This window comes from Pyxidicoccus sp. M6, assembly GCF_055568925.1.
Window position 1 is genome coordinate 2,955,690 of the sequence record NZ_CM145714.1, and the last position, 56,453, is coordinate 3,012,142.

49 protein-coding genes, 1 tRNA gene and 1 pseudogene (1 of these 51 only partly in view) are annotated in these 56,453 nt (G+C 66.9%); 25 read left to right on the plus strand and 26 right to left on the minus strand.

Going from position 1 to position 56,453, the window contains the following annotated elements; genetic code table 11:
* Positions 1-694: the start of a serine/threonine protein kinase gene (locus tag ACVTJA_RS12320; RefSeq protein ID WP_465836560.1), read on the minus strand. It extends 1,097 nt beyond the left edge of the window; 694 of the gene's 1,791 nt are visible here — the first part of the coding sequence; the start codon lies at positions 692-694; its stop codon lies beyond the left edge, outside the window.
* Complete coding sequence (locus tag ACVTJA_RS12325; protein WP_465836561.1) at positions 691-1,611, minus strand: DUF2381 family protein; 921 nt, start codon at positions 1,609-1,611, stop codon at positions 691-693. The genes ACVTJA_RS12320 and ACVTJA_RS12325 overlap by 4 nt, the downstream gene beginning before the upstream one ends.
* Positions 1,612-2,010: 399 nt before the next feature.
* Here ACVTJA_RS12325 and ACVTJA_RS12330 point away from each other — a divergent pair, with 399 nt between their 5' ends.
* The gene (locus ACVTJA_RS12330; RefSeq protein WP_465836562.1) at positions 2,011-2,217 is read left to right on the plus strand and encodes a winged helix-turn-helix transcriptional regulator; all 207 of its coding nucleotides are present in this window, start codon (positions 2,011-2,013) and stop codon (positions 2,215-2,217) included.
* A 292-nt stretch (positions 2,218-2,509) separates the two neighbouring features.
* Here ACVTJA_RS12330 and ACVTJA_RS12335 read toward each other — a convergent pair whose 3' ends face one another.
* The 3 genes from ACVTJA_RS12335 to ACVTJA_RS12345 all read right to left on the minus strand — a co-directional run bounded on the left by ACVTJA_RS12335 (position 2,510) and on the right by ACVTJA_RS12345 (position 10,062).
* A complete protein-coding gene (locus ACVTJA_RS12335) occupies positions 2,510-4,441 on the minus strand; it encodes a M4 family metallopeptidase (protein WP_465836563.1) in 1,932 nt (643 codons plus the stop codon).
* A gap of 128 nt (positions 4,442-4,569) precedes the next feature.
* Positions 4,570-8,049, minus strand: coding sequence for a DUF924 family protein (locus ACVTJA_RS12340; protein ID WP_465836564.1), 3,480 nt, complete (start codon positions 8,047-8,049; stop codon positions 4,570-4,572).
* 393 nt (positions 8,050-8,442) lie between these two features.
* Positions 8,443-10,062, minus strand: coding sequence for an LVIVD repeat-containing protein (locus tag ACVTJA_RS12345; RefSeq protein ID WP_465836565.1), 1,620 nt, complete (start codon positions 10,060-10,062; stop codon positions 8,443-8,445).
* Positions 10,063-10,609: 547 nt separating this feature from the next.
* Between ACVTJA_RS12345 and ACVTJA_RS12350 the strand changes: the two genes are divergently transcribed.
* Together ACVTJA_RS12350 and ACVTJA_RS12355 are read left to right on the plus strand one after the other, a co-directional pair.
* Positions 10,610-12,439: a DUF6055 domain-containing protein gene (locus tag ACVTJA_RS12350; RefSeq protein WP_465836566.1), complete on the plus strand. Its 1,830-nt coding sequence runs from the start codon at positions 10,610-10,612 to the stop codon at positions 12,437-12,439.
* 221 nt (positions 12,440-12,660) lie between these two features.
* Entirely contained in the window at positions 12,661-14,061 is a 1,401-nt protein-coding gene (locus ACVTJA_RS12355) for a hypothetical protein (protein WP_465836567.1), read from the plus strand.
* Positions 14,062-14,072: 11 nt separating this feature from the next.
* Here ACVTJA_RS12355 and ACVTJA_RS12360 read toward each other — a convergent pair whose 3' ends face one another.
* On the minus strand, positions 14,073-14,969 hold the full coding sequence (locus ACVTJA_RS12360) for an SDR family oxidoreductase (protein WP_465836568.1): 897 nt from the start codon (positions 14,967-14,969) through the stop codon (positions 14,073-14,075).
* Positions 14,970-15,161: 192 nt separating this feature from the next.
* On the opposite strand from ACVTJA_RS12360, the gene ACVTJA_RS12365 reads away from it, so the two are divergent.
* The 3 genes from ACVTJA_RS12365 to ACVTJA_RS12375 all read left to right on the plus strand — a co-directional run bounded on the left by ACVTJA_RS12365 (position 15,162) and on the right by ACVTJA_RS12375 (position 16,872).
* Complete coding sequence (locus tag ACVTJA_RS12365; RefSeq protein ID WP_465836569.1) at positions 15,162-15,671, plus strand: LysR family transcriptional regulator; 510 nt, start codon at positions 15,162-15,164, stop codon at positions 15,669-15,671.
* Between the two features lie 65 nt (positions 15,672-15,736).
* On the plus strand, positions 15,737-16,600 hold the full coding sequence (locus ACVTJA_RS12370; protein WP_465836570.1) for a DUF1963 domain-containing protein: 864 nt from the start codon (positions 15,737-15,739) through the stop codon (positions 16,598-16,600).
* A gap of 203 nt (positions 16,601-16,803) precedes the next feature.
* Complete coding sequence (locus ACVTJA_RS12375) at positions 16,804-16,872, plus strand: hypothetical protein (RefSeq protein ID WP_465840367.1); 69 nt, start codon at positions 16,804-16,806, stop codon at positions 16,870-16,872.
* Positions 16,873-16,919: 47 nt separating this feature from the next.
* Here ACVTJA_RS12375 and ACVTJA_RS12380 read toward each other — a convergent pair whose 3' ends face one another.
* Positions 16,920-18,152, minus strand: coding sequence for an endonuclease/exonuclease/phosphatase family protein (locus ACVTJA_RS12380; protein WP_465836571.1), 1,233 nt, complete (start codon positions 18,150-18,152; stop codon positions 16,920-16,922).
* A 680-nt stretch (positions 18,153-18,832) separates the two neighbouring features.
* On the opposite strand from ACVTJA_RS12380, the gene ACVTJA_RS12385 reads away from it, so the two are divergent.
* Complete coding sequence (locus ACVTJA_RS12385) at positions 18,833-19,189, plus strand: GatB/YqeY domain-containing protein (RefSeq protein WP_465836572.1); 357 nt, start codon at positions 18,833-18,835, stop codon at positions 19,187-19,189.
* Positions 19,190-19,701: 512 nt separating this feature from the next.
* On the opposite strand, the gene ACVTJA_RS12390 is transcribed toward ACVTJA_RS12385, so the two are convergent.
* On the minus strand, positions 19,702-20,112 hold the full coding sequence (locus ACVTJA_RS12390) for a hypothetical protein (RefSeq protein ID WP_465836573.1): 411 nt from the start codon (positions 20,110-20,112) through the stop codon (positions 19,702-19,704).
* A gap of 158 nt (positions 20,113-20,270) precedes the next feature.
* Between ACVTJA_RS12390 and ACVTJA_RS12395 the strand changes: the two genes are divergently transcribed.
* Complete coding sequence (locus ACVTJA_RS12395; protein ID WP_465836574.1) at positions 20,271-20,498, plus strand: hypothetical protein; 228 nt, start codon at positions 20,271-20,273, stop codon at positions 20,496-20,498.
* Between the two features lie 89 nt (positions 20,499-20,587).
* On the opposite strand, the gene ACVTJA_RS12400 is transcribed toward ACVTJA_RS12395, so the two are convergent.
* Positions 20,588-21,076, minus strand: a complete 489-nt coding sequence (locus tag ACVTJA_RS12400) for an Lrp/AsnC family transcriptional regulator (RefSeq protein WP_465836575.1) — start codon at positions 21,074-21,076, stop codon at positions 20,588-20,590.
* Positions 21,077-21,140: 64 nt separating this feature from the next.
* Here ACVTJA_RS12400 and ACVTJA_RS12405 point away from each other — a divergent pair, with 64 nt between their 5' ends.
* Positions 21,141-23,246, plus strand: coding sequence for a M3 family metallopeptidase (locus tag ACVTJA_RS12405; RefSeq protein WP_465836576.1), 2,106 nt, complete (start codon positions 21,141-21,143; stop codon positions 23,244-23,246).
* A gap of 45 nt (positions 23,247-23,291) precedes the next feature.
* On the opposite strand, the gene ACVTJA_RS12410 is transcribed toward ACVTJA_RS12405, so the two are convergent.
* Positions 23,292-23,492 carry a PaaI family thioesterase gene (locus ACVTJA_RS12410; protein WP_465836577.1) on the minus strand — a complete coding sequence of 67 codons (201 nt, stop codon included), beginning with the start codon at positions 23,490-23,492 and terminating at the stop codon, positions 23,292-23,294.
* Between ACVTJA_RS12410 and ACVTJA_RS12415 the strand changes: the two genes are divergently transcribed.
* Entirely contained in the window at positions 23,479-24,240 is a 762-nt protein-coding gene (locus tag ACVTJA_RS12415) for a GlxA family transcriptional regulator (RefSeq protein WP_465836578.1), read from the plus strand. The two genes, ACVTJA_RS12410 and ACVTJA_RS12415, sit on opposite strands and share 14 nt — an antisense overlap.
* 46 nt (positions 24,241-24,286) lie before the next feature.
* On the opposite strand, the gene ACVTJA_RS12420 is transcribed toward ACVTJA_RS12415, so the two are convergent.
* The 3 genes from ACVTJA_RS12420 to ACVTJA_RS12430 all read right to left on the minus strand — a co-directional run bounded on the left by ACVTJA_RS12420 (position 24,287) and on the right by ACVTJA_RS12430 (position 27,455).
* Complete coding sequence (locus ACVTJA_RS12420; RefSeq protein WP_465836579.1) at positions 24,287-24,583, minus strand: type II toxin-antitoxin system RelE/ParE family toxin; 297 nt, start codon at positions 24,581-24,583, stop codon at positions 24,287-24,289.
* The gene (locus ACVTJA_RS12425) at positions 24,580-24,801 is read right to left on the minus strand and encodes an addiction module protein (protein ID WP_465836580.1); all 222 of its coding nucleotides are present in this window, start codon (positions 24,799-24,801) and stop codon (positions 24,580-24,582) included. The genes ACVTJA_RS12420 and ACVTJA_RS12425 overlap by 4 nt, the downstream gene beginning before the upstream one ends.
* Before the next feature lie 200 nt (positions 24,802-25,001).
* Positions 25,002-27,455: an ATP-binding cassette domain-containing protein gene (locus tag ACVTJA_RS12430; RefSeq protein WP_465836581.1), complete on the minus strand. Its 2,454-nt coding sequence runs from the start codon at positions 27,453-27,455 to the stop codon at positions 25,002-25,004.
* Between the two features lie 146 nt (positions 27,456-27,601).
* Between ACVTJA_RS12430 and ACVTJA_RS12435 the strand changes: the two genes are divergently transcribed.
* The 4 genes from ACVTJA_RS12435 to ACVTJA_RS12450 all read left to right on the plus strand — a co-directional run bounded on the left by ACVTJA_RS12435 (position 27,602) and on the right by ACVTJA_RS12450 (position 29,476).
* Entirely contained in the window at positions 27,602-27,943 is a 342-nt protein-coding gene (locus ACVTJA_RS12435) for an ArsR/SmtB family transcription factor (RefSeq protein WP_465840368.1), read from the plus strand.
* A 1-nt stretch (position 27,944) separates the two neighbouring features.
* Positions 27,945-28,505: an SRPBCC family protein gene (locus ACVTJA_RS12440; protein ID WP_465836582.1), complete on the plus strand. Its 561-nt coding sequence runs from the start codon at positions 27,945-27,947 to the stop codon at positions 28,503-28,505.
* A gap of 16 nt (positions 28,506-28,521) precedes the next feature.
* The gene (locus ACVTJA_RS12445) at positions 28,522-28,944 is read left to right on the plus strand and encodes a DoxX family protein (protein ID WP_465836583.1); all 423 of its coding nucleotides are present in this window, start codon (positions 28,522-28,524) and stop codon (positions 28,942-28,944) included.
* 103 nt (positions 28,945-29,047) lie between these two features.
* Positions 29,048-29,476, plus strand: coding sequence for a DUF1801 domain-containing protein (locus tag ACVTJA_RS12450; RefSeq protein WP_465836584.1), 429 nt, complete (start codon positions 29,048-29,050; stop codon positions 29,474-29,476).
* 115 nt (positions 29,477-29,591) lie between these two features.
* Here ACVTJA_RS12450 and ACVTJA_RS12455 read toward each other — a convergent pair whose 3' ends face one another.
* Positions 29,592-31,781: a hypothetical protein gene (locus tag ACVTJA_RS12455; protein WP_465836585.1), complete on the minus strand. Its 2,190-nt coding sequence runs from the start codon at positions 31,779-31,781 to the stop codon at positions 29,592-29,594.
* Between the two features lie 220 nt (positions 31,782-32,001).
* Positions 32,002-34,518, minus strand: coding sequence for a DUF4082 domain-containing protein (locus tag ACVTJA_RS12460; protein ID WP_465836586.1), 2,517 nt, complete (start codon positions 34,516-34,518; stop codon positions 32,002-32,004).
* 292 nt (positions 34,519-34,810) lie between these two features.
* On the opposite strand from ACVTJA_RS12460, the gene ACVTJA_RS12465 reads away from it, so the two are divergent.
* Positions 34,811-35,383, plus strand: coding sequence for an FAD-dependent oxidoreductase (locus ACVTJA_RS12465; RefSeq protein ID WP_465836587.1), 573 nt, complete (start codon positions 34,811-34,813; stop codon positions 35,381-35,383).
* A gap of 60 nt (positions 35,384-35,443) precedes the next feature.
* Here the strand turns inward: ACVTJA_RS12465 and ACVTJA_RS12470 are convergent, their stop codons facing one another.
* Positions 35,444-36,361 (minus strand): AraC family transcriptional regulator, encoded by a 918-nt coding sequence (locus ACVTJA_RS12470; RefSeq protein WP_465836588.1) that lies wholly within the window; start codon positions 36,359-36,361, stop codon positions 35,444-35,446.
* A 109-nt stretch (positions 36,362-36,470) separates the two neighbouring features.
* Between ACVTJA_RS12470 and ACVTJA_RS12475 the strand changes: the two genes are divergently transcribed.
* Positions 36,471-37,223, plus strand: coding sequence for an SDR family oxidoreductase (locus ACVTJA_RS12475; protein WP_465836589.1), 753 nt, complete (start codon positions 36,471-36,473; stop codon positions 37,221-37,223).
* 122 nt (positions 37,224-37,345) lie between these two features.
* On the opposite strand, the gene ACVTJA_RS12480 is transcribed toward ACVTJA_RS12475, so the two are convergent.
* Positions 37,346-38,251 (minus strand): aldo/keto reductase family oxidoreductase, encoded by a 906-nt coding sequence (locus ACVTJA_RS12480; RefSeq protein ID WP_465836590.1) that lies wholly within the window; start codon positions 38,249-38,251, stop codon positions 37,346-37,348.
* A 72-nt stretch (positions 38,252-38,323) separates the two neighbouring features.
* On the opposite strand from ACVTJA_RS12480, the gene ACVTJA_RS12485 reads away from it, so the two are divergent.
* Positions 38,324-39,223, plus strand: coding sequence for a LysR family transcriptional regulator (locus ACVTJA_RS12485; protein ID WP_465836591.1), 900 nt, complete (start codon positions 38,324-38,326; stop codon positions 39,221-39,223).
* 61 nt (positions 39,224-39,284) lie between these two features.
* On the opposite strand, the gene ACVTJA_RS12490 is transcribed toward ACVTJA_RS12485, so the two are convergent.
* Together ACVTJA_RS12490 and ACVTJA_RS12495 are read right to left on the minus strand one after the other, a co-directional pair.
* Positions 39,285-40,712 (minus strand): M57 family metalloprotease, encoded by a 1,428-nt coding sequence (locus ACVTJA_RS12490; RefSeq protein WP_465836592.1) that lies wholly within the window; start codon positions 40,710-40,712, stop codon positions 39,285-39,287.
* A gap of 465 nt (positions 40,713-41,177) precedes the next feature.
* A complete protein-coding gene (locus tag ACVTJA_RS12495; protein WP_465836593.1) occupies positions 41,178-41,831 on the minus strand; it encodes a glutathione S-transferase family protein in 654 nt (217 codons plus the stop codon).
* A gap of 89 nt (positions 41,832-41,920) precedes the next feature.
* On the opposite strand from ACVTJA_RS12495, the gene ACVTJA_RS12500 reads away from it, so the two are divergent.
* Complete coding sequence (locus ACVTJA_RS12500; RefSeq protein ID WP_465836594.1) at positions 41,921-42,724, plus strand: helix-turn-helix transcriptional regulator; 804 nt, start codon at positions 41,921-41,923, stop codon at positions 42,722-42,724.
* 19 nt (positions 42,725-42,743) lie between these two features.
* Here ACVTJA_RS12500 and ACVTJA_RS12505 read toward each other — a convergent pair whose 3' ends face one another.
* Complete coding sequence (locus ACVTJA_RS12505; protein ID WP_465836595.1) at positions 42,744-43,523, minus strand: MBL fold metallo-hydrolase; 780 nt, start codon at positions 43,521-43,523, stop codon at positions 42,744-42,746.
* Between the two features lie 141 nt (positions 43,524-43,664).
* Between ACVTJA_RS12505 and ACVTJA_RS12510 the strand changes: the two genes are divergently transcribed.
* A complete protein-coding gene (locus tag ACVTJA_RS12510; RefSeq protein ID WP_465836596.1) occupies positions 43,665-44,654 on the plus strand; it encodes a helix-turn-helix domain-containing protein in 990 nt (329 codons plus the stop codon).
* A gap of 109 nt (positions 44,655-44,763) precedes the next feature.
* Here ACVTJA_RS12510 and ACVTJA_RS12515 read toward each other — a convergent pair whose 3' ends face one another.
* The 3 genes from ACVTJA_RS12515 to ACVTJA_RS12525 form a co-directional block, all read right to left on the minus strand.
* Positions 44,764-45,579, minus strand: a complete 816-nt coding sequence (locus ACVTJA_RS12515) for a hypothetical protein (protein WP_465836597.1) — start codon at positions 45,577-45,579, stop codon at positions 44,764-44,766.
* Between the two features lie 136 nt (positions 45,580-45,715).
* The gene (locus ACVTJA_RS12520; protein WP_465836598.1) at positions 45,716-46,948 is read right to left on the minus strand and encodes a DUF6311 domain-containing protein; all 1,233 of its coding nucleotides are present in this window, start codon (positions 46,946-46,948) and stop codon (positions 45,716-45,718) included.
* 214 nt (positions 46,949-47,162) lie between these two features.
* On the minus strand, positions 47,163-49,094 hold the full coding sequence (locus ACVTJA_RS12525) for a c-type cytochrome (RefSeq protein WP_465836599.1): 1,932 nt from the start codon (positions 49,092-49,094) through the stop codon (positions 47,163-47,165).
* Positions 49,095-49,389: 295 nt separating this feature from the next.
* Here ACVTJA_RS12525 and ACVTJA_RS12530 point away from each other — a divergent pair.
* The 3 genes and pseudogenes from ACVTJA_RS12530 to ACVTJA_RS12540 all read left to right on the plus strand — a co-directional run.
* A pseudogene (locus tag ACVTJA_RS12530) lies at positions 49,390-49,602 on the plus strand (IS5/IS1182 family transposase); the annotation flags it as partial.
* A gap of 16 nt (positions 49,603-49,618) precedes the next feature.
* A complete protein-coding gene (locus ACVTJA_RS12535; RefSeq protein WP_465836600.1) occupies positions 49,619-50,269 on the plus strand; it encodes a TetR/AcrR family transcriptional regulator in 651 nt (216 codons plus the stop codon).
* A 65-nt stretch (positions 50,270-50,334) separates the two neighbouring features.
* Positions 50,335-50,541, plus strand: a complete 207-nt coding sequence (locus ACVTJA_RS12540; RefSeq protein ID WP_465836601.1) for a hypothetical protein — start codon at positions 50,335-50,337, stop codon at positions 50,539-50,541.
* 197 nt (positions 50,542-50,738) lie between these two features.
* Here ACVTJA_RS12540 and ACVTJA_RS12545 read toward each other — a convergent pair whose 3' ends face one another.
* The gene (locus ACVTJA_RS12545; RefSeq protein WP_465836602.1) at positions 50,739-51,254 is read right to left on the minus strand and encodes a hypothetical protein; all 516 of its coding nucleotides are present in this window, start codon (positions 51,252-51,254) and stop codon (positions 50,739-50,741) included.
* 672 nt (positions 51,255-51,926) lie between these two features.
* Here ACVTJA_RS12545 and ACVTJA_RS12550 point away from each other — a divergent pair.
* The 3 genes from ACVTJA_RS12550 to ACVTJA_RS12560 all read left to right on the plus strand — a co-directional run bounded on the left by ACVTJA_RS12550 (position 51,927) and on the right by ACVTJA_RS12560 (position 55,346).
* On the plus strand, positions 51,927-52,523 hold the full coding sequence (locus ACVTJA_RS12550; protein WP_465836603.1) for a carboxymuconolactone decarboxylase family protein: 597 nt from the start codon (positions 51,927-51,929) through the stop codon (positions 52,521-52,523).
* 104 nt (positions 52,524-52,627) lie between these two features.
* Positions 52,628-53,503, plus strand: coding sequence for an RNA polymerase sigma-70 factor (locus tag ACVTJA_RS12555; protein ID WP_465836604.1), 876 nt, complete (start codon positions 52,628-52,630; stop codon positions 53,501-53,503).
* 739 nt (positions 53,504-54,242) lie between these two features.
* Positions 54,243-55,346 (plus strand): PQQ-dependent sugar dehydrogenase, encoded by a 1,104-nt coding sequence (locus tag ACVTJA_RS12560; protein WP_465836605.1) that lies wholly within the window; start codon positions 54,243-54,245, stop codon positions 55,344-55,346.
* Positions 55,347-55,467: 121 nt separating this feature from the next.
* On the opposite strand, the gene ACVTJA_RS12565 is transcribed toward ACVTJA_RS12560, so the two are convergent.
* Positions 55,468-55,998: a hypothetical protein gene (locus tag ACVTJA_RS12565; RefSeq protein ID WP_465836606.1), complete on the minus strand. Its 531-nt coding sequence runs from the start codon at positions 55,996-55,998 to the stop codon at positions 55,468-55,470.
* A gap of 252 nt (positions 55,999-56,250) precedes the next feature.
* Positions 56,251-56,323: transfer RNA gene (locus tag ACVTJA_RS12570), tRNA-Asn, on the minus strand.
* Positions 56,324-56,453 lie beyond the last annotated feature (130 nt).

Sequence of the window (56,453 nt, forward strand, 5' to 3'; positions counted from 1 at the left end):
GGGCGGGCTCCGCGTCCGTCAGCGCGTCATAGAGGCACACCGCCAACGAGTAGAAGTCATCTTCTGGTGGGAAGTCGTACCGGGCGCTCGGGTCGTTCTGGTGTTCCTTGAGGAAGCGAGCCGCCTCGGGCGAGCGGTAGCGGTTGGTGCCCGGGGGCAACGGCGCATCCGTCAACTCGGGGGCTCCGGAGTATTCGCCTGCCCCCAGGTCGATGAGCACGGGCTCGCCGTCCGCCTTACGCACCATGACGTTGAGCAATGACACGTCCCGGTGCCGCACGCCCCGCGCGTGCATGTACGCCAGCGCATCCGCCAGCCTGGCGAAGACACGGAGGACTTGCGCGAAGGTGGGGCGTGCTTCCTGGAGCCATTGGGCCAGTGTCCAGCCGTCTACGTACTCCAGCACCAGATAGCCGTACTCCTCCTCGGTGCGCGTCCAGCCCCGCACCTTGGCGATGTTCGGGTGGTCCAGTTGGACAAGGCATACCAGCTCCCGCAGGAGGCGTTGGTCCGTCTTGCCCGGGTCATCGCTGGACGGGCGGTGCTTGGACAGCTTGAGGGCGTAGGGCCTGCCCTGACTTTCGCACTCGTACACCTCTCCATAGGCGCCCCCGCCCTTCCAACCGCGAATCCGGAAGGGGGCTCCGAGGCGAGCGCCGGGCTTGAGGAAGCTGGGAGGTTCCGCGTTCATCATGGGCCGCTCTTCTCCTGCGCTGTGTCGTTCATCACCACGCCCGCGACGGACAGGGGCCGGGTGCCGTCCGCGCCCTCTACCACCAGCCGGAAGACTTCCCCCACGCTCCCGAGCTTCTCGCCAAACTCCACCACCACGCGGCCCTCACCTTCTTTGGGCGCCAGCACTTCCGGCGCCATGCTCACCGTGCTCGCGTCCATGCGGCGTCCGGTGGACGCACTCTCCAACCATGCCTGCCCCGGCCGCCAGGGCTGTTCGGACTTGTTCTTCACGTTCACTTCGAGCACCGCCCACCCATCCGCCAGGAAGCGGCGGACGCTCGGTGCTTCAATGCCCGCCGCGCCCACGTTGGTTATCCGCTTGAGCCGGACAACGCGCACGCCCCCCGCATCCATCTGCCGAGAGAGTACCCACGCGGCGGGGCCCGTGGCCTTGCTGTGCTTGCGCTCGGTGGCCAGTTGCGCCTCGCACACGGCGTTGCGGGCCTTTAATTCGGCCACCTGGGCTCGCAGCAACTCCGGCGCGTTGGCGCTGCGGTAGACCATCACCTGCGAATCCGCCTCGTCCGTAGCGGTGACGAGCTGGAATTCGGGTTCCGCGAGGGCGGGCTCATTCAGGAATGGCACGCGCAGCGTCACCCCGTCTCCCAGGTCCTCCTTTGCCAGCAGCGTGACGGAGTTCTCGGAAATGCTCAGGAGCCTGACGCGGGCCGGGGCATCCCGCTTCACGGTTTGCGTGTCAATCTCCGCATCGAACGTGAGCGTCGTGGGGATACCCGGTGCGATGCGCACCACCTCGGTTTTCGTCGTGAGGGGCACGCGGCGAAATTGAAGGGACGGGCGGGGAGCTGTTTCCGCGTCCGCCGCCCATGCTGCGATGGACTGCAGCTCCAGCAGGAGCCCGGGAAGGTGTCGCAAGGGGCGTAACCTCATGGGTAGAGGCTACCAGACGTGACCCTGCCCCGAGCGTGCTCATGGTGAGGTGGCAATACGAGGGTACGCGGGCCAGGTCTTGAGCCCCGAGCGTATGCATGCCGTGGGCAAACTCGCGGGGAGCCTCGCGATGGTGCTCGGTACAGGCCCTGGCAGCCACCATGCGCCGAGCAGGCACCTCGGCTCCGTGGCTATGCTTGGCGTACGGAGGCGCCGCCTACCAGAGACGGCGCGAGGCGGCCCGAGGCGGTACGCAGCGCGGGCGAGCCTCCAGGCGGGTGTGGCTCTCGTCCTGAGCACTGGCTGTCTGCCTATGCGGGCGCTCGCGGAGCGTCCTCACCGCTTCGGAGAGTTGCGGCGCATCCTCCCCGCATCTCGCAACGGATGCTGACCCATACACTGCATGACCTGCAGCGTGACGGCTTCCTGCACCGCAAGGAACTGCCGACCAACCCGCCCAGTGTCGAGTACAGCCTGACTTCGCTGGGGACCTCGCTGTTCGAGCAACTGCACCTCGTGCTGAAGTGGGCCGAGAACCACCATCACTCCGTACGTGAGGCGCGCGCCGCCTTCGACGCGACGCAGACCTGAGTGAGCCCGGCGGTCGCCGCCTTCCCCAGGGATATCCTTCCGGCGCCGAGGACGTGGGGGGAGCGCTGGTTCGACATCACGCGCTGGACGGTCATGCCGCGTGTGGCGGGCATTTCCCAGGCTTCGAGGCGCCGGAGTTGCTCGCGGCGGACCTGCGTGGCTTCGCCATGGAGCTTGAGCGGGCCGGAGACTGAGCCCCCAGCCCGTGTCAGGCCGGGGCATGGCTTGCAAGCGGGTGACTCCGGACTGGAAGGGAGCCAGCCTTCACCGCCGGCCCCTCTCCCGGAGCTGCTCAGAAGGAATAGCTGAACGTCACGCCGGAGTAGGCGCTGTATCCTCTGAGCCAGATCCAGTACTTGCCCGAGGTGGTCCGCGCCGGAAAGCTGCACGACTCGGCGTTGCCCGACTTGTAGGGCCGGCAGTCGTAGACGGTCTTCGTGGGCGCCCCGCCGAACCGCACGTACAGGTCCACGTCCCCGGCGCCTCCGCTGGTGGAGAACACCGTGGCGTTGTAGCTGCTGGCACTCGCGCAGTAGTACCGGTTCGATTTCGCCTTGCCGAAGAGGTTGGTCACCGTGCCGCTGCGGGGGGGGAGGGTGGTGCAGAACAGCGGATAGAGGGGGTAGATGCCCACGATCTCCCAGGCCCTGCTCACGGACTCCAGGATGAGCGCGTCGTAGCCGAGCTGTTGCGCCGCGAACTCGGTATAGGTCCGGGCCTGCTCGAAGGTCGTGCTGGAGGTGAACAGGTCGGTGCTGGCCTTGTAGAAGATGCGGGCGGCGGTCTCGACGCCAATGCCTTGCACTGTGAGATAGGAGCGCTCGCGCGGATGCACGCCGCCGGTGGCCAGCAGCTTGAAGGCCAGGTTGGAGATGCCCGAGGCGTAGTGCACGTCCGTGGTGGACGCGTAGTCCTCGTAGAAGTCCAGCGAGACGCCGTCCAGGGCCGGGTCGTCCATGTACCGGAGGGCGTCACCGGGCGTGGCGGGCGTCCAGATGTCCTCGCCAATCTTCCAGATGTCCGCGCCCGTGGACCACGAGGTCGACCAGCTCTCGCACACGGAGGCGAAGATGTCCGACAGCGACTCGCTCAGCGCGCCGGACTCGCCGCTGTAGACGAGGTCGGACTCATAATCCGTCACCGCGTGGGTCAGCTCGTGGGCCACCACGTCCAGGTCCGTGCACAGCGGCCCGGCGTTGACGCCGTCTCCATCGCCGCACACGAGCTGCGTGCCGTCCCAGAAGGCATTCACGTAGTTGGTGGAGTAATGCACGGTGCTGGAGAGCGTGTGGCCCGCGTTGTCATACGAGTCACGCCCGAACAGCGTGTTGAAGCAGTTGTACGTGGTTCCCAGCACGTCGAAGTGGCGGTCCACGTAGGTGTCGCCCGTGGCGCTCCCGCCCTCGCTGCGCCTGAGCGTGCCCGGGAGGCTGGTGGCGTTGTTGGCGGTGTACACCCTGCGGTTGAGCACGTCGTGGATCTCCGGCACGCGCAGGACGATGGAGGTGTCCGCGGCGTCCACGTAGACGCGGTCACGCAGGGGCATGGTGGCGTCGTTGCCCGTCACCCGCACCTCCCAGGCCAGGTGCAGCGGGTCCTTCGCGGACGCGCGGACGTAGACGAGCCGGGGCACGCCCTCCAGGGCGCTGGCGCCCGGGATGTTCTTCAGGGCCACGTGCTGGGCGGCCTCCGAGGCGATGACTGGCTTGGAGGAGACCTGCTCTCCGTCCCTCGCCGAGCCGTTCACCGCATACACCCGTCCCGACGCGTCCAGGTGCACCACCAGCTCACCTCCGAGCACCGGCAGGCCGTCCTTGGTCTGCGCGTACCGGAGGTGGGTGTGTCCCTGCGCGTCACGTGAGATGCGCTGCGGCACCAGGTCCCGCGCATCCAGGCGGAAGGATGGGGCGATGCGCTCCAGTGCCGGGCTCACCAGCGCGTGAGCCTGCCAGGCCGTGACGTCCGCGAGGGCCAGGCCCGTCCCTCCCAGCTCGCCTTGAATCATGTACGGCACGCCGTCAGCGTGTGTGCCCAGGACCTGGACGTCTGGGAAGGCGTTCAGCGCCGCCTCGATGTCCTTGAGGTGGGCTTCGCTCGTGAAGATGCGCTCCTCCGTCTGTGAGACTTCGGTTTGTGAGGCCTCGGAGGGTTCAAGGTCTCCGGTGCCACAGGCGGAGAGCGAGAGCGACAGACATGCGGCGAGCCAGCGGGTGCTGCGCATCATGGTCTACCCCTTCTGCAATACGTGATGGATTGCGCGCACTCGCTAAATACGAAAATAAGGAATCGCTAGAAATAAGAGGAATCCACTATTGCAACTGGGAGACAGGATGCGGACGCCTCCAATGCCGCTCACGAATGCGTGCGATAGACGCTGTAGATTTCCCGGATGTGGTCCGGCAGGTCGATTCGGGCGACGGATTCCCGCTCGTCAGGCGGGATGCGCTGACGGTTGCGTTCGAGCGCGGCGCGGATCTCCTCCTTGCCCGGCTCATTGTGCACGCGGCCGAACTGCGTCAGTTGCAGCGTGACGAGCGTGCTGTTGACGGTGAGCGCGTCACGCAGGTGGTTGACGCCGAGCTGCGAGATGAAGTTGTGGAGCAGGTCGAGTGAGCGCAGCACGGTATTGCGCTCGAGCATCCGCGCGAACGCCCGCGCGCCCTCATCGCCGATGAAGTTGCCCAATTCACCGACGGCCACGGTGGCCTTGGTGAACCCGAGGTCGAGCAGCTCCATCGAAGGATGCCCGGTCAGCGCCTCCGCCAGCGCCCTGGCACCCTCGGGGCCCACGCGATTGGACGCCAGCGACACGCGCTGGATGGACTGGTTGGCCGCGAGGCCCTCGGCAATCTGGGTGACGCCCTCGTCGCCGAGGCGGTTGCACGAGAGATAGAACGACTCGAGCGCGCAGTCCTCCCGCAGGAAGCGCGCAAGCCGGGGCGCCGAGGCCGCCGTGAGTCCATTGGTGCCGAGGTACAGATGCTTGAGCGTCTTGTTCGCCCCCGGCCCCGTCAGCGCGTCGAGGAGGACGTCGAGCCCGTCATCGAGCAGGCCGCAGTTGACCAGGTCGAGCACGACCAGGGTGCGGTTGCGGCGCAGCAGCTCCGCCAGCGGCCGCATGCCGGCGGCCTTCAGCGGGTTGCGCTTGAGCCACAACGAAGTGACCTTCGTATCGTCCATGAGGGCGTCGCACACGTGCGAAATCCCCTCGGGGCCAATCTGGTTTCCGGCGATGTACCAGCAGTCCAGCGGCGAGTCCCTGCGCTCGCGCAGGAACTGGGCGATGGCCGCCGCGCCTCCGTCACCCACGATGTTGTTGCCGAGCAACAGGCGCTTGACGTGCTGCGTGGAGCGCATCGCATCCAGCAGCGGACGGATGCCGCCAGGGCCGACGACCTGTTTGCACAGGTCCAGCCGCCCGTCCGTCGTGAGGGTTCCCTTGCTGAAGGCGGTCTGATGGCTGATGCCGTGATTCTCCCGCAGGTGGGTCAGCAATGGGCCCAGCTCCACGAGAGAGCAGGGGACGACCGGCTCGGGCTCGGGTTCGGTGACGGCCTGGGAGAGGGGCAGGGTGCTCGCGGCGAGGATGTGCTGGGGCGAGTACTCCCGGCTCGACCGCAGCGCATGCAACTGCTCCCGGGTGTGGCCCGGGTCCATGCTGGAGAGCACCTCGGCAATCACCGCCAGCGCCTGCCGGTAGCGCTGATAGGACAGACGCCGGGCGAACGTGTCCCGGTCATATTCCTGCCGCCGGCGCCGGCGCGCGGGATTGTCATCGGCCGGCGACGGGGCGTCCGCGCCGCCACGGGCGAGACGCTCACGCTCGGCCTGGTCGATGAAGGCGACCATGGCCTCCTGGTGGAACATCGCCGCGGCGATGTCCTTGGCCAGCCGGCAGTGTTTGTCGACGTGCGCGTTGACGCGCGGCGCCTCGCGGGCACACAGCGACGGCCAGCGCTCGGCCCCCAGGGAGCCGCTCGCCGGGAGCACGCCATGGGACTCGAACAGCCGCAGGTACTTCGCTTCACGCTCGGACGGGCCCGCACCCGGCCGCTTGCGGAGGACGCTCGCGGCCGCCGCGAGGTCCACGGTGAGCTGCCGCGCGAACAACTCGACGATTTCCTCATGCACGGCGACGAGGTCGGATGTCTCCGGGCGCGCGGCATCGTCGTCACCTCGCAGTCCATGCGCGTACACGGCCAGTTGCCGCAGCTCGCTCCAGCGGCCCTGGGTGGCCATCTCGTGCAGGATGTTCTGCACGAGCGGCACGTCGATGGGTGAGCGCGGCGACCGTGACGCGACGACCAGGGCGTCGCGCGCGAGCCCGAGCAGCGAGCCGCTGTCATCCGGCTCCGGCTCCAAAAGGGCCGGCGAGCCGGCCACGGACGTCGCTTCGGCGACGGAAGTGGAAGTGCCGGAGGGGACGAACCGCTCCATGAACGCGCGGATGTCCGCGTAGGGCCACGCACCGGGCACGAAGTGGCCCCCGGGGTGCTGCAACAAGGTCGCCGTCGACGGGTCGAAGGTCTCGAACAGTTGGCTGGAGCGGTCCGGGGTGACGAGGATGTCGCGGAGGCCGAGCACGTGGAGCGCGGGCACCTGGATGCTCCGCGGCTGCACGTACTTCACGTGTGCCCGGGCGCGCGACGGAAACGCCGAGATGCAGATGGCGAATTGGAACGAAAGGATTGGATGCGGCTGCATGGCCGCGAGCACGGCCGCCAGCGTGCCGCCCTGGGCAAACCCCACGACACCGTCGAAGGGCCCCTGCTCGCGGAAGACGGTTTCGAGAAAGGCCACGGAGGCGTCGAACCCCTGGTACTCGCTGTTGTCCTCGGAGGACATCCACCACACGCGCTGGGTGGGGTACTCGGGAATCGTCCCGAAGGCCGCGAGCGTGGCGGCGCGCGTCTCCCCCTGGGGCGAATAGACGTGTGGCGAGGTGACGAAGGTGAAGTCGGCGATGTCCTCCAGCGCGTGCCGCAGCTTCCGCACGCGGGTGCGGAAGACCTCGCCGTTCTGCCGGAACCCGTGGAGCGCGAGGACTTTCAGCTTCTGCCGCTGTGGGCGGTGCGCAACGCGCGCCTGTTCGGCGCAAGGCGGCGCGGCGACTGCCTCATGCGAGGGCCGCGGCTGCTGGGAGCGCATGAAGAGCGCGGTGAACTCGGGCCGGGCGAGGAAGGCCTCCTCTTCGGGCGTGCTGATGCGGCCCAGCGCAGGGTTGCGGTGGGGATAGCGGCCGAAGCGCTCGAGCACGTCGATGTGCTTCTGCGTCCCGACGCGCCAGCCACGGGCGGCCCGCTGCTGGGAGCGCGTGCAGCGGGTGCCGAGCTCGGTGATGCCCTCGAGCGCCTTGCGGACGTCCGGCAGGTGTTCGGAGTGCGTCAGCGCGAGATAGAAGAAGAGCGACTCCGCGGGCGAGAGGTGGCGATGGAAGCCGCGCTCCAGCGCCTCGTGCGCCAGCGCGAGCGCGCGCGCATCGTGCGCGAAGGCGGCGCCCGTGCCCCGATACATGTTGCGCGGGAGTTGGTCGAGCAGCAGCACCAGCGACAGGCATTCCCGCGGCGTGTCACGCCAGCCCTCGAGCTCGCCCCGGGCGGCCCGCTCGACGAGCGGCTCGAACAGGCTCCGGATTTCAGCGTCGAGCTCCGGGCCCGCATGGAACCACAGTTGTTGGTTCAGCTTGTAATCGTCAGCGAACGGGTCGTGCGCCGCGCGGGCGGACTGCGACAGGTCACGGTGGGAGAACCAGTAATTCCACACGCGCGCCGCATCGCCATGGCGGAAAGGAAGCAACAAATCAGGAATGTCCGTGGCAATGGATGCGGTCATGGTGCCTCGCTGCGTCGGGGCCGGAGAGGACAGGGCGGGAAGCACCCGCTGGTCCGCTCGTCAGCCTGACGCGGAGGCCCCTGCGCCACTCGGGCTGTTGAATGATAATGCCTTCCATTCCCAGCACGGGGAATGGAGGCTCGAGACCTCAGGGAATCGCGGCGACGGGAGATGCGGAGCAGGCCTGCTCGGACTCCTGGCCACACCGGTGGGGCCGTCGCGGGCACGCTCGCCGGGTCCCCGGGCGGTTCGAGCGCCACCACATCGCTCGACGCCGCATGGGCCTCTGGTTCATCGCGCCTCGCACCTGTGCTCGCACCTCGTCTGGTCGTGGGTCGAGGACGTGGCGCAACCCGAGAACCTGACGGCGCCCGGGCTCATGGCGCGCCAGGCTCAGGGCTCGTTGAAGATGAGCAGGCCGCGAGAGGTGTCCACGACGTACACGTGGCCGTCTCCTGGGACACGGATGCCAATGGCACCGTCGAGCAGGTCATCGGTCCGGCCGGGGTCGGACTCGCGGAAGGTGTTGAAGTATGCGATTTCACGCGGCTGGGGAGGGATGGAGACATCCAGCACGCGCAGCCCCTCCTGGTAGTAGGCGATGTAGAGCCGCTTGTCCTTGAGCACCATGTTGTGGATGGAGGTCTGGGGGCGGAGCTTGTACCTACCGATGAGCGGGATGTTCGTGGGGTCCGTGACATCCAGCACGCGCAGGTGGGCCCCCTGGTACTCACCTCCCTCGAAGGCGATGGTCCTTCCCGCGAAGGTGCCCACCGCGCCCGCATGGCTCGTCGCGAAGCTGCTGTCGGTCTCACCGAAGACGTAGTGGCCCAATTCGCGGGGGTTCATCGGGTCCTTCACGTCGAAGACGACGTAGCCCGAGCTGAAGTGGTTGACGTAGAGCCGGTCCTGATAAGCGAAGGAGTCGTGCGCGGAGGGGACGAGAGAGGTCGTGTCGGCGACGACGAAGCGGTTGAGCAGCGTGGGGTTGAGCGGCGTGGTGATGTCGAAGATGAGCGTCTCGCCGTGAGGCGCGGGGCCGGGGGACACGGCATACAGCCGGTTGCCATCCACGAAGAGGGTGTGGACGTTCAGGGGCGGACCACCGGGCACGCCGCGCAGGAAGGTCGGGTCGGCGGGGTTGGAGATGTCGAAGACGATGACGCCCGAGCTGTCGCTGGCGATGTATAGCGCGTCGTCCTTCGTCCAGGCCGCGTTCCAGTACGAGTCGCCTGGCAGGGTGATCTGCTTCTCGAGGACGGGGTGGCTCGGGTCGCTGACGTCGAGCACGGTGAGCCCGCCCGCGCCGCCGTTGAAGTGGTCGACGGACACGACATAGGCATGCTGGCGGTGTACATAGACGTCCACCGGGCGGCCCGTCGAAATCGCGGTCTCCGAGATGAGGCGGACGCCGCCCGACGACTCGGACTCGCCCCGTCCCCAGGTCATCCGCGCGGCCTCGAAGGTGCCCGAGGAGGAGACCTTGCCGTTGGTGCAGCGGGCAAAGCAGCCCGTCACCAATCCCGGTCCCGGAACGTCGCACCCCGCGAAGACCACCTGCCGGACATAGGCCCTCTGGGTGTACTGCGTCGAGATGATAAAGCCTCCCGTCACCTGCTGCCGCGTGAGCGGGTAATGGTCCAGCGTCCCCATGCTGCCGTCCTGGGGAATCCGGATGCCGACGAAGTCGCCGATGCCCCCGGCGTGACGCATGTCCACCTGGTAGATGCCGTGCGGGTCCAGGGTGGAGAGCGAGGCGGTGTCACACTTCGACAGGTCGAAGAGTGAAGGATTGTCGCAATCGATGATGGTGCCTCGGGGCGCGGTGAAGGAACAGGGCGCGAACTCGCCCCGGTCGACCCAGTCCGTCGGGTCGACCAGCGGCGTGTACGTGCCGTCCCAGGGTTCCACGGGGGGAGGGGGCTCGGCCGGCGCCGGCTTGTCGGAGCAGGAGAATCCCAGCAGGGCACAACCGAGGACGACAGCGCGGAGAAACGGTGACTCGTGCGTCATGGCGCGAGGCTCCTGTCGAGAGACGAGGGCTGGAGGGGATGCCGTAACGGGATGCGCGCGCAGAGTAGGGCGCTCCTTCCCTCACGAAGAGGGGCCGCTCCTGGTTCCGGCGGTTCGGGACTCACCGGACAAGGGCTTTTGGGTGCCAGGACGCCCACGAGTTAACCTGGGCGGTCGGGCTCACGGAGGGCGCTCCTCCGAGGAAGTCAAATGTAATCGAGTTGCCGTTGACTCCACCTTGTTTCATTCGCGCCACACCGCGGGCCGCCGTTCCAGCCTTGCTCGAAATATAGACGCAATCACAAATACTGGTCTTACATTGAATTCAGTGCGAGCGCGCTGTACAGAGGAATGGCCGTAAGGAAGTACTCCCCCCGCCCCTGCCTGTCGCCCTCTCGCGTGCGCCGGCCGGATGCACCATGTCTTCAAATTGCCGTCTCCGGCAATGGGACGTGACACCATGATGACACATACAAGATTGCTGCATTTCTCCGTGCTGCTATCCGTGATGGGAGTGGTTGGAGCCGGCTGTCTTCCGGACGAGGGAATGACGGAGGTAGAGCCCGTCTCCTCGGGGTGTCCCGACGGCAGATGTACCGACAGCAGCGAGGGGACCGGCGGCTCCCAGCAGGGAGTGGCCGCGTGTGACCCTGGCACCACGGCGACAGCCTGGGCGACGAGCTGCCCCACGGCGGCGCCGACCTGTGTCGCGGGCACCTGGAAGGCGGGAGGCCCGGACCCGGACCATTCCCAGTTCAAGCTCATCCAGGAGTCCGCTCACTTCGCCATCTATTCGGACGAGGCCATCTCCAGCACCACGGCGCAGACCGCGCTCGATACACTCGAGAACACCGTCTGGAAGGCCTACTTCGGCTCACCCATCTTCTTCAAGGAGCCGCTCTGCAACCTGACGAACAAGACCAAGGTCAGCGTCCACGTCCATTCCAACTGGGGCCTCTCCGGCGGCGCCTGGAGCTCGACGCGGATGGGCATGTGGATTGGCCCCGGGGCGCTCAGTGACCACTGGGGGCTGGCGCACGAGTTCATGCACGCCGTGCAGAGCGTGAGCGGCGGCATGTCGTGCAACCAGTCGAACACCTGCGGGTGGATCTACGAGAGCCACGCCAACTTCATGCCGCACCAGCTCCCCGAGTACCGCGGCGAGGTGCACTGCTCGGAGATGTCCGTGAACGCGCCGCACGTCTACCTGGGCTCCACGAGAGACCGCTACTGCAACTGGCAGTTCATGGAGTTCCTGAAGGACAAGCACTGCTACAGCGCCGTCAATGACATCTGGACGAGCAGCCCGAGCAATGACCCGTTCTCGCAAATCATGAAGACGCGCGGCTGGAACGTCAGCCAGCTCAATGACTTCTTCGGCGAGTGGGCCATGCACAACGTGACCTGGGATTACAAGGACCCGCCCCCCATCAGCGGCGGCAACCAGGGGCCGACCTACCGTGCGAGGTACGGCTCCATCACGAGCAAGTCCAGGCCGGAGCGGCGCGTGCGGCTGACGCAGCTCGAGCCGCTGGACGCGAGCTACGCGACGAACCGGCGCTTCGTGACGCCGTCAGGCTGGGCGCCGCAGCGCTGGGGCTACAACATCGTGCGGCTGTATCCGGAAGCGGGCGCCACCAGCGTGACGGTGACCTTCCGAGGCGTGACGCAGACTGGCGCGGACTCCGACTGGCGTTGGGGCCTGGTCGCCACGGACAGTGCCATCACCACGCCACGGTACAGCACGCTGCAGCGCGGTGCGGATGGCGAGCTCACCTTCTGCATCAACTCCGGCGAGGCGCTGTTCCTGGTCGTCGTCGGAACGCCCTCGGTGCAGAAGCAGATTGTCTGGGACCAGCCGTACAACACCCTCCACCGCTACCCGTGGATGGTGCAGTTGGCGAATGCCTGGCCCGAGGGCTTCAAGAGCGGCAGCCAGGATGCCTGCCCCTCGGGGACGGTGCGTCACACGAATGGCGGGGGCTGCGTCACCAGCAGCGTTCCCGCCAGCGTGTACGTCGGCCCCTACGCGCAGGTGCTCGGCGGGAGCGTCACGGGCTCGGCGCGCATCGAGGACCATGCGGTGGTCCTCTCCGGCACCGTGTCCGGCGGCACCGTCACCGGGCTCTCCGTGCTCACGAATGGCTTCGGCGTGAGCGGCTCGGCCCGCGTCGCCGCCACCTTCTATCCGCTCGGCTTCTACGAGGGGCAGCAGGCGGTGTCCGGGACGGCGCAGCTCATCGGCGACGTCGAATACCGGGGTGTCGGCCTGAACAAGTCGAGCGGCACGTACTTCGGTTTCGTCGATTCGGGCACCGTGGCCGCTTCGAACACCGCGGATGTCACACTCGCGCCGCCCTACACCTGGCGGCCGTAGCGCGGCCGGGTGGCCTCGCGCCCCCGCTCCCGCCACGCAATGACGAGACGCGGAGTGGTGCGAGGCCGACCCTGGGTAGGGCATTCCCCTGACACGCCGCCATCCCCGTAAAAACAGACGGATTTCCGGCTCCATCCCTCACGGCCGGTGCGAAGCCTGAGGTTTGAATCAACCATGGGAGGGCCAGACGCGTACCGGGGAACCGGCTAGACTGGAACCACATGTCTTATCTGGTTCCCGACGAGGGCGAGCGCACGAAGCTCCTGGAGGCGCTCGGCGAGCTGGTCGCCCAGCGCGGTCATGCGACGCTGGTGCGCGCCCCCATTCTCCGTCCCCATCCATCGTATTTCCCGGAAGCCTGGTCACCGGATGCCAACGGCGTGCGTGCCTTGGCGCTCCGTTTGATGGCCTATGCCGGACTTGGAGCCTTCGACGTCCACGTCACGCTCTACGAGAACGAGGCCCATCATGAGCCCGTGCCTTCCGTAGGTGGGTTGGGTTATTCGCGACACAAGGAAGGGGCGGCGGCCTGGTTCGCGGGCTTCGACGGAGGCACGTGTCTCTTTGGCGTGGACGTGGAGGAATTGGAGGAGGTCGAGCAGCTCGTTGGAGGGCTCGCCCACGAGGTGGCACACGCCTACCGCCGCTTCCACGGGCTGGAGGTGGAGGACCCGCGGCATGAAGAGCAGTTGACGGACCTCACCACCATCTTCCTGGGGTTTGGCGTCTTCACCACGAACAACACGTTTCGCTCCCAGGCCGGCGGCGGGCTGGTCGGAAGCGCGACGGTGCACCGCTGGAGTGTCGGCGGCCAGGGATATCTCCCTCCGGAGGTGATGAGTTTCCTGCTGGCCGCGCAGGTGGTGGTCCGCGGGAGCGAGCGCGGCGATGTCCAGATGCTCAAGCGGGAGCTGCTTCCCACCCAGGCTGACGCCTTCAGTGCCTCGCTGAAGCTCCTCGAGCCGGAGCGTGAGGCGCTCCGTGAAAGACTTGGGGTGCCTCCACCCGAGCAGTGGGCGGAGCTTCCGCCTCCCGCGAGCATTCCTTCAGGGCCCATGACGCGCGAGGCGGGGAGCGCCGTGCTTGCGGAGAGGGAGGAGCCGGAGGAGGAAGCGGTGATGGAAGGGCAGGGGAGCATCGCGTTCCGGGTGCCCGAGTCGAGCGCGATGCTCTTCTGCATGCTCGGGCTGCTGGCGATGCTCCCCGCCATCCTCTTCTACCAGTCCGCCTGGGTGTTGCTGTTGCCGGTCCTCGGCGGGTGGTGGGGCGCGCGCCATCCCAGCCTCCATTGTTCTGATAGCGATTGCGGAAGCTCCGTCCGGCCCTCCGACCCGCGCTGCCCGGGATGTGGACTGTTGCTGGTGGCGACCTTGCGGGATTCGCGGGACCGATGGGATGCGGAAGCGAAGTACTGGCGCCAGCGCGGCGGCTCCTCGAAGAGGATGGCCATGGAGCAGGAGTTGGCCGAGGAGGCCGTGGCCGCCGCACCCTCTGCCCCTGTGCTTCACAAGAACGAAAGCACGTTACGCATCCTGCTCAGCATCATGCTGCGAGTCGCCCTGGTCGTTGGCGGCTTCATCGCCGTCGGCTTGGGCTACTTCTACCTGTTCGCCGACAGATAGGCTGTTCCTCTTCAGGTTTCGAAGTAGCGGCCCCGCTCCAGGTCGGCGATGAGCCCGGGCTGTCGTGGGTGCCATTCCAACCGGGCCTGCGTCCTGGTGCTCGAGGCCTGCATGTCGCGCGCGAAGAAGCGAGCGAGCCAGCCGAAATGAGCCGCTGCTTCGTCGGCGGATTTCGAGACAACCGGCACGTTCAAGCACCGGCCGATGACCTCCGCGATGTCCCGGGTCGGCACGCCCTCTTCGGCGACCCCGTGGAACGTGGCCCCGGCGGGACCGTTCTCGAGCGCCAGCCTGTAGAGCCGGGCTACATCGAGCCGGTGCACCGCCGACCACCGGCTGTGCCCGTCACCCACGTACGCGGAGACTCCCTTCTCGCGCGCGATGCGGATGAGGGCGGGGACGAAGCCGTAGTCGCCGTCGCCGTGCACCGACGGCGGGAGGCGCACCAGCGACACGCGCACACCCCGCGAGGCCAGCGCGAGCGCGGCACCCTCCGAGGCTTCCCGGTGCGCGCCTACGGAGCCGGTCGCGGGCGCATCGTCCTCGGTGCCCACCCGGCCCTGCGCGAGGAGCCCGACCGCCGACGTGACGACGAAGGGACGGCCGGAGCCCGCCAGGGCCTCGCCGATGGCTTCGATGGCAAGCCGGTCCGTCACGCCAGCGGCCGCGATGTTGGAGAAGTCATGGATGAAGGCCGTGTGGATGACGCCGTCCGATGCAGCCACTCCGTGTCTCAGGCTGTCGTGGTCCTCGAGTGTGCCCCGGTGCGGCTCGGCGCCCGCGGCGGCAAGCGACTTCGCAGCCGCTTCCGAGCGAGCCAGGCCGAGCACCCGATGGCCCGCGCTGATGAGTTCTTGAACGATGGCGGAGCCGATGAAGCCCGTCGCGCCGGTGACGAAGACACGCATGGTGGGTCCCCTGTTGGAGTTGAACCGCGAGGCTGCGGCTTTTGTCGGGGAGCCATATAGAGGCTGCGCCGAGCCTTCCGCACATGCATACTGGGAAGTCTGAGCATGAACAAAAGTAGGCCTCGGGGTTTCGACAGACATTCGCTGAGTGAGCTCGGCCTGCTGAGCGCGGTCGTCGAGGCCGGGAGCTTCGTGCGCGCGGGGGAGGCGCTCGGCCTGACGCAATCCGCGGTCAGCCGGGCTGTCGCTCGCCTGGAGAGCCGGGTCGGGGTGCGCATGTTCCATCGCACCGCGCGCTCCATCTCGCTGACCGATGAGGGCCGTCGCTTCTACGAGGCCGTCGCGCCCCACCTGGCGGCCATCGAGGACGCGACGATTGCGGCGGGGGGCTCATCGGCCCAGGTTCGCGGTCGCCTTCGAGTGAATGTCGACGAGGGCATCGCGCAGTTCGTGCTGATGCCTCGCCTTCGGCCGTTCCTCGAGCAGCACCCCGACCTCTTCGTGGAGCTCGCGGTGCGCGACCGGATGGGAGACCTGGTCGGGGAGGGCTTCGACGTCGCCGTCCGGTTTGGCCTCCCGGAGCCGTCGGCGCTGAAGGCTCGACTGCTCATGCGTGCGCGCATCATCACCTGCGCATCGCCCGAGTATGTCGCGCGTCACGGGCTGCCGCGTCATCCGCGCGAAGTCGAGAAACATCAATGAAGCCCGCTGTCTCCAGTCGCGCGTCCGCGTCCACGACGGCCTCGAAGCGGCGAACGACGTCCGTGATGCGCAAGGTGCTCGAATGGAATCGCACGCTCGGCGAGGAAGTGGTCGCTCCCTGCGTCCACTTCACCCCCACCCAGGCCCCGCCTGACGCGCCCGGTTGCCGCCTGGGTGGCATCCCCTTCGCTCCTCGAGGAGCGCAATGGCCTCGCACGCCGGTGGGACCGATGGCGTTCGTGGGGCAGCTCGACTTCGCGGAGATTGCGAGGGAGCTGGGGGATGCGCTGCCAGAGCTCCCTCGAGAGGGAATCCTGTCGCTGTTCTGCGACGAATCACCGCCCGAGGGAGTCGACCCCACGGACCGCATGCTCTGGGAGGTGCTGTGGGTCCCGACCCGGCAGGAGGCCGTTCCGCTTCTGCCGCCATCCGAAGCTGTCTTCCAGCCAGCCTCTGACCCAGAAGAGCCGGAGCGGGAGCGTCACCCGCATCGACTGGTTCCGCATCTGGCCTGCTCACTCATGCACCTCACTCGGGACATCTTCGAGCCAGACGAGAGCGGAGAGTGGGCGAAAGACCATGCCGAGGACTTCAATGCATTGTCCGATGAGATGTGCTGCGCCAGGAACGTCCATCAAGTGCGCGGACATGCGCATTGGAGGGATTACGATGCCAGAGGGGAAGCCCATCAGGTACTCGAGGGACTCAACCCCCAGGGGACTCGCTCCGGTGGCGAAGACTTCGAAGAGGAGCTGGACCGCCTGAGGCATGTCCTCGCGGGCTGGAACCTGCTCTGGCAGATCGTGGTCGAAGAAGAGGGGCGCGGTCTGCCGTGGCGGGAGGAGGGGAGCGTCTACCTGCTGATTCGGGACGAAGACCTGCTTGCGCGACGGTTCGAGCGCTCGTGGATGGTCTTCCAGTCCTCCTGACGTGCCCGGGGATTGCGGCCCGGGGCCGCCTCTTCCATCCATGGCCTCCTCGCAGGCGGCAACCGCCTCACCGCGCCGCCCCGTCGCAGCCGGGCAACGGCATGCCGGACGCCGGCTCGCAGGGGCCGGTGCCCCGTCCGCCGACGGTGCTGCCTCAGTAGGAGTCGAGCGGTTGTGGCTGCACGCAGACGGACGGTGCGCCGCTGGCCTTCCTCGGCCTGATGGCGCTCGGGGTGCTGGCTCCGCGAGCACGCCGCGTGGCGCGGCGGTAGTCCCGGGCACCGCGTGGGAGCGCGGTGCCCGTAGGAGGCCCGCGCGGTCAGCGGATGACGGTGTACCCGGCGTACTTGTGGTCCGAGGCCCCGCCCGCCTTCACCTGCGCGCTCGTGTCGGTGTCGGTGCCGCCGGAGACCCATATCTGGTCGAAGTTCGCCTCGGTCTCCCTCTTGCCGCCCACGACGCGGTGGAGCCCGGCGCCCTCGAGCGCCGCGCCCACCTCCTGCGTGGAGGAGTTGAAGTCACCCAGCACCATCACCTCTCGGGCCGGCGGCCCCTTGCTCTCGGCCTGGGCCACCTGCGCCAGGTACTGGAGCTGCTTCGCGCGCAGCTCCTTGTCCCCGTTCTTCGCCAGGTGCGTGGTGATGATGCTGCGCTCTCGGCCGTCCGGCCCCACGACGCGCGTCACGAGCGCGGACCGGGGCTCGTTGGGGCTGCCCTTGCGGATGGCCTCGTTGCGCTGCCCGAGCGAGTCGCGCTCGGCGTCCGTGAGCTTCCCGTCCGCCAGCGCGGCGAGCTCCTCGGGCGAGGACACCGGAGGCCCGTCACCGCCGGGCGTGGGCGGCAGCGCCACCGTGTACGCGTCCACGACCTTGTTGGGCGCGCCCACGTAGAGGGCGTTGCCGTAGGTGGCGTCCGCGCCCGTGTCACCCAGGCCTCCACGGTCATCGCCGGAGAACGACTCGCCCGTCACCAGCGCGCCCTGCGGCGTCTGGTACAGCGTGGTGCCGTCCGAGCCCTTGCGGATGGCCGTCTCGGGCGCATCCGCGCTCATGGACACGGTCGGCACCGACGTGCCGTTCGTGAACACGTCGAAGGACGGATTCACCCGCCGCACGACGTCCAGCGAGGTGTTGGCATTGCCGCTGCGGTCGACGTTCGTGTCCACCTCCTGGAGCGCGGCGATGGTGGCGCCTGTCTCGCGGATGAGCGCGGCCTGGCGCTCCCGGCCCTCGGAGGTGCGGTAGCCGCCGTGCTTCTGGCCGTTGGCCAGGTTGAGCGTGAGCACTCCGGTGCCGTTCCCCGGGTCGGGGAGCTCCCCGGCGGACACCGGCTCGGAGTATCCCTCACGCACGGTGGGCGACGGCGACAGCTCCGGGCGGCTGGGAGTCGGTCCGGGCGAGGGGCTCGGGGTGAAGGTGTCCACGTCCGGGGAGCGCGTCGAGGCACCCGGCCGCGCCGTGGAGGAAGGGGAAGGCCGCGACACGGGCTGCGACGCCGAGGAGCCCGAGACATAGGAGTTGTAGGGACGCGACGACACGGGGGAGAACGACATGGGGGCCTCGATGGAGGGTTGAGCAGTCTTTGAGGGAATCATCGGGGCGCGGTTGTTTTTTGTTTCGCGCGTTGGACTCATTTCTGGAAGCGACCCAATCACTCGCATGTCGCCATGGATTGAAGACATGCGACAACACACGTCCCCCTCGCGGTGGCGCGTGCGTGGCACGGGCGGCGTGGGTCCGGGACGGACCCCGAGCGAGGAGGGCGGCCGGGCGCTGCCTCCGAGATGGGAGCTTCATCCCGGGGAGCGCTCGAGCCGGCGCTCATCCCAGAAAAGATTTTCGGGGGATTTTCGGAGCGGGCGGGTGCCACCCGCGTCCGTCAACGGCGCAGCGAGGCAGTCGCTGCTGCCTTCGAGATGAGGAACCCAAGACCCGCGAAGAGCACTCCAAAGGTCAGCAACAGCCAATCTGCTGGCCCCGAATGGCCCGCCAGTTCCACACCCAGAGGCCCTTCGAGCCGCCAGAACACCGGCGTCAGTACAGCGCAAGTCACAAGGCCTGCAACAAATCCGAGAGCTGAAGACAGAATCCGGAGAATGACCTTCCTATACATGAAGAGCACATAACAGGAATTGCACGAGCGGTCACGAGACTTGCCTTGCGTCTGTTCGCCCCAGCCGTCCTGGAGGCCGCTCTCCTTGTGTGCTCCGGAGAGAGCATCTACCGTAGGTGCATGAGGACCGTCGACGACTGGAAGGCGATTCTGCGTGCGGCACTGAAAGAGGCACTGCGCACCCGAAACGCGCCTGCTTCGGCGGTGCTTCGTGAAGCGCTGGCTGCCATCGACAATGCCGAGGCTCCCGACATGAGCGTGGCTCCTGCTCCAGTCGGTGGCGTATTCGCCGGAAGTGCGGGTGGACTTGGGAGTGGTGAAGTGCCACGGCGGGTCCTGTCGCCGGATGCGGTGAATGCCATCATCCAAAGAGAAATCCAGGAACGGCGGGATGCGACGGCTCTCTACGCCGAGCTCGGCAGGCACGCGGAGGCCAACGCATTGAGGGCACAGTTGGATGTGCTCCTGGCGCTTTGAGCGTGTGGCCTCCCAGTTCTGGTAGGCTATTTCGATGTGTCTCGTCGTATACGCCGCCAGCCCCAAGCCGCTTCCGACCATCGAATGGAATGAGTCCGCCCCTGCCTTCAACGTGCAGGAGGTGGATGCTGGCGACGCCGTGCGCGCACACTTCGATTTTCCGCATGTCTATGCGCTCGGCTCGCATGAAGGGTGCGGCTGCGGGTTCGGGTACCGCGACGACTCCGCCCCTCCGGAAGAGGCAGCGCCGTACCGGAGCTCCGCGGCCGCACTTTCGAAATATCTATGCGAGGCACGGCGCCAGGGACCGCTCCAGGTCTTTGCATCCTGGAGCGGAGAAGAGGGGCGGCCACATGGCGAGCGAGCCGTCCTGACGCCAGAGCTCGCGGCGAGCACGGAGCATTGGAGTGACCTCCAGGTGCAAGCCTCCTCGAATCAGGTCTTCGCGTTCACCTTCGAGACCGGTGGGGCAGCAGAAGCCTGGTGACCACGCCCGCCAGGGGGCTTCTGGCTCAGGTGCCTACGTTTCCGGGGGCCGCCTCGTCGGACTGCCGAATCTGCTCCACGAAGCGCAGCGCGGCCGAGACCTCCACGCCGTGGAGACGAGCCATGTGCCGGGCAATCTCGTCAGCGGCATCACCCATCCGCAGCTGCATCCGCACGTTGTGCTCGAAGGGCTGCAGGACGCTCCAGGCGTCTTTGCCAGTCGCCACCGGCCGGGGGGCATGCCGTTGGCGAACCTTCCCAATCTCGATGCGGGCCTGGACGTAGGTGACGATGTTGGAGAGCAGGTAGTACCACGTCATGAAGAATGAAATGGTGCCCCACCACCCCAACGTGAGGTTGCGCAAGGTGTGGTGCCAGAAGGCAGAATTCAGGCAGCTCCGGCACAGCTCCCCGGACGTCGTGTAGGAGCGGCGCATGAAAAGCATGCCCACGTTGTGGTGAAGCTCGACGTACGTCGACGGCTCAGGACGAGAACAGGTGTCGCACCGCATGGGTGCGCACCATAGCGAGTTCGCGGGACGCGTTCGAGCCCCCGGCTTTATCATTGGAGTTCCCTCAAACCCAGGAGTCATCCATGAGTGCGCTGTGGATTCGAGGCATGGGGCTGATGGCGGTGCTGGCGCTGGCCGGATGCGGTGGAACCCTCGAGGAGCCCGCGCAGGAGGCCGCGCCAGGGTCGCAGGAGCAGGAGCTCCGGCGCTGTGACCCGAACGGCCAATGTGGTGTCAACGAGGTCTGCAGGAGCGGCACCTGCTACCCGTGCAACCTCTTCCCCCAGTACTGCCAACCGCCGGAAGCCTGACGCGGTACCTGATGCACCGGGCCTCCCTCGCCGCCGAGCGCGGGAGGCTCGGGCTCCGTCCGCCAGCCGGGGCCGCGCGGCGGGAGACGTCAGCGCGGCGGAATGCCGACGCCATGCGCGTGGTCCACCGGCAGCCCCAGGCGCGTGTATGAGAACACCAGCGACGTCTCGATGCGGCTCACCTCCGGCCGGCTCGTGAAGGACAGGATGGTCAGCCGCCGCAGGTGCTCGGTGTCCCGGCACACCACGTGGACGAGGAAGTCCGTGGTGCCGCCGAGGCAGTAGACGGCCACCGTCTCCGGCAGCGAGCGCAGGTGGTCTCCGATGTTGCCGAAGGCCTCGCCGACGTGGAGGCGGAGCTGGACGGCGATGAGCGCCTGCAGGCCGAGCCCCAGCGCGTTGGCGTCCAGGTCCGCCTGATACGCCTTGATGACGCCGTCCGCCTCCAGCTTCCGCACCCGCGTGAGGCACGACGAGGGGGCGAGCCCCACCTGCGCGGCCAGTTCCTTGTTGGACAGCCGAGCATTGTTCTGGAGGGCGGTCAGAATCGCGCGATCGATTCGGTCGAGCTGGGGCATCGAGGTCTCCCGGACGAATTCCATTCGATGGAGGGACGGCAATCCGCACTCATATTCTGTCTTCATGCCCAGAAACAGAATCGGTGTGTTCGTCTTCCTCCTGGCGGGCCTGGCATCCGCCGCCCCGGCCACTCCCGCCAACCCGTTGCTGGAGCCCTGGACGGGCCGTCATGGCGGAGTGCCGCCCTTCGACCGGGTGAAGGTCGAGCAGTTCGAGCCGGCGTTCGAGGTCGCGATGGAGGAGAACCGGCGCGAGCTCGCCGCCATCCTCCGCACGAAGGAGGCCCCCACCTTCGAGAACACCATCGCCGCATTGGAGGACGCGGGCCGGACGTTCAACCGCGTCTACGAGGTCTACAGCGCCTGGTCCAAGGTGATGAACACGCCCGACTTCCAGCAGGTCGAGCGCGCCATGGCGCCAAGACTGGCGGCCTTCTGGGACGAGCAGTCCCAGGACCTCGCCCTCTTCCAACGCGTCCAGGCCATCCATGACTCGCCCGAGATGGCGCGGCTGACGCCCGAGCAGCGGCGCCTCGTCCAGTATTACTACCGGGACTTCGTCCGCTCCGGCGCAAAGCTCGACGCCCCGGGCCGCAAGCGCGTCGCCGAGCTCAACCAGCGACTCGCCGTCCTCTACACATCCTTCCGTCAGAACGTGCTCGCCGACGAGACGGACGCGGTAATCATCGACACCGAGACGGACCTCGCGGGACTGCCGGAGGCCCTGCGCAAGGCAGGGGCAACCGAAGCCGAGGCACGCGGCCTGAAGGGCCGATGGGTGGTGTCCAATACCCGCTCGGCCGTGGCGGACTTCCTCACGTACCTGGACAACAGGGCGCTGCGGGAGAAGGTGTGGCGCAACTACGACAGCCGGGGTGACCACGGCGACGCGCACGACAACAACGCCATCATCAGCGAAATCCTCACCCTGCGCGCCGAGCAGGCCCGGCTGCTGGGCTTCCCCACGTACGCGCACCGGCAGCTCGAGGGGACCATGGTGGCCACGCCCGAGCGCGCCCTGAAGCTGCTGATGGACACCTGGGCCCCGTCCGTCGCCCAGGTGCGCGCGGACGTCACCGCGATGCGGGCGCTGGCCCGGCGCTCCGGACTGACGGAGGACCTCGCCCCGTGGGACTACCGCTACTTCGCGGAGAAGGTGCGCAAGGCGAAGTACGACTTCGACGACACCGAGGTGAAGCCCTACCTCCAGCTCGAGAAGCTGAGGGAGGGCATGTTCTGGGTGGCCGGCGAGCTGTTCGGCTACACCTTCGCCCCTGCGGTCGGCGTACCCGTCTACCACCCCGACGTGCGCGTCTTCGAGGTGAAGGACCGCGCCAGCGGGCGTCACGTGGGGCTCTTGTACTTCGACCCCTATGCGCGCCAGGGCAAGTACAACGGCGGCCAGACGGACCCGTACCGCGTCCAGGAGCGGTTCCGGGGAGAAGTCACCCCCATCGTGTCGAACAACATGCCCTTCGTGAGGCCAGGGCCCGGCGAGGTCGCCCTGGTCGGCTGGCGCGACGCGCAGACGCTCTTCCACGAGTTCGGCCACGCGTTGCACGTGCTGAGCTCCAACGTGTCCCATCCCTCGCTGAGCGGCGGCCGCGTGGTGCGCGACTACGCGGAGTTTCCGGGCAAGCTGCTGGAGCGCTGGGTGGCGACGCCCGAGGTGCTGGGGCGCTTCGCGGTGCACCACAAGACGGGCAAGCCGATGCCGCCGGCCCTGCTGGCGAAAATCCAGAAGGCCGCGACGTTCAACCAGGGCTTCTACCTGGTGGACTACCTCACCTCCGCGCTGGTGGAGATGAAGCTGCACCTGGCGAAGGAACAGCCCCTGGACCCGGACGCGTTCGAGCGCGACACGCTCCAGCAGCTCGGGGCCCCGGCGGAGGTCGGCATGCGCTTCCGGATGCCGCACTTCCCCCATGTCTTCGAGAGCGACGCGTACGCCGCCGGCTACTACACGTACCTCTGGGCGGACGTGCTGGCCGCCGACGCGTTCGAGTCCTTCAGACAGGCGCGGCGGCTGCACGACCCCAAGCTGGCGGCGCGGCTACGGCAGCACGTGTTCTCCGTGGGCAACACCGTGGACCCGTTCGAGGGCTACCGCGCGTTCCGCGGCCGGGACGCGACCAGCGACGCCCTGCTGCGCGAGCGCGGCATCCGCTGACACGCCCGGGTTGATGGGGCATGACGCCCGAACAAGCTCGACACGTCACCGCAGATACGCGGTGGCCTGGAAGGCCGCGACCTGTCGCTCCTCGGAGTCGAGCACGCGCACTTCGTACGTGGCCAGCTTCCGCCCGCGAGATATTTCGCGGGCTCGAGCCTCCAGGGGACCGTCGTTCGCGGCGGTCAGGTACGTGATGTTGGCCTGGATAGCGAGCTGGGAGCGCACGGACGTGGACGTGCTCATCCTTCCGTCGAGGGCGATTCCCTTCCTGGAGCCCGAAGGGCATCCGCCGGGATTGGCGGACTGGATGACCCGGCAACATGCCAGGGGATGTTCGGTGCTCGCGATGACCACGGGGAGCTGGCTGCTCGCGGAGACAGGCCTGCTCGACGGCCACACGGCTACAACCCACTGGGCCAGCCTGGACCGGTGCCGGCACCAGTATCCGCGTGTCGACTGGACGAGCGACCTGCGCCTCGCGGTCACGGGGCGAATCGTGACCGCACGCGACATGGGCGCGTCCGCGGTGGCGCTCTGCCACGTGGTCGGCCGCGCGCTGACCGCCGCCATCGCCGAGCGCACGTACCAGTACTCACTCATCTACGAGCCCGGTTCCGAAGCGTTGCCCCTCCTGCACACCATTCCCCTCCGTGACCACCGGGACGCCCAGGTTCTGGAGGTGCAGGAGTGGCTCGAATCACGTTACGGCCAGCCCATCTCCGCGACGGAAATCGCCCGAATGGTGCACATGAGCCCTCGCAACCTGCGTCGACGCTTCCTCGAAGCGACCGGGCACACCCTGGTGGCGTACCTCACTGAAGTTCGCCTGGCGCGGGCGCGAGCGCTGCTGCGCTCCAGCGACGAAGCCGTCTCACAGATTGCGCACCGCGTGGGATACGAGGATGCATCCACGTTCACCGCGCTCTTCAAGCAGCACCACAGAAAGACGCCGACCGCCTATCGCAGGGAGTCCACGGGCGCCGCGGACTGACTGTCACGCGACCGGGAGCGTCGTGGTGCGACTGAGGTTGCCCGGTTCAGGTTCTCGACTTCCAAGCGCTCGGCCGGCGGCGCACGTGCAAGCAGGCAATCACATCGATACGTTGCTCACCCCACACGTAGAAGACCGCGTACGGGAAGCGGCGTAGCAGTGCACGTCTGACTCGAGGGTGAACGTGAGGATGACTTTCCGGGCTGCGCTGGATGCTCGAGAGGCACGCTTCAACAGCTCGAAGGAACTCCGCGCCCAGGCCCTTGTCTCTCGCCTCGTACCAACGAGCCGCTTGTGCCACGTCGGCCTGCGCGGGTTTGCGAATCCGCAGCGTGGGAATCACAGCGACTCAAGAATGCGTGCCTTGACCTCGTCCCAGGACTCGCCCCCCTCTGGGCTCGCGTCCAGTTCGGCCAGCCGCCTTTCGAGCTCGGCGCGCTGCTCTGGCGAGGTCTCCACCTGCTCGGGGTGGGCTGCCACGCTGTCCCACAGGTCCTCGACCAGCTGGATGCGCTCAGCCACGCTCAGGTGCAACAGCTCGGAGACGGTCACGCTCGCCATGCCGGCAATATAGCCATCCCCGAAGTGCCACGCGCCGCCAGGCAGCGCTGAGTCACCACGGAGCTTGCTCCTCGCGTGACTTGGAGTGCGCGACGACGGCTCGCGCCCCCCTTTCTCCGCGACAATGGGGCGGGTGGGTGGACATCCCACGGGCGGCCATGGACATGTAGGAGAGTAGGGGGCCGAGCTGACCGGCACGACTACGGAGGAGAAACCGCACGCCCCCGTGACTTGCCGCTCCGCCCCGGCTTTGCGCGCCCATCGTTCGAGCCAACGGCCGGTCCGCCGACGTACGCCGCGAGGTGCTCGCCGGTCAGTGTTGACCGCGCCGCGACCAGGTCGGCCGGGGTGCCCTCGAACACGATTCGCCCGCCGTCATGTCCCGCGCCCGGGCCGAGGTCGATGAGCCAGTCGGCGTGAGCCATGACCGCCTGGTGGTGCTCGATGACGATGACCGACTTGCCGGAGTCGACCAGCCGGTCCAGCAGCCCGAGCATCTGCTCGACGTCAGCCAGGTGCAGTCCGGTGGTCGGCTCGTCGAGCACGTAGACGCCGCCGTCAGTGTCCATGTGCGTCGCGAGCTTGAGCCGCTGCCGCTCACCGCCCGACAGCGTGGTGAGCGGTTGGCCGAGCCGCAGGTAGCCGAGCCCCACGTCGGCCATGCGCTGCAGGATTTCGTGCGCGGCCGGCGTGCGCGCCTTGCCAGCGCCGAAGAAGCCGACCGCGTCTTCGACCGACAGGTCGAGCACCTCGGCGATGTTGAGCCCGCCGAACCGGTAGCCCAGCACCGATGCCTGGAACCGCCGGCCCTCGCACTCCTCGCAGACCGTGGCGACGCCGGCCATCATCGCCAGGTCGGTGTAGATGACCCCGGCGCCGTTGCAGGTCGGACAGGCGCCCTCGGAGTTGGCGCTGAACAGGGCGGGCTTCACGCCATTGGCCTTCGCGAACGCCTTGCGGATGGGCTCCAGCAGGTCGGTGTACGTCGCCGGGTTGCTCCGCCGCGAGCCACGAATCGGGGTCTGGTCGACCGACACCACCCCGTCCCGGCCACTCACCGAGCCGTGAATCAGTGAGCTCTTGCCCGACCCGGCCACGCCAGTCACCACCACCAGCACACCGAGCGGGATGTCGACGTTGACGTCCTTCAGGTTGTGAGCGCGGGCGCCGCGCACCTTCATCACACCCGACGGCTTCCGCACCGACGGCTTCAGGGGGGCCCGGTCATTCAGGTGACGCCCGGTGAGCGTGCCGCTGGCCCGAAGCCCGTCGACGGTGCCCTCGAAGACCACCTTGCCGCCGGCAGTGCCGGCGCCGGGGCCGAGGTCGACGACGTGGTCGGCGATCGCGGCCACCTCCGGCTTGTGCTCGACCACGAGGACGGTGTTGCCCTTGTCGCGCAGCCGCAGCAGCAGGTCGTTCATCCGCTGGATGTCATGGGGGTGCAGACCGACTGTCGGCTCGTCGAAGACGTAGGTCACGTCGGTGAGCGAGGACCCGAGGTGGCGAATCATCTTGGTGCGCTGCGCCTCTCCGCCCGACAGCGTGCCGGACGGCCGGTCGAGACTGAGGTAGCCCAGACCAATCTCCACGAACGAATCGAGCGTCTGCCGCAGTGTCGCCAGCAACGGTGCGACGGACGGCTCGTCCAGACCGCGCACCCACTTCGCCAGGTCGCTGATCTGCATCGCGCAGGCGTCGGCGATGTTGATGCCCTTGATCTTCGAGGACCGGGCGGCCTCGCTGAGCCGGGTGCCGTTGCAGTCGGGGCAGGTGGTGAAGGTGACCGCGCGCTCCACGAACGCCCGGATGTGCGGCTGCATCGCGTCCACGTCCTTGGACAGGAACGACTTCTGGATGCGTGGGATGAGGCCCTCGTAGGTGAGGTTCATGTTCTGGAACTTCACCTTGGTCGGTTCCTTGTGGAGGAAGTCGTGGCGCTCCTTCTTGGTGTAGTCACGAATCGGCTTGTCCGGGTCGAGGAAGCCCGAGGCCGCGAAGATGCGCACCTGCCAGCCGTCGGCCGTGTAGCCGGGGATGGTGAGCGCACCCTCGTTGAGCGACTTGCTGTCGTCGTACAGCTGGGACAGGTCGATGTCGCTCACCGAGCCCATGCCCTCGCACCGCGGGCACATGCCGCCGTTGACGGTGAAGGTGCGCTTCTCGGTCTTGCCTTCGCCCTTCTCGGTCGAAATCTGCCCGACCCCGCGGACCGACGGGACGTTGAAGGAGAAGGCGTTGGACGAGCCGATGTGCGGCTTGCCGAGGCGGCTGAACAGCACCCGCAGCATCGCGTTGGCGTCGGTCACCGTGCCGACCGTCGAGCGGGAGTTGGCGCCCATCCGCTCCTGGTCGACGATGATTGCGGTCGTCAGCCCGTCCAGGACGTCGACCTCGGGCCGGGCCAGCGTCGGCATGAAGCCCTGCACGAACGCGCTGTAGGTCTCGTTGATCATCCGCTGCGACTCCGCGGCGATGGTGCCGAACACCAGCGACGACTTGCCCGAGCCCGAGACGCCGGTGAACACCGTCAGCCGCCGCTTGGGGATGTCGACGCTCACGTCCTTCAGGTTGTTCTCCCGGGCACCCCGGACGCGAATCAGGTCGTGGCTGTCAGCGGGATGCTGGCGGGAGGAGGGCTTGGGCTCGGTCATGGCGTGGGGCACCAACGGCAGAGGGGGCTATTGAACGGGTTGGGTGGGAGGGGAGACCAGGAAGTCAGGGTACGTCGCGCTCGGAAGGGCAGGAAGAACAATATGTGACTTGACGAGCATATGACTGAATGCGTATATACCTGGACATGGAATCATCGTTCGCGATCATCGCGGAGCCGAACCGCCGGGCCATCCTCAGCCTGCTGGCGTCGTCGGAGCAGTCCGTCGGCGAAATCGAGCGCCAGCTGCGGATGCCTCAAACCTCGGTGTCCAAGCACCTCCGGGTGCTGCGCGAGGCAGGCTTCGTGGAGTCACGCGTCGAAGCCCAGCGGCGCGTCTATCGGATTCGGCCCGAGCCGCTCATGGAGGTCGACGCCTGGCTCGCTCCCTTCCGGCGCTTCTGGTCGGCCCATGTCGATGCACTCGAACGCCATCTCGACCGCATGGCGCAGACACAAGGAAAGGAAAGAACCGATGAGGAATCGTGAGATGCGTGAGAGGTATGTGCCCGGCCCCGCGGCCGGAGCCGAGGTCCAGAAGGCCGGCGAGCAGTGGACGCTCGTCCTCGTTCGAGATCTCCGTCATCCCCCGGCGCTGGTGTGGCAGGCGCTGACCGACCCCGCGCAGCTGTCGGAATGGGCGCCGTTCGACGCCAATCGGAGTCTGGCCGCCGTGGGGCCGGCGAAGCTCTCGACGGTGGGGACGCCGACGCCGCAGGTCTCCGAGACCACCGTGAAGCGGGCCGAGGAGCCGAAGCTGCTCGAGTACAGCTGGGGGGGCGGTGACATCCGGTGGGAGCTGGAGCCGCGCGAGAGCGGCACGCGCCTCACGCTCTGGCACAACATCAATCGCGGCTTCATCTCGTGGGGCGCCGCGGGCTGGCACATCTGCTTCGACGTCCTCGAGCGGTTCCTCGCGGGCGAGGCGATTGGCCGCATCGCTGGCGGCGAGGCGATGAAGTTCGACGGCTGGACGCGATTGACCGCCGAGTACGCAAAGCAGTTCGGCGTCGCGGCCCCCGGTATGGCGTCCAACACCCCGAAGCGTTGAAGGAAGAAGGAACACCATGGAATCGACCCTGCAGAAGCCGGCCTTCGTCGCCGCCAAGACCAGCCCCAAAGCCACGACCATCGCCTATTGGAGCGTCACCGCGCTCTTCTGCCTGCAGATGGGCTTCACCGCCTACGCGCAACTGCGCCTGCCGCAGGTGGCGGCGGCGTTCACCCACCTCGGCTTCCCCGACTACTTCCGGGTGGAGCTCTCGTGGGCCAAGTTCCTCGGCATCGCGCTGATGCTTGCGCCGGTGCCGGCGCGGCTCAAGGAGTGGGCCTATGCCGGCTTCGCCATCACCCTCGTCTCGGCATTCATCGCCCACGTCGCGGTGGGAGATGGTCCGGAGGCGTGGGGCTGGGCGGTGGTCACCGGCGTGCTCTGGGGGCTCTCGTATTTCTTCTGGCGCCGCCTGCAGGCCACACCGGCGAGCGCCTGACCGCGCACCGCCGGCTGTTGAAGTCGTAGTGTTGTTCACCCAGGCCACCCACTGCGCTCACGCTGAGCGCAGCTCGAGGCTGGCGCGAAAGTTGGAGCCGTACATGAAGAAGGCCGTCCCGGTTGAATCCGCGTCTGCATTCATCGACGAGAAGATCAAGGGACTTGGGGACTGGCGCGGGGTGACGCTCGCGAAGGTGCGCAAGCTCATCCACGAGGCAGACCCTGAAATCGTCGAAGAGTTGAAGTGGATGGGGACTCCCGTCTGGTCTCACGACGGCATCGTCTGCACGGGCGAGACGTACAAGAGCGTCGTCAAACTGACCTTCATCAAGGGTGCTGCGTTGAAGGACCCTGCAGGCCTCTTCAACTCCAGCCTCGAGGGGAATGTCAGGCGCGCCATCGACATCCACGAAGGCGACAAGCTCGATGCGGTGGCCTTCAAGAATCTCATCCGCGCCGCGGTGGTGCTCAATCTCGAGGGCAAGAGCAAGCCAAAGCCCCGGCGAGCGAGCAGCAAGCGGGCCGGATAGCTTCATCGCGGGTCCGGCCATGCCTCCTCGCATCGAGGATGTGAGGTGCAGGGCCGGAGCGTGGAGCCAGGTTGCGGGCTGACGGGGGCCAGCTACGGCCCCCGTGGCAGCCGGCTCACTCCAGGGCCGAGGGCGGAATGGGCGAGCCCGGCTTGAGCGCGTCGAGCCCGTGCTTCTCGGCGATGTCCCGCGCGATGATGTGGTAGCGCAGGACGATGCCCTCGACCTCGCGGGGGCTGAGGTGCGGCGAGAGCTGCTGCCGAAGCTGGTTCGGCGTCACCTCGCGGAAGTGCTCGATGAAGTTCTTGCTGTAGGCCTCGGGCAGGCCGCCCTGCGTCGGGCGCGACGTCGCGCGGAACGGAAGCGCGAGCAGGAGCGGATCCTCGGTGTGGTCGATGCCCATGAGCTTCCCCGGCTGTCCCGGCGTGGGCTCCTTCACGAAGAGGTCCTGGAGGTGGCGGTCCGCGACGCCGAAGAGGTAGTCGAACGAGCGCTGCTCGCTCAGGCTCCGGGCGAAGCGCGGGTCGGTGAGGATGTCCGGCCCCTGGCGCAGGTGCGACGGCTGGAACCCCGGGGGAACCGCGTCGATGACGGCGCCGACCTCATCCCCGACGCGAGCAATCCGTGCGTTGGGGACGGCCTCCAATCCGAAGAGCTTGTTGAGCTCGCTGGCGGCCACCTCCTGCCTCGGGGCCACGCCATTCTTCGGCTTGAAGAAGGGCTTGAAATAGTATTGCTGGCCTGAGGCGTCCTCCAGGCGCTCGACATGGCTGGCATTGCCTTTCGAGACCACGCTGGGCTTGCCGCGCGGCTCGAGCGTCGGATGCGGCGCCGCGCGAATGGAGCGCTCGTAGTCCTGCAGGAACTGCTGGTGCGAGAGGTCGCCGTTGCGGAGCACATCGTCCATGTCGGCCAGCTCCCTCGCCGTCAGGCGCTGGGGACCCACGTGGGCCTGCAGGTAGTCTGCGATTCCCTCGCGGACCGCGGGCGAGTCATCGACGGAGGGCTTTCCGAAGATTTGATAGCCGTGGCTGTACTTGTCCTTGTACGCCTCCACGACGGCTTCCGCCGCCTGGGGATTCCGAGCGGCGGGCAGTCGCGCCGTGGCCGGAGCCTGCGAGGGGATGTGGATGTCTGGCCGGGTGGCCGGAGCCTGCCGTGGAGAGACCTGAAGGTCGGGCCTCGTGGCGGGAGCCTGCCGCGGGGAGACCTGGATGTCTGGCCTCGTGGCCGGAGCCTGCCGTGGAGAGACCTGGAGGTCGGGCCTCGTGGCGGGAGCCTGCGCCGGGGCTTGGGTTGGCTGGACCTCTGGAGCCTGCTCGGGCTGCTGCCGCTTCGGAGCGGGCGAGCGCTGGCGTTGCATGCGGAAGCCCGGGAGCCCCTCGCTGTTGAGGTTGCGCTGGATGTCCGGGTTGGGAATCCGCCGGAGGGAGCCCTCGGGCGTCATGACACGAATGGTGCGGGGAGGGTCCTCCGTCCGAGGCACCCGCGTCGACGGGGAGGGCGCCGCGTCGCGCGGGACTTCCGTGGGTGCTCCGCGGGGTCGCCGGGGCAGGGGCAGGTGCTCCGCGAGCCGAGTGGTCTTGGAGAACACGGAGGCTCCCTTGATGGCGGTGGTGGAGCCACCCGTGCCCACCGAGGTCACCGCCTCGAACCCCACGCGTCCCGTGAGGCGTCCCCAATCCCGCGCCTTCCACTTCTCCGCGAAGGAGGGGAGCGCCACCTGCTTGATGTTCTTCAGGGCGCGGAACGCCGAGCCCGCGCTCGGGTCGCGGGCGAAGGCCCGGGTGTCTCGCACGGCCTTGTTGACGTCCCGCGCGTGGTCATTGGCCTCCTTGGCCAGGGCATTCTTCGCTCCGTCGATGTACTTCCGGGGGTTCTTCGCGAAGCCATCCGCCGCGGTGATGGCGATTCCCGCGACGGGGTTGGTCACCTTGGTGAAGTTCTTCGAGACCTCGGCCGCGTTCTGGAGGCTCGGGTCCTTGGCCAGCTTCACCGTGCTGGTCACCAGGTTCTTGGAGTTGTTGAAGCCCATCCTGCCGAGGTCCACCACGCCCTTGACGGTGCTGATGGCTCCCTGGCCAAACCCTTCCACGACGCCGCGCTGGAAGTTGGCGGCGGTGCGCAACGGCTTGGGAAGGTGGCTGATGGCCTTGTCTGCCTTCGCGTCGAAGCGGTCCTTGGCCCGCCCCGCGGCGGCCTGGAGCTGTTTGCCCTTGTCCTGGGTCTCCTTCACGACGTGCCGGGTGGTGCGGACGACGGGCGCTGCCACGTGCTTCAACCGCTTGATGGGATTCCAGCCCATGGGGGGACTCCTGTGCATGGTAGGAGATGGGCCTTCCTTGTGGGAAGGTGCTGACCTTCACGCACATTGTCGCCATGACTCAAAAAGGGTTGCTTGGAATCCGGGAGGCGCTCTCTTTCCAGCTTCGCTGGAGTTCAGCAGGGAGGGTGGACGGCAGGGGCAAACGACGTCCGCGCAGGCGTGCAATCCCAGCCGAGCGCCTGGCGGCGCCAGTCCTGCTTCAGGGCTGCACGAACACGGGCGTCACCCAATAGTTGGTGGCGTGGTCGACCTGTGACGGGAAGCAGCCGTTGCTGCAATAGGTGAAGACGCCGTTGCCGCCGGCCGTGGAGCTGGACGGCGCGTGCAGAGGGCTGCTGTCCACGCCGGAGCTCGCGAAGCAGTCCTCGTCGCCGGACACCTGCCCCGTGCGCGAGAAGTACGACGCGACATACACCGTGTTCGCGGCGACCGACACCGGCGTCGAGAGTTTGATTTCCGTCCAGCCCGGCGTGTCCGGCCCATCCGTCCCCCGTCCGGAGCCCAGCAACACTCCCGTCGACGACCACAGATGCACCGTGTAGCCGCCCGAGCTGATGGCGTTCCGATAGAAGCGAATCGCGGTCACCGCGCCTGCCACGTCGGACTTGAACTTGACCCCCACCTCGATGGGCTGCGTGTCGCGAGCGCTGTACGCGCCCGCCTGTGCCGACGCGGGCCACAGGCTCTTGCCGGGAGTCGCCGGTGGCGCACCGGAGTTGGACACGAACACAGTCGTTCGCGCCGAGGTGTTCGTGAGGCCGGCGGCATCGATGCCAATCAACTGGAGGTCATGCCGACCATTCGGAACGGAGGCTGAGCTCCACGACAGCGTGAAGGGGGCCGTCGTGCTGCTCGCGACGAAGCTGTTGTCGACGTACAGCTCGACCGCCTTCATGCCACCCAGGTCGTAGGTGTACACACTCACAGGGACGGTGCCCGTCACCGTCGCTCCGCCGGAGGGGGAGGCAATCGACACCTGCGGAATCGACTCGTCCAGGTAAGGCTGGACGAAGAGCGGAATCGAGGTCCGTCCCGCCGGGGTGATGTTGAAGGCCTGGAGGTTGTCGCTCTGCTTGCGGACACGATTGTCAGGGAGGGCGCTCGCATCGAATGCGACGTCGTTCGTCGTGTTGATGGTGCAGAGCTCGAGGTCCAGCCAGGTGCCCCGCTCTCCCGGGCCGAAGTGCAGGGCATTCGTGGCGTTTCGGAAGGTCGAGTTGCGGATGATGGTGGAGTCGCCGGTGCCGTCCGCGTTGTGGTCGTCCGAGAGAATCAGGTCCGGTGACTGTCCGCCTCCGTCGAAGATGAAGTTGTCGAAGCGGAGGCGCAGATGGCCGAACTCGTCCACCCCGGGCGACACGGCCTTCATGTGCAGCGCGGCCTCGCCGTTGCCGTAGAGCGTGGAGCTCTCATAGTGATAGGCGTTGGAGTAGGCGCCGTGGTCGATACCCGCCTCTCCATTGTGGTAGCCGACGTAGTTGGCGACCACATGAGGCTGGTGGTCGTTCTGCCAGGCGAAGATGCCGTCGACCTTGTTGTTGTGCGCGATGTTTCCCCTGGAGAAGTTCCAGACTCCGTCGCCGTTGATTCCATCTCCCTCGGGCCAGCTGAATCCCGAGGAGTCGATGTTGCCCTGAACGCCCACCGCCACCGAGTCGCGGATGACGTTGCGCAGGCCCTGATTCACCATGAAGCCCGTCAGGTTGTAGCCGCGATATTCGGGGTCGACGCGCACGAGCGCCGCCACACAACGGTCGTAGACGATGTCGTGGCTCTCGTCCCCCGGGTCCCACCAGTAGGCCTCATCGAAGGTGTTGAAGCTGATGGAGTCCTGAATCAAGGTGCCGTGGCTCATGTGCGAGGCGAAAGCATGCGCTCCGGCATCCCGGACCACCGTCCCGCGCACGACGGAACCTCGGGTGCCTTCCATCGAGTGATGGAAGTGGAGTGCGTAACGGCCAAGGATGGACTCCGTCGCGTTATCGCTCACACGCCGCGGCCCCATGTATCGGATGGCGACATAGTTCAGGGTCTGCGGCTTGTCGGAGCGAATCCAGATGTGCGCCCGATGGTTCGTGTTCGGGTTCGCGCTCCCATCGCCGGTGCCTTCAATCCGGACGTTCCGCGTCAGGTTCAGGACCTCGGCCTTCCATTGGTTGTTCACCATGGGATGTGCACGGCTCGTCGCGCGACTCAGCTGGACGGTGGCTTGCGTGACATTCACGACCGTGCCGAGGTCGAAGCCGCTCCAGCTCATGTCTCCCACCGAGGGTGCTTCGGTGGGGACGATGCTGATTTCATCTCCCGCGCTCCAGCCCACGGGCTGCGCTTCCAGGGTGATGGAGCTCGTCGCGGCGCCAATCCCTCCGGCGAGTCGCGTCCAGGCGGTCTTGGGCGTGCCCTGGAGGTCGAGCTGACCGTCCCTCACCCACAAGCCGACGTCCGTAGGCACCACCTCCATTCCTCCTCCGACGAAGGCGGCTTCGTTCACGTTCACGAACGCAATGCGGTGAACGACGGAGAGCGAAGAGGGTTTCATCGACAGGGTCCCCCGGACGATGACGCTGCCCGTCGAACGGAGCGCCGCGGAGACGCCGGGGTCGAAGGTCAATGCCGCGCCGGTTTCAATCGTCACGCCCGCGAAGGTGGGCGAATCGACCTGAAACACCACGGCATGGCCGGTGGAAATCGTGACGGTGTCGCCCGTGCCGGGCACGCGCCCTGCGTTCCAGGTCCCTGAATCCGACCAACTGCCAGACCGAACACTCGAGAGGGCTTCACCGGCTGCACGTGCTTCGAAGGCCGCGAGACACACGACTACCCAGATGAGATTTCGAATCATCGCGACTGCTCCCATTCACGGAAACAGGTTGTATCGACGACATGACACTCCTAGTGCGATTAAAATCGAATTTCAAGTGCAACACGAATATCAAGTAAATCACGTACCAGTGAAACACAGCCCGCGCGCTGCGTCAGGCCATGCTCAGGCGCTTGCGGCCGAGTCGGTGGGCACTGCTCGACGGCTCGTTAAGGGTATCGTCGCCCACCGCGAGCCCCACGGCGTCCTGCACACCTACGTCGCGCTCACCCGGCCGCAGGAGTGGATCGCAGGCATCGACTTCGCCGACCCGAAGGCGGCGAAGGCTCGAGTCGCGGCGGAGTTCGACGGCTGGGCGCCAGAGCTCACCGCGCTGATTACCGACGGTGAGACAGCCCCCGTCCTCCGGAAGGTCCATGCGCTCCCGCCCGGACATCGGTGGGAGCGCGTGCCCGGTGTGACTCTTCTGGGCGACGCCGCGCATCTGAACCCACCCGACGGTGAGGGCGCCAACTTCGCGATGTACGACGGCGCCGAGCTCGGGAAGGCCATTGCCGCGCACCGAGGCGACCTCGAAGCCGCGCTCGCCGAGTACGAGGACGCCATGTTCATCCGGAGCGCGAACGCAGCCGTCGAGGCCGCGAAAATCCACGCGCTCTGCTTCAACGATGACAACGCGCCGTACGGGCTGCTCAACCTGTTTACCGGAGGCTCCGCACCGACCTCGCCCGCGCCCTTGCGGCAGAGCACGTCGCCCTGACCGCAATCGACACGACCGCGGAGAAAGGCGCACCCGGCGAGCGGTCCTGAATCATTCGACTCAACGGCGATGAGGACCGTTCCAGCTCGCACGCGCAAAGCGCCCTGGAGGCTGGCCCACGTGCCTGCTGAACGCCATGGTGAAGGTGCTTGCCGAGCTGTAGCCAACGCGCTCGGCCACTTCGGTGATGCTGAGCTCCTGGCTGCGAAGCAGTCCCCTCGCGACGGCCATCCGCCAGTCCAGCAGGTACTCCATCGGGGGCAGGCCCACGGTGCGCGTGAAGCGCTGGAAGAACGCCGAGCGTGAGAGCGCCGCGCTCTTCGCGAGCTGCGCCACGGTCCATGGACGCGTGATGTGGCGGTGCATCTGCCGTATCGCAGGTGCGAGCCGCGCATCCGCCAGTCCGCGCAGGAGCCCCGGAGGTGTGTCGTCGCTCGACGTTGACCGCAGCGCCTCGATGAGCAGCAACTCCACGAGACGCGTCAACACGAGGTCGCGGCCCGAGCGCTCTTCGCTCGTTTCGTCGCCGACAAGGCGTACCAGCGTGGCGAGCCGCTCCACTCCGCGGACGTGCACCAGGGCTGGGAGCAACGACACCATCAGCGCTGCGTCAGGCGAGTCGAAGACGAAGTAACCGCCGAGCAGGCGCACATCCGGGCGGCCGCCACGCCTGCCGTGGCGCACTTCGCCTTTGGGGGCGGGGGCCACCTTGGGGTCGACGCGCTCGGGCGTCACCGGCTCGAAGCCCGAGATGGTGAAGCCCGGCGTTGCCGGCAGAAGTACGAAATCGCCCGCCTCGAGCGTGAGGGGCGGCTGGCCGTCGACAGCCAGCCGGCAGCGCCCTTCGAGCACGGCACAGAAGCTCGGCTGGCCGAAGTCCGAGTAACGAACACCCCAGGAGCCTGCTCCGCTGATGCCCTTCGAGAAGACAGCTCTTGGCTGAAGCAGCGCGATGATTTCCGAAAGAGGGTCCGTCATGGCTGGACTCCAACAGAAGAAATACGGACTCCCCATGGTAGAGCGTCTTCAATGCCGACGGTACCTTCAGAACATCGACGCCGCGCGAATCGCGGCAAGGAGCCGACATATGAAGGCAGTGAAGACGGTGCTCATCACGGGGTGCTCCTCCGGCTACGGACTCGAGACCGCACGCCACTTTCATGCCCAGGGCTGGAACGTGGTCGCAACCATGCGAACGCCGCGTGAGGATGTCCTCCCTCGTTCGGACCGGTTGCGCCTGGTGTCGCTCGACGTGACGAAGCCCGAGAGCATCGCTGCCGCGCTGAAGGAGAGCGGGCCCATCGATGTGCTCGTCAACAACGCGGGCATCGGGCTGATGGGGGCCTTCGAGGCCACGCCGATGGCCACGGTCCGTGAGGTGTTCGAGACCAACGTCTTCGGTGTCATGGCGATGACGCAGGCGGTGCTGCCGGGGCTTCGTGCGCGCAAGTCGGGAGTGATTGTGAACGTGACCTCCAGCGCGACGCTGGCCCCGATGCCACTGGTGGCCGTCTACACCGCAAGCAAGGTCGCCATTGAAGGGTTCACCGAGTCGCTCGCGTTCGAGCTCGAGCCCTTCAACCTTCGAGTGAAGCTCGTCGAGCCGGGCTATTGCCCGGATACCCGCTTCACGAGCAACGGCAGCTCCCGCATGGAAGGGCTGTTCCCCGAACCGTATGCGCCCTTCGCCCAGCGCATCTTCGCTTCGTTCGGACAGCCAGCCACGGTGACGCGCGCGTCCGACGTGGCCGAGGCAGTCTGGCATGCCGCGAACGACGCGTCAGGGACGCTTCGCTTCCCCGCGGGACCTGACGCGGTGGCGCTGGCCCGGACGGCGTAGAATCGGTCATTCCAACTCGGAGTCGGGCGGTCCCAATGCACGCGGCGAGCGCCGCGCGCAGCTCCGCCGAATGACACGCCAGAGCAAAGCGCGCTCAAGGCGTCTTCGGGGACGAGCCGAGGTCAGGTCCGCTCGGCAAGACGGTTCAAGAGGTCCATGTCCTCAGCGCTCAGGGTGAGCGCGGCACTTGCGAGGTTTTCCCTGAGGTGGGTGACTGACGACGTGCCCGGGATGAGAAGCAGGTTGGGGGACCGGTGCAGGAGCCAGGCCAGCGCAACCTGCATCGGTGTCGCGCCCAGCCGCGCGGCCACGTCGTTCAGCGCGCTCGACTGCAGTGGCGTGAACCCGCCCAGCGGGAAGTACGGCACGTAGGCCGTCCCCCTGGCGGCGAGCTGGTCGATCAGTGCGTCGTCACGCCGGTGCGTCAGGTTGTAGTGGTTCTGCACGCAGACGATTTCGGCGATCTTGCGACCCTCGGCGACCTGCGTCGGCGTGACGTTGCTCAATCCGATGTGGCGGATGAGGCCGCGCTGCTGAAGCTCAGCGAGCGCGGTGAGCGGCGCCTCGATGGAGCCTTCAGCCGGGCCCTCGACGCTGAACATCGCACGGAAGTTCACGACATCGAGCACATCGAGCCCGAGGTTGCGCAGGTTGTCGTGGACCGCGCGCTCGAGGTCAGCGGTGGAGAACGCAGGCTCCCACGAACCGTTGGGACCGCGCACCGCTCCGACCTTTGTGGCGATCAGCAGACCGTCGCGATACGGGTGCAGCGCCTCACGGATGAGCTGGTTGGTCACGTGGGGACCGTAGATGTCACTGGTGTCGAGATGGTCGACACCCTGGGCGATGGCCTCTCGCAGCACAGCGACCGCCGCCTTGCGGTCCTTGGGCGGACCGAAGACGCCGGGGCCGGCGAGCTGCATTGCGCCGTAGCCCACGCGGCGAACGGTGTGTGTGCCGATGCGATAGCTGCCTGAGATGTGACTGTGGGTCACGGCGAAGGTCCTTTGTTGAGCGAGGTTGCCCACTCCTCTACGCAAGGGAGCACTGCGCGACTACCGGTGGCACTCCGCACAGGTCGTGCGAAAATCCGCACAGTGATGGATGAGCTCGCTGATCTCACGGCATTCTTGACGGTCGCTCGCGAGGGCGGATTCCGCAGCGCTGCTCGCGTGGCGGACAGCAGCGCTTCGCGCATGGGAGACGCTGTCCGCCGGCTGGAAGCGCGGCTCGGCGTCCGGTTGCTCCATCGAACCACGCGCAGCGTGACGCTGACGGACGCAGGGGCTCGGCTGCTCGAGCGGCTCGCGCCTGCGCTCAGCGAGGTGCGCTCGGCGTTGGACGTGGTCAACGACTTCCGCGACCGACCCGCGGGACGCCTGCGGCTCAACGTACCAATCGCGGCAGCGCGGCTCGTGCTGCCGCGCATCGTGCCGCCGTTCCTCGCGAAGTACCCCGACATCTGCCTGGAGGTGATTGCCGAGGAGCGCCTCGTCGACGTGGTGGCCGAGGGCTATGACGCTGGCATCCGCTACGGAGAGCGGCTCGCGCAGGACATGGTGGCTGTTCCAATCGGTCCTCGCGTCCAGCGATTCGCGGCAGCCGCCTCGCCCGCATACCTCGCTCGTCGTGGGCGCCCCAAACATCCGCGCGAGCTACTGGACCATGATTGCCTGGGGGGGCGGTTTACGAGTGGCCCGCTGCATGCGTGGGAATTCGAATGCGACGGAGAGACGCTCAGCGTCGAGCCGAAGGGCCCGCTGATTGTCGGCCTTGGCACGACCACCGACCTTGCAGTGGCTGCGGCCGTGGCTGGCACCGGCATCATCTACGACTTCGAGGATTGGCTTCGTCCCTTCATCGACCGAGGCGAACTCGAACCCGTGCTCGAATCATGGTGGCCGAGCTTCCCTGGGCCGTTTCTCTACTACCCTGGCCGTCACCACCTCCCGACGCCGCTGCGTGCGTTCATTGACTTCGTCAGAGCGATGCAGCCCTGAAGTGGAGCTGCCCCGGCTCCGCGGGTCAACTCCACTTCAACATCTACACCGCGTCTCGAGCCTACGGCCCGGCCGTGTACGTAGTCGTCAAAGTGGCGCCTGAGTACGCCGAGTACGCGCGGAGGCCGACGTAGTACCTGCCCGCCGCCGGCGCCGTCAACGTGCAGGTCTCGTTGTTGTCACTGAGGTACGGACGACATTGGTAGGTCGTCGTCGTCGGAGCCGTGCCGAAGTTGACGTAGAGGTCCGCGTCACCCGTGCCGTCGCTGAGCGTGAACTTCAACACCGATTGGCCTGAAGGTACGTCGACCGTCCAGTAATTGAAGTGGCCGACGAAGCTGTCAGCGATGTTGATGATCGGGTCCCAGGGGGGAGGGGGCGGAGGCGGCGGGACCACGGGAATGGGCCAGCGCCAGGGCCAGGGCCAGGGCGGGCAAATGGGCGGATCGTCGTACGTGCCGGTCAGGCTGACTCCCGAGTACGCCGAGTACCCGTAAAGGCCGACATGGTACGTGCCTGCCTGCGGCAGCGTGAACGTGCAGGTCTCGTTGTTGCCGCTGAGGTTCGGACGACAGTCGTAAGTCGCCATCGTCGGCGGCGCGCCGAATCTGGCGTAGAGGTCCACGTCACCCGTGCCGTCGCTGATCTTGAACGTCACCTGCGACTTGCCGGCGGGGACCTCGAGACTCCAATACTGGAAGGCGCCCGCGCCACCCGAGACTCCGGTCATCGACAGCCAGGGCACAGGCTGCGCTCCAAAGTAAAGAGCGCTCAATGCCGCGACATCGCTCTTCGTGAATTCCCCCGTCGTGCTCGACGGGGTGCAGGAGTTCATGATGGAGCCGCCCACCGTGGCCGTGCTCGGCGTGCCGGGGATGAGGATGGCGCCCACGCCCGCGGTGCCCTCATTGGTCGCCGTGCCGCCGCAGCTGATGGCGCGGTTGTAGTAGTCCGAGTGACGGAGGCCGAGGGTGTGACCGAGCTCGTGCGTGATGACGTGCTTGCTCACGTCCACGCTGTAGCTCTGCAGGGACGTGCCGATGCTGATGGTGCCGTAGGGGTTGCCGCCGGAGGGGAAGCCCGAGGAGCCACCGGTGCCCGAGGTGGTGGTCGCGGTGATGTTGGCGTTGCAGCCGGTGGTGGGGCCACGCGCCAGGGTGAAGGTGAGGCCCAACCGGTTGTAGTTCTGGATGGCCAGGTCAAGGCCCTGGCTCAGCCGGCTGTAGCTGTTGAACGTGGAGGTGGGGTTGACGCAGATCTTCCTCACGGAGGTGCTGATGAGGTTGGTCGTGCGGTACTGCTCCTGGCTGCCCTTGTCCCTCTGGCGCATCTCGCGGGAGGCCTGAAGGCTCACGGCAGCGTCACCTCCAACGTAGACGACGCCATCGACGACTTCGAGGTCGCTGGCCGGGAACCCCGCCTCCACGAGATTGCCGATGATCTCCTGCGTATCATCCGAGGTTCCTGGAACGGCACTGCAGCCGAACATCCATGCGCTACAGACCAATGCGAATACAGTCGTCCTCGTCGCCATGGGCGTATCTCCTGGCAAGTGTGTGGATCTGCATCCGAGTCACATTCGAGAGACACATTCAGTCTGACTTTGCCCGAGTTGAGCTTGCAAAGACGCAGTGCCTGAGGGCTGGAGTTGTTGGTGCGCATCCTGCGCGCAATCGCGGAGCATTCCTATCCCTAGATTTAGGGAAGGAATATCGGGCCGGGTAGGGGCTTCGACAGAGGGCACCGCCTACTTGGATTCGATTCGACCGAGCTGCCTTGCGGCATCCGCCAGGGGGCTACTACGACCAGGCGCACCTGATTGCCGACTTACGGAAGCTCATCGGGAGCACACCGGGTGACTTCCTGCGGCGTACCGGTGAGGGGGGGCGTTCGCTTCGCCGCGGGCGACGCGGAGGCCACACGGGAGTGCCTCTGATTCAGCATGGCCCCTCGTTCATTCCGGGACGGCTCCCAGTACCGGCGTCAAATCCGGATCGGCCTTCTGCATCGCCCGACGGTAGGCCGGCCGCGCGCCGACGCGTTGCAGATAGGCCAGGATGTTCGGCCAGGGTGAGAGGTCATATGGCTTGAACAGCCGCATCGTGGTCAGCGAGAACACGGTCATGATATCCGCCGCCGTCAACTCGTCGCCGGCCAGATAGGGCGCCTCCCCCAGCCGCTGCTCCAGGGTCGAGAACACCAGCCTGAACCGCTCCCTGGCCGCCTGCAGCAGCGCGTTCGTGTCCGAAGGGTCGACGCGCTCCAGATACCTCACCTGCAAGACGACCGGTTGCAGCGTCCCGTTGGCGAAGTGGAACCAGTAGAGATAGTCGGTGAAACCAGATTCGCCACGCTTCACGGCGAGCCGGCCATTGCCATGGGCCTGGATGAGATACTCGCAGATCGCCCCGGATTCCCCGAGGACGAGGTCGCCGTCGGTGAGGACCGGCGCCGTGCCCATCGGATGAAGCGCCTTGTATTCCGGCGGAGCCAGCCGGTTGTCGGCCCGGCGCTGATAGCGCTTCAGCTCATAGTCGAGCCCAAGCTCCTCACAGAGCCAGACGATGCGCTCCGATTGCGAACGTCCGAGATGATGCACCGTCAGCATACGCGCTCCCTTGCCCGAAGCATTGTCGTGGTCATGCCGGAACCGTAGGCTGCGCGAATCCGCTGAAAAAGGCGTGTCCGCATACCGGTATGGCGACTACCACCCTCCCCGAATTCCTCCGCGCTCGCCGAGAGCGGCTTCACCCCGAATCGACCGGGCGGCGTCGCACTCCGGGACTTCGTCGCGAAGAAGTCGCGGCGCGCGCTGGTGTGAGCGTCACCTGGTACACGTGGCTCGAACAAGGTCGCGGCGGCGTGCCGTCCGACGACGTGCTCGAACGCCTCGCTCGCGCACTCGAGCTCGACGACACGAATCGCGAGATGCTGTTCCTGCTCGCTCACCAGCGTCCGCCACCGCGGCGCCCCATGCCACCCGCCGAGGTCACGCCGGCGCTGCAGCGGGTGCTCGACAACCTGCACGTGCCCGCGTTGGTGAAGACGCCGACGTTTCAAATCGTCGCGTGGAATCGCGCCGCCGTGGCGGTCATCGGCGATTACGCCGCGGTTCCCGAGCGTGACCGCAACATGCTGCGCCGGGTCTTCCATCCCGAGGCCGCCACGTTCCTGCCGCATGGCGATGACATGCGCCGCACGTGCCTCGCCGCGTTTCGCGTCGACATCGAGCGTGCGGGAGCATCCGAAGAAGCTGCCGCGCTCGTCGACGAGTTGATGGAGACGAGCGAGGAGTTTCGCCGGCTGTGGGCCGAGAATGAGCTGAGCACGCACGGAGTGAAGTACAGGCGACTCGTCCGCCCGAAGGTCGGCGAGCTCGTGTTCGAGACGACCGTGCTTTCCGTCGACGACAGCGACGGCCTCAGCATGTTTGTCTTGTCGCCGGTGGATGACGCTTCCGCGCGTGGGGTCGAACAGCTCATCCGCGAGCTTGCCGAGTAGACACAAGGCACAGGTGAAGTTACTGGTACCGCTCGCCGTCATCCGGGACGAGCAGCTTGTGCGCCAGCCCCGCGTGCTGCGCCGCCGCGCGAAGCTCCTCTCGCGTGGTGGGACAGTGGTCCAATGCCTCCAGGTGATTTGCAAGCACGCGGCCCGTTGAGAGGCGGGCCAGCTCCAGTGCGTCTTCTCCGTTCATCAGGATGTCGCCGCCCATGTCGAAGCGCGCGCCTCCCGCGGGCACGATTGCAATGTCGGGCTTCTGCTGCGTCATGCAGGTGCGCACCGCGTCGGTCAGCAGCGTATCGCCCGCGATGTAGACGGTGGGCTCACCGGGGAGCTCAATGAAGTAGCCCACGCCGTGCTCCATCAAGCGACCCACCCACCCCATGCCATGAACGCAGGGAATGGTGGAGATGTGGCCATGGAAGAAGGGGGCGCGCACCAGGGCGCTCAGCGGCCTGGCATCCAGGCCGCGTGCGCGCAGGTACGGCGCATCATGGGGCGTGCAGAACACGGGGATGTGGCGCTCGCGCAGGAAGTGCTTCCCGGCCCGGTCCAGGTGGTCGAAGTGCCCCCGCTGACAATGGGTGATGAGTGCGTGTGTCACCGAGGCCAGCACCTGGTCGCCCTGCGGGGGCAGGTCCACGAGCGGATTGCGGCGCCGTGTCCCGGTGAGCCATTTCAACGAGGGGAGCGCGGCGCGCGGCGCCAGCATGGGGTCTACGAGCAGGTTCACCGGACGCCCGCCGCTCTCGAATCCGAGCACCACGGTGGCGTTGCGCAATTGGGTGATGTGCATGGGGGGCCTCAAGGCACGGGTGGAGCTGCCGTGCATTTGTGCCCGGGCAGGCCTCACGGCACAATGGCAGGAAGTGACAACAACTTTGCGCTTCGTGACATCGATGGCGACCTGTCGAGTCATGCTGGGAGGCATGTGCCCGTGACGTCCTCGCGCCCGCGCCCCCGGCGGATTGGTCTTCTGCTCTACCCGGGCTGCATGCCCGCCGGTCTGCTGGCCACCGCGGACCTGGTGCGTGCCGTGAATCGACGGTCGGGGCGCAGGGTCTGTGAAGTGGTGTGGCTCGGCCTGACGCTTCAGCCCATCGTCACCGAAGACGGGCTGGCGCTGCGGCCCCAGCAGTCCCTTACCGGGAATCCGTGTGACGTGTGTCTGGTGCCCGGGTTCTGGACTGAATCCGAGGCCGACATCGAGAGCATGCTCGGACGTCAGGACAAACTCATCACGGCGCTCCGCCAGGCCGCGGCGGGGCATACGCTGTGGGGGTACTGCGCGGGGGTCGCGCTCGCCGCCGCGGCAGGCCTGCTGGACGGAAAGGCCGCCACGGGAACGTGGTGGTTCCAGCAACTCTTGCAGCGGCGCTTTGGCCGCGTGCGCTGGCGCTTCGCCGAGCCGCTGGTGAGCGACCGCGGGGCCATCACCGCGGCAGGTGCGCAGGGACACCTGCTCCTCGTCACGCAGCAACTGGCACAATGGGTCAGCCCTGACGTGATGCGTGACGTCGAGCACTTGCTGATGCTGCCTCGGCCCCCGGCATCGCATCCTGCGTTCCGCCCGGTGGAGCTGATGGCGCAGCAGTCCGACGGGTTGCAACAACTGCTGGTATACGCCCAGTCCATTCCAGCATCGGAGCTGAGCCTGACCGCTGTCGCTGAGCACTGCGCGGTATCACCACGCACCCTGCGCCGGAGACTCGAGGCGCACACCGGGCTCTCAGCGGGCGCATGGCTGCGCCTGGTCAAGCTGCGTCAGGTGAGCGAGGCCCTGACCACCACGATGGAGCCCCTGAAGGTCATTGGCGAGCGGTTGGGCTATCTCAATGAGAGCAGCCTGCATCGCGCGTTCAGGCAGGTGACGGGCATGACGCCGGTCCGTTACCGACAGGCCTTCGGCAACATGAAGGGCCGCTGAGCCGACATCCACATTCGTGAAGGCCGCGCAGGAGGACCTTGACGCGCGCATGACGCAACCACCGAGTCTTGGGTAGGCACAATTCCCCGTGACGCTGCGTTCACGGCCGTCAGTGCTTCTTGCACACGAACTCGAAGTACTCGCCGACGACCGGGTCCTCGCCCTTCACCAGCCTTCCTCGTGCGAACGAGGTGAATGCTTTGCACTTCGTGCAGTCGTAGTAGTCGTCTTGTTGGTAGTCCTCTCGACGCATCGGACGGCCGCCGTTCCAGAAGCGCCACAGCGCGGTCTCGAGATCGCCGGGCAACCCCGAGAGCAGCTCCTTCTTCTCGAGGCTCGTCTTCCATGCGTCGAACGCGGGCGACCTTCCATCGTCGCTGGTTGCGAAATCGTGTGGGGCCAGCGTCGAGCCGGTGGCCTTCAACCACTCCGCGTAGTGCCGAACGAGCTGCCCGAAGAGCGCTTCGTAGCCTGCGTACGCCCGCTCGAAGGGCTCGAAGAACGCGGACGCCGCAGTCTCGAGCATCAGGCACTCTTTCTCCAGCGCTGCCTCGAGCTCCGCGGTGTTGCTCCACCGAACGTCGGGCCCCGTGGCCTTGCCCTCGGAGACCGTGTGCTCGAATTCCTTTCCGCCAGCGCCGGCCGCGAGAAAGCTCGGAAACAGGTTGACGCGAAACCAGTCGGAGCCGTGCAGCCCCTTCTGAAACGCGACCTGCTCGCGAAGACGCGGATGCATCGACGACCGACGCTCGAACGTCACAATCGGACCCGAGCCGCCGCTGGCCTCGATGAACTCGTACAACGGTGCCGCGGATTCTACGTGCTTGCGCACGAGCGCCGCGAAGCTCTTCGTGGTTTTCGTGGGCTTCTTCGTTGCAGTGACCATGGTGGCGAGTATCGGTGGATTCTGGCGGCGCTGCGCCACCGGAGGCGATTCTCAGGAACAACTGGCGTAGCCCCCACCAGCGTCGTCATCCCGGTGATTGGCTTCGGCCGGAATACGCACATACGGCACCGTGCGGTCGTCCCGTCAATGACAGCTGTGGAGAGAATGCCTGCGCTCAGCGCCCAGCTTGCTGCGCGAGGAGTTGATCCCGAAAGGGGCTGGGAGGCTCCGCTGCCACGCAGACGTGCTGTTCCTCGAGGAGGCCGCAAACCATGCCTGCCTCGGGGCGGAGGAAGGCCGAAAGCGCTTGAGGCTGGACGATGTAGACAGTGTCGCGCGCGAATCTCCCGGCGTGGCCGGCAGCGGTAAAGTCCTCACAGGCCGCCTGGTTCTTGCCGACATCCTCGCGCGCCAGGTACGCGGCATTGATGGTGAGGTGCCGGCGGTAGGCGAGGTCCGAGAGCAGCACCACGTACGGGAAGGGATACTCCTGCGGCTCGCACTTCGGGGTGCGGAAGTCCGGGTGAAGGGGAAAAGGATAGAGCGCGAGATGGCGATACGAAGAGTCCAAGGCATTCCAAGCCTCGTGGCGCAGCCGAGCCCACCGACGCCCAGGGAAGAAGGCGGACTCCTGCCAAATCACCGCCGAGTCCAGGACCTGGACCCCCAGCGTTGCGAGCAAGAGCCCTGTGGCCACCAGGGGCCGGGCTCTCCAGGTTCGCACGCACAGGCCCACGATGGCCGCCACGAGAAGGTAGTGCGCCACCCAGATGAACCGCCCCGAGGCACGAAACGGCTCCAGCAGCCATGCCAACTTGTTGGCCAGCCCCGTGAAGGAGAGCACGACCATGGTGCCCAGCCTCCATTTGGCGGAAAAAGCAAGGCAGGTCACTCCCAGGGTTGCAACCAGCAGGGGCCATGATGGCCGCCAGCGGATGGGCTCTCGCGCTCCGAAACGTGCGCTCACCAGACTCGCGAGCGCCAGCAGAATCATTCCGAATCCCAGATAGCCAAAGCCTTCCGTCTGGCCGAATGCGGCCGGAATCTCCGGCATCCACCGGGACTGGCCAAAGGGAATGATGAACGTGAGCAGGTTGGCGGAAAAGACAGAGAAGCCCGAGCCGCGTATCCGCACGGACCCGCCGATGTACCCAAAGAGAATGAAGGTGCCAGCCACCGCCAACCCCGTCCCAGTGAACGCGCCCAGCGCCTCCAGTCGGGTGAGCAGTCCGTCCAGGGCCTGCAGCTTGATGATGATTGCCACGGTGAGGGCGAAGGTCATGACGGCCAGGTAGGGGTGGACGCCCGCGGCCAGCACGTTGATGCCCAAGGTCCACAGGAGGGTGCGCCGGACACAGGCCCTCTCTGGACAGGCGCGCAGATACAGCCAGAACAGCGCCAGGAGCATCCAATGCGCGCAGAGCGTGTCATGAGCGATGCGGTGGACGAGTGCTCCCCGTCAGCGTCCCTTACCTCCCCCCTCTGCTCCTGCCCGCTACGCCCAAGAGGGCTCCTGTCCTTCCTTCTGTGAAGCGGCCCCCGAATCAGGCACCTCCCCGCCTGGCGTCGATGGGTGTGCCGGAGCGTGGCGAGCGAATCCCCGCCACGCTCCAGCGTAGGGCTCACAACGTCTTCATGTACTCGATCAGCGCGGTGCGCTCCGCATCGGTCAGCACGTCGGTGAACGTGTGGCCCGAGTTCGACTGGCTGAACATCCGGGTGTTGTAGATCTTGCGATCCTCGATATCCGAGTTCGAGAAACTCGGGGCCACGATGCTGCCGAGGAGGTTCCAGGCCAGCGCGCCGTTGCCGTACAGCAGCGACAGCCCGCTCTCGATGAGCGGCGTCTCGTTCGGATCCCATGGATTGCAGTGGTTGAATGGCGAGAAGGTCAGGTGGCTGCACGGAATCGTGTCGTACTTCCACCCGACCTTGGTCTGGTCATAGGCCTTCGCGAGGTCGGTCTCGAATCCCATCACGACGCCGAACCTCGGCGACTTCGACTTGCGACGCCAGATCCGCGGGCGGTCCGACGACTTGAGCAAGCTCCAGAGGTCGGGCACCGAGCCGTTGTGGAAGTAGGGGGCGGACGCCCAGATACCGTAGAGAGGCTGCGCGAGATAGCCGATCATGTTGTACTTGTCGGCGCACCCATCCTGACCTTCGTACCCGAAGAAGCTGTACCTGGCCTGGGTCTCGATGGCTCCGTCGTTGGCAAGCATTCGGGCGTCATCGGTGTCGATGACGTCGATCGGCGTGAGGTTGGCCGCCATGCCCTCGAACAAGGGATTGGCGAGGAAGTTCGGATCGTTCACGTAGCGCGGCGCGTAGGCTCCATGGCAGCTCGCGCACGAGCCGTTGCCGGCCTGCTGCGGCTTCACGACCGGGTTGTCGCGGTTCGCTGCCCACAGATCGAGCGTGTGGAACAGGATCGACCCCTGCTCCGCGAGCTCCGTGTTGACCGGCAGAGGGTAGGCCGGCGACTTCAGACCGAGCATCCAGGTGTTCGCCTGGTACTCGTTGTTGAGGATCCAGTCGTAGCCGTCCTGGTAGTTCGGTGTTGCGGCGCCCGGCATGTACCACGAGAGCTCGATGCGCGTGGCGTCGCTGCTCATACCGGCGTCGTAGAACTTCACCGGCCGGTGCCCGAGGTTCCACCAGTTCGGCGGGTCTTCCGTGCCGGTCGAGCCGGCCGCCCAGATCTCCGGATTGAGGAAGACGCCGGGGATCGTCCCGTCGGGATCGAAGATCGTGAGCAGGGCGAAGAGCTGGAAGTTGGTGATGTTACCCGTGCCGCGGATGCGGTTCAGGGAGGCGATCGTGAAGGCGGGGTTGAGGCCGCCGAGCTCGCTCAAGAGCAGGGTCACGTCGGTGAGGCCGTTGGTGCCGTGTAACGCCCCTAGGCCCGCGCCGTCGCCCGCCTTGCCAACCTGGCCGCTGTGACAGACCGAACACGTGACGCCGATCTGTCCGCTCCACGAGCCGTCGGGGTTGCGTGTCTGGGTCAGTGCCATCGGCAGCTGGCCGGAGCCACCGTTCGTGCGGTTCGGATCCTCGAACGGGAGAGGATACGGATTGCGCTGCGGGCTGAGAGGGCTGCCGTAGCGCTCGGCGACGAGGTTGTCGAAGTCGGAAGGGCGAAACGGCAGGCCCCACTTCAGCCACAGCGCGTTGTACTGGGACGCCGACATCGACCAGAGACTCCAGGCGGAATGGCCGCTGAACTCCCAGCCGGCATCGGGACTTCCGTTTCCGCCGAGCAGCCGCCCTCCAGCCGCGCTGCTCGACCGCAGCTCGCCACACGTCAGCGGAGCCCGGTCCATGCACGAGTTCCACCCCACGTTGAAGACGACGTTCTTGTTCGACGTCGGCGTCACGAGTGACCGTGGGTCGGGCGGTAGGAGCGTCGCATCGGACTTGCCCGTACAGAACTCGAACCAGTAGTGCCCGCCACGTTTGCTGCCGAGCAGGTCCGATTGAGCTGCCGCCGGTGTGATGCCGGCGCTCACAAAACACATCGCGACGAGAACGCTTCGAGCCAGACGTGCCGCCATGACGTCCCTCCTCCTGACATCCTGTGGGTCGGTCGGATGGGGCCTCGGTCCGACCGGGTGGGCGCGTGCTCGGAGATGTCAGTTTCCGAGTCGCACGCGGGGTATGAGCTCTTTTCCCGCGCGTACCGGAAAGGGACATTTGTCGCGAAAGTGCTGTAGGCGACATTTGTCGCCTAGTAGCCCCTGACGAGAGTCAGGGTTGGGCTGGTCGCAGGCGAAGCTGGGGCGACCTCGTGCGGACGACAGAGCAGCCCTGGAAGCCATCGTCTTCGTGCTCCGAGTGAGGATGCCCTCGGGCCAGCGCCGGCTCCGCCCCGGGAAGCTGCATGGCGACAAGGCCTATGCTTCGAGGAAGAACCGCCGTGGGCTGCGCCTGCGCCGCATCGCCTCTCGTATTGCCCGTCCGGGCGTCGAGTCCAAGGAACGACTCGGCCGCCACCGCTGGGTTGTCGAGCGAACCCTGGCGTGGAAGAACCAGCTCCGCCGACTTCGAGTCCGCGACGAACGCAATGGAGTCAAATGCCATGACTGACGATGCGCGTCACTCCGCCCCCAACCCAGATTTCGTGGCGCGCAAGCCGCAGCAGCAGCGCGCCAAGGTCCGGGTCGATGCCGTGCTCCAGGCGGCGGAGGAACTGCTGCTCGAATCAGGGCTTTCGGCCTTCTCGATCCCGACGCTGGCGGAACGTCTCGAGTACCCTCGATCGACGATCTACAAGTTCTTTCCGACCCCCCAAGCCCTCCTCAACGAGCTCGCGGAGCGCCAACTCGGGGCGCTGGAAGCGCACCTGACGAGCTATGCCCAAAGCCTCGCGGGGGCCAAGGACTGGCAGGAATTGATCACGCGCATGGTTCATGCGGCGGCGGATTTCTACCGCACGCATCCGGCGGCGCAGGTCGTCCTGCTGACCGGGCCGGTCTCGGATGTGAGCTTTCGCGCGCTCGAATCCACGATCGCGCGCCTCGGCACGCTCGCGCGCAGCCTGCTCGCGACGCGCGGCATCGACATCCCGCGGGGGTCGCCGGACATCGCAGCGCTGGCGGTGGAGTTCGGCACCGCGAGCCTACGTACGTCCTTCTACCTTCATGGCCGCATGACGAACGAATACACCCAGGCCGCAGCCGACGTGATGATGTCATTCCTGGCAATGCGGCTGGGATTGCCGCTGCGCTGAACCACCCACTCACCCCTTGGGGGGGCGCCTGAGATGCTCGCGATCTCGCCAGACTGGAGAAGCACTTGCAGGGGCTGTGGAAGCGTCTGCTAGACCATCTGGTCAACGAGCAAGGACTCGCAGGGGCCGACGTCCTGGCGGCCATCCGCTACATCGTGCGGGTCAGCAATCTGCCCTTCCAAGAAATCAGGCAGCTCGTCATCGACGCAGTGCCCAGCACCGAGGTGGCCATGGGAATCGCAGCCGAAGAACTCCACCAGCATGGACTGTAGCAGGGGCACCAGCAGGGGCTGCCCCAAGGGCACCAAGAGGGGTACCAGGCGCTCGACAGGGTGAAGCACCACGTCGAGCTCAAGGTGAGGCGGTTTGCGGCGAAGAGAGCGAAGCGAGGGGGATTCGGTTGGAAGCGGTGGAGTAAGGATGTCGTGTACGGAAGCTGGGGTCTCTTCAATGACTACCGGGTGAGGTACTACGCCGCCCTGAAAGCTGGCCTCCCACCGAGCGCCTTGCCCACCCGACATAGAAGCGCGCGCGTCCGCTTCTCGTGGTGGCTCGATTGGTTCCCAAGGAGTGTTGCCACATCGCCCTGGGAGAGGGTGTCGAGCATGTGGACCTGCGCGGCGAGCTCCGCGCGCAGCTCGCCGCATGACGGCGGGCAGAGCTTCGCCGCCTCCGTGAGCAGCCAGAGTTGCTCGTGAAGGCAACGCAGGACGAGGAACGCCTCGTTGCGGAGACGTGCGGGCGTAGCCGCAAAGGCCCGCGTCGCACGCTGGCCGGCACCGTAGCAGTCGTACGCGGCACAACCCCGGCACCCACGCGAGATGAGCTCGGCGTGGATGGAGCAACGATTCCCGCGCGTCAGGTATCGACAAGCCACCCCCGCCGGCTTGTCGAAGGGGAAGTCCTCGGAGCGCTCGAAGGAGGTGGCGACGCAGCACAGGGCAGCACAGGCGCTGCAGTCCGGAATGAGGTCGGGACGGCGCATGGGGCACCTCGGGACGCACGGCGCCCCACACGCGTGCGCCATCCACACGCGGCAGGGCCGGCGTCGTTCAGTTCAGTGGAGGGTAGGGAAGGGGACCGCGGGGCGAGGGCGAGTGCCCTCTCCGGCGGGGTGGGACGCGAATCTGTCGGGGTTCAGGGCCAGAAGCACCCGGGCCCCGCGACGACTTCCGCGGCGAGGCCCATGTAGAAAACAAAAAGGCCCCGCCATTGCTGGCAGGGCCTTCCATTCAGCTCCCCGAACGGTCGGCTCCACGAACTCGTTCTCGGCTTTTCTCTCGAGAACCCGAACTCTCTGAGGGTGGAAGGCGCTGCAATATCCAGTGGTTACGGGCGGCCAAGTGGAGGGCTTGCCAGTCCGGGCCCGATTCGTTCGCCGCGAACTTCACGGCGTGTGTGCCCGGATGGCATGGCGTAGGGCTGGCATCCGCTTTCCTCGTCGATGGTTCCTGCGCAGCTGCGCGCGGTGCGTGGGCCGCAGGTAATGGGCGAGGTCGTACATCGCCGCGGCGGTCAGCCGGCGCAGCGCCTCGGGGGCCACCTGGAGGAGCGTCCACAGCCACGGGTGACGAGGGTCTCCGGCCCGGATGTCACATCCCGCTGGCGGGCGGTGTCTCCAGGTCGTCGGAACCCGATACACACACCAGGAGAAGACATGACCTCGACCAGGATTCCCCCGAAGGAGATCACCGGGCTCTACGGCGCGTTGGTGAAGAAGTTCGCCAGCAGGACGTTCGGTCAGGTCCCCCAGTCGCTCGGCGTGATGTGGCACCACCTGCCGGTGCTCAAAGCCAGCATGGGCTTCGGGCAGAAGCTACAAACGTGGGACCAGTGCGACGAGAGCCTGAAGTCGTACGCGCACATGGCGGTGGCGTCGCTGGTGGGCTGCTCGTGGTGCCTGGACTTCAACTACTTCATGGCCCACAACCGTGGGTTGGACGTGAACAAGGCGCGAGAGATTCCGCGGTGGCGGGAGTCGAACGTGTTCACCCCGCTGGAGCGGGAGGTGCTGGGGTATGCCGAGGCGATGAGCCAGACTCCCCCCACGGTGACCGACGAGATGGTCGCGAGCCTGAGGCAGCAGCTCGGTGCCGCAGCGCTCATCGAGCTCACCACGGTTATCGAGTTCGCCAACCTGACGACCCGCTCCAACACCGCCCTGGGCATCGAGTCGGAGGGCTTCGCCGCCTCGTGCGGGCTGAAGCCGATGGCCCAGCCGAGCGCACGGCTGGAGGGAGCGTCCGCGTCATGACGGCCTCGACGCGCCCGACGTCGCCGGGAGACGAGCCTGCCGGCGAGGGGGCTTGCTCGACATCCTCGCCTGACGCGACCCTCGCTCCGCACGAACCGCTGGGCTTGGAGGACCCCTTCGTCACCCACCGTAGCCTGCTCTTTACGGTCGCCTACGAGATGCTCGGCTCCGCGGCCGACGCCGAGGACATCGTGCAGGAGGCCTGGCTGCGGTGGGCGGACATCGGTGACGCAGGTCGGGCCGAGGTGCGCGACCCGCGCGTCTACCTGGTCCGGATTGTCACCCGGCAGGCCCTCAACCGGCTGCGCACGCTCGCCCGCCGCAAGGAGGAGTACGTCGGCGAGTGGCTGCCGGAGCCGCTACTCACCAGCCCCGACGTCGCCAAGGACGTCGAACTCGCGGAGAGCGTCTCAATCGCGATGCTCACCGTGCTAGAGACCCTCACCCCGGCCGAGCGGGCGGTGTTCGTGCTCCGGGAGGTCTTCGACATGCCGTACGACGAGATCGCCCCGGTGCTCGACAAGACGCCCGCCGCCGTCCGGCAGATCGCCCACCGGGCGCGGGAGCACGTGGCCGCACGCCGCCCCCGGATGCAGGTCGACCGGGCGGAGCAGAAGGCCGTCCTGGAGCGGTTCCTGGCCGCGGTCAACTCCGGCGACCTGCAAAGCCTGCTCGACGTGCTCGCCCCCGACGTGGTGCTGGTCGCCGACGGCGGCGGCCTGGCGGCGGCGGCCCGGCGCCCCATCGTCGGTGGAGATCGCGTGGCCGGATTCCTGTCCCGCTTCCCCTCGCTCGCGCCCGGCGCTCGGATTGCGACCGTGTGGATCAACGGCGCGCCCGCGCTCCGGGTCGACGCCGCCGGCGACTTCGACACAGCGGTCAGCGTCGTCGTCGAGAGCGGCCGGATTACCCGTATCTATGCCATGCGCAACCCGCACAAGATGGCCCGGCTCGACAAGCAGGTGACGCTGAGCCGGTAGCGGGCATGGAGCGGCTGCGCCCAAGCATTGGAGAAATTGGAGCGCTTCCAGCCCTCACCCTCAACATGGCTTCTATCCACGCCTACATGCTGCTTGCAGGGCGCACCCCGTTTTCAATCATTGTTTAAAAGCCCTTAACGCCCCGGTTGCTAGTGCTCCGCGGACTCGCGGTGTATTTCCGTTTCACCAAGACGCTCGCTCGCCCGGCCAGAAGCACTCGCGCGCGCGACAAGGAACGCGGGTCGCAGCAAATCCCTCTTTCTTTCGAGGCAATAACCCCATGTCTGGAAGACGCCTCTGCCTCTCTCTCCGCAACGGCATCAAGATTCCGGCCCTCGGGCTCGGCGTGTTCGAGGCGACCGTGGGGGCGTACCGGGCCGCCGGGAAGCGGCTCGCGGACGGGCGCGTCCGTTGCGGAGCCATGCTGCTTCACCAACGACTTGGGCTCGTCGCAGCGCTCTGTGCCTCTGCCCTCGTGGCTTGTTCAGACCGCCCCTCCACCGAGAGCGATGCCGGCGTCGAAGTGGATGCCGGGAGTCTGACCGATGCTGGAGGGCAAAACCCAACGAGTGACGCCGGTGAGGCCGACGGCGGCGGGAGCTCTGATGCCGGCACCTCCGATGATGCTGGGACTTCCGATGCGGGCACTTCTCTCACGAACAGCTGCCTGGGGCCTTCGAGCGCGAACGTAGCCAATGCGAGGTTGCCAGGGGGGTACTGTGCATGGACCTGGGCGACCGTGACTGATCCGCGAGGGTTGATCGTCGCTCCGAACGGAGACGTACTGGTGGTCGAGCGCCGCGCGGGCCGAATCACCGCGCTCTACGATTCGAACGGTGACGGCGTTTCGGATTCGTCCGAACGGGCGACGCTGGTCGAGGTCAGCGGGCTCAACCATGGCATCACACTGCACAACGGATATCTCTATGCCTCCTCCGCGACGCGCGTCCTGCGTTGGCCGTTCGCGACCGGAACGCGAGCAGCGCTGAGCGGCCAAGAGGAAGTGGTGACCGGCATCCCTTCGGGCGGCGTCGCGGGCGGCCATGTCACCCGGACGATTGTCTTCGACGCCGAAGGCCGCCTCTACGTGAGCGTCGGTTCAGCCGCGAACGTGGACAGCGATTCGACGCGCGCTCGCATTCGTCGCTTCACCGCGGCCCAGGTTCAGGCAGGCAACGTGGCTTTCACGGACGGCGAGGTGTTCGCCGATGGCCTGCGGAACGAAGTGGGCCTGCGTTTCGACAGCCAGGGCAGGCTGTGGGGTGTGGAGAACGAGCGAGACAATCTCAATCGTGCCGACCTCGGGGGCGACATTCACACCGATAATCCCGCTGAAGAGCTGAACCTCTTCGCCGAAGCGGGACGGTTCTACGGCTATCCCTATTGCTTCAGTGAGTTCCTGCTTCCGGCGGGTGTGGGAATGGGCCCAGGGACACAGTGGGCGGATCCGGGCTTCATGAATGATGGTACCCACTCCGATGCGTGGTGCCGCGATGTCAACAATGTGGTGCCTCCGATGTTGGCGATGCCCGCTCACGGTGCGCCGCTCGACATCGTCTTCTACGACGGCGCGTCCTTCCCGCCCGAGGTGGTCGGCGACGCCTTCGTCAGCTTCCACGGTTCCTGGAATCGACAGCCCGCCCGGGGCTACGAAGTGGCGCGAGTGGTGTTCGAGAACGGGTTGCCGGTTCGCTACGAGCCGTTCTTCGAGCTCAACGGCACCGGCGACACCTCAGCCGACTGGCCGCATCGTCCAGTAGGATTGGGTGTGGGGCCCCATGGCGAGTTGTTTGTGAGCAGCGACGCGTCAGGCCGAATCATCGCAATCGGCTACCAGCGATAACCAGACGCCCCGCGCTCAATTCGTGCGCACGAACAGAATCGCGTGGCTCGTGTCGACGCAGGCGCTTTCTGGTGCCCTGGTGATTGAACGACTCATTGGCGAAGGGAAATCCAAGGAGGAGTCAGTCATTGCAATTCACAGTGGAGCGGCCCCAGGCGCGTCCACCCAGTGCCTCGCCGACCCGGCATAGAAGCGCGCGCGTCCACTTCTCGTGATGGCTCGATTCGCTCTCGAGGAGCGCTGGCATATCGTCCTGAGCGAGGGTGTCGAGCGCCTGGACTTGCGCAGCGAGCTCCGCACGCAGCTCGCCGCACGACGGCGGGAGGAGCTTCGCCGCTTCCGTGAGCAGCCAGAGTTGCTCGTGAAGGCCCCTCAAGACGAGGAATGCCTGGTGGCGGAGGTGTGCGGGCGCGGCCGCGAAGGCGCGCGTCGCGCGCTGGCCGGCGCCATGGCAGTCGTACACGGCACAGCCCCGGCACCCACGCGAGATGAGCTCGGCGTGGATGGCGCAGCGGTGACCTCGCGTCAGGTACCGGCAGGCCACCCCCGCCGGCTTGTCGAAGGCGAAGTCCTCCGAGCGCTCGAAGGAGGTGGCGACGCAGCACAGGGCGGCACAGGCACCGCAATCCGGAACGAGGTCGGCACGGCGCATGGGGCACCTCGGGACGCACGACGCCCCACACGCGTGCGCCATCCGCACGCGGCAGGGGCCGGCGTCGTTCAGTTCAGTGGAGGGTAGGGAAGGGGACCGCAGGGCGAGGGCGAGTGCCCTGTCCGGCGGAGTGGGAGGCGAATCTGTTGGGGTTCAGGGCCTGAAGCACTCGGGCCCCGCGACGTCCGCCACGAGGCCCATGTAGAAAACAAAAAGGCCCCGCCATTGCTGGCAGGGCCTTCTGTGCTTCAGCTCCCCGACGTGGACTCGAACCACGGACCTAGTGATTAACAGTCACCCGCTCTACCGGCTGAGCTATCGGGGAATATGTCTGTCGCGGCGGAACGGCGTTGCCGAGATGACGCGCTTTGTAGAGAACGGAGCCCGCCGTGTCAACAGTCCCGTTTGATCCGCTCTCCCGGCTTCACTCCCAGCCCTGGCCCGCGCTCGCCGGC

Coding starts and splice junctions, on each gene's coding strand:
- ACVTJA_RS12330 (WP_465836562.1), top strand. CDS start 2,011: ATGCTGACCCATACACTGCATGACCTGCAGCGTGACGGCTTCCTGCAC.
- ACVTJA_RS12335 (WP_465836563.1), bottom strand. CDS start 4,441: ATGATGCGCAGCACCCGCTGGCTCGCCGCATGTCTGTCGCTCTCGCTC.
- ACVTJA_RS12340 (WP_465836564.1), bottom strand. CDS start 8,049: ATGACCGCATCCATTGCCACGGACATTCCTGATTTGTTGCTTCCTTTC.
- ACVTJA_RS12345 (WP_465836565.1), bottom strand. CDS start 10,062: ATGACGCACGAGTCACCGTTTCTCCGCGCTGTCGTCCTCGGTTGTGCC.
- ACVTJA_RS12350 (WP_465836566.1), top strand. CDS start 10,610: ATGACGGAGGTAGAGCCCGTCTCCTCGGGGTGTCCCGACGGCAGATGT.
- ACVTJA_RS12355 (WP_465836567.1), top strand. CDS start 12,661: ATGTCTTATCTGGTTCCCGACGAGGGCGAGCGCACGAAGCTCCTGGAG.
- ACVTJA_RS12360 (WP_465836568.1), bottom strand. CDS start 14,969: ATGCGTGTCTTCGTCACCGGCGCGACGGGCTTCATCGGCTCCGCCATC.
- ACVTJA_RS12370 (WP_465836570.1), top strand. CDS start 15,737: ATGCGCAAGGTGCTCGAATGGAATCGCACGCTCGGCGAGGAAGTGGTC.
- ACVTJA_RS12380 (WP_465836571.1), bottom strand. CDS start 18,152: ATGTCGTTCTCCCCCGTGTCGTCGCGTCCCTACAACTCCTATGTCTCG.
- ACVTJA_RS12385 (WP_465836572.1), top strand. CDS start 18,833: ATGAGGACCGTCGACGACTGGAAGGCGATTCTGCGTGCGGCACTGAAA.
- ACVTJA_RS12390 (WP_465836573.1), bottom strand. CDS start 20,112: ATGCGCCGCTCCTACACGACGTCCGGGGAGCTGTGCCGGAGCTGCCTG.
- ACVTJA_RS12395 (WP_465836574.1), top strand. CDS start 20,271: ATGAGTGCGCTGTGGATTCGAGGCATGGGGCTGATGGCGGTGCTGGCG.
- ACVTJA_RS12400 (WP_465836575.1), bottom strand. CDS start 21,076: ATGCCCCAGCTCGACCGAATCGATCGCGCGATTCTGACCGCCCTCCAG.
- ACVTJA_RS12405 (WP_465836576.1), top strand. CDS start 21,141: ATGCCCAGAAACAGAATCGGTGTGTTCGTCTTCCTCCTGGCGGGCCTG.
- ACVTJA_RS12410 (WP_465836577.1), bottom strand. CDS start 23,492: ATGAGCACGTCCACGTCCGTGCGCTCCCAGCTCGCTATCCAGGCCAAC.
- ACVTJA_RS12425 (WP_465836580.1), bottom strand. CDS start 24,801: ATGGCGAGCGTGACCGTCTCCGAGCTGTTGCACCTGAGCGTGGCTGAG.
- ACVTJA_RS12430 (WP_465836581.1), bottom strand. CDS start 27,455: ATGACCGAGCCCAAGCCCTCCTCCCGCCAGCATCCCGCTGACAGCCAC.
- ACVTJA_RS12435 (WP_465840368.1), top strand. CDS start 27,602: ATGGAATCATCGTTCGCGATCATCGCGGAGCCGAACCGCCGGGCCATC.
- ACVTJA_RS12440 (WP_465836582.1), top strand. CDS start 27,945: ATGCGTGAGAGGTATGTGCCCGGCCCCGCGGCCGGAGCCGAGGTCCAG.
- ACVTJA_RS12445 (WP_465836583.1), top strand. CDS start 28,522: ATGGAATCGACCCTGCAGAAGCCGGCCTTCGTCGCCGCCAAGACCAGC.
- ACVTJA_RS12450 (WP_465836584.1), top strand. CDS start 29,048: ATGAAGAAGGCCGTCCCGGTTGAATCCGCGTCTGCATTCATCGACGAG.
- ACVTJA_RS12455 (WP_465836585.1), bottom strand. CDS start 31,781: ATGGGCTGGAATCCCATCAAGCGGTTGAAGCACGTGGCAGCGCCCGTC.
- ACVTJA_RS12470 (WP_465836588.1), bottom strand. CDS start 36,361: ATGACGGACCCTCTTTCGGAAATCATCGCGCTGCTTCAGCCAAGAGCT.
- ACVTJA_RS12475 (WP_465836589.1), top strand. CDS start 36,471: ATGAAGGCAGTGAAGACGGTGCTCATCACGGGGTGCTCCTCCGGCTAC.
- ACVTJA_RS12485 (WP_465836591.1), top strand. CDS start 38,324: ATGGATGAGCTCGCTGATCTCACGGCATTCTTGACGGTCGCTCGCGAG.
- ACVTJA_RS12490 (WP_465836592.1), bottom strand. CDS start 40,712: ATGTTCGGCTGCAGTGCCGTTCCAGGAACCTCGGATGATACGCAGGAG.
- ACVTJA_RS12495 (WP_465836593.1), bottom strand. CDS start 41,831: ATGCTGACGGTGCATCATCTCGGACGTTCGCAATCGGAGCGCATCGTC.
- ACVTJA_RS12500 (WP_465836594.1), top strand. CDS start 41,921: ATGGCGACTACCACCCTCCCCGAATTCCTCCGCGCTCGCCGAGAGCGG.
- ACVTJA_RS12505 (WP_465836595.1), bottom strand. CDS start 43,523: ATGCACATCACCCAATTGCGCAACGCCACCGTGGTGCTCGGATTCGAG.
- ACVTJA_RS12520 (WP_465836598.1), bottom strand. CDS start 46,948: ATGCTCCTGGCGCTGTTCTGGCTGTATCTGCGCGCCTGTCCAGAGAGG.
- ACVTJA_RS12525 (WP_465836599.1), bottom strand. CDS start 49,094: ATGGCGGCACGTCTGGCTCGAAGCGTTCTCGTCGCGATGTGTTTTGTG.
- ACVTJA_RS12535 (WP_465836600.1), top strand. CDS start 49,619: ATGACTGACGATGCGCGTCACTCCGCCCCCAACCCAGATTTCGTGGCG.
- ACVTJA_RS12545 (WP_465836602.1), bottom strand. CDS start 51,254: ATGCGCCGTCCCGACCTCATTCCGGACTGCAGCGCCTGTGCTGCCCTG.
- ACVTJA_RS12550 (WP_465836603.1), top strand. CDS start 51,927: ATGACCTCGACCAGGATTCCCCCGAAGGAGATCACCGGGCTCTACGGC.
- ACVTJA_RS12565 (WP_465836606.1), bottom strand. CDS start 55,998: ATGCGCCGTGCCGACCTCGTTCCGGATTGCGGTGCCTGTGCCGCCCTG.